This window comes from Actinosynnema sp. NPDC091369 (assembly GCF_044757065.1).
In the GTDB taxonomy this organism is placed as follows: domain Bacteria; phylum Actinomycetota; class Actinomycetes; order Mycobacteriales; family Pseudonocardiaceae; genus Actinosynnema.
In genome coordinates, this window is sequence record NZ_JBIVUG010000022.1 from 1 (window position 1) to 56,057 (window position 56,057).

A 56,057-nucleotide genomic window follows, 5' to 3' on the forward strand; every position below is an offset into this window, starting at 1 on the left:
ACCACCCCGACGGCACCACCACCAAAGCCGGCAACGACGGCTTCGCCCCCGGCACCCACGACACCGACAAAACCGACCTCGACCCCACCGACGCCCAGGACCGGGGTGTGCGGAACAACTCGATCACCGACCCGCCGGAGGGCCGCGACCCCACGCCGCAGCGGAGCGTCGAGTGGGACCCGCCCCAGGACCTGCCGCGCGTGGACCTCGACGTGGACCCGAACCAGCGCGTCCTCGACTTCAACGGCGGGCCGCCGCTGGAGCCGAACTCGCGCATCGTCGTGCACAACCCGGACGGCTCGGTGCGCGGCACCTACTACACCGACGCCAACCGCAACGTCACGCACGTCGACACCAGCGTGCCGAACACCCGCAACAGCTCGGGCGTGCCGGTCAACCCCGACACCGCCCGGCCCGAGCCCGGCGTGGTGTACCAGGTGGACACCGGCGTCAGCACGCACACGTTCCGCGGCCAGGAGATCCCGAACGCGAACGCGCCGCGGACCGACACCGGCACGAGCACCGACGCGCACACCGGCACGGACGCGAACACCGGCAGCGACACCGCCACTGCCACTGCCACTGCCACTGCCGACACCACCACCCCCGACACGGACGCGCCGGGCACAACGCCGGAGAACCGTCCCGCCGACCGCTTCGACGACTTCGACCGGACCGCGACGCCACCCGCCGTCGAGTGGGACCCGCCCGGCGACCCGGACGGCACCTACCGGACGATGCCGCCGCACGAGAACTACAACCCGGCTCCCCCGCCCGACGGCGACGGCCCGTTCTCCCTGCGCGGCAACGACCCGGACAACCCGCTGGAGAGCAACGCCCGCTACGACGTCTACAACGAGAACGGCGACTGGCACGGCACCTTCTACACCGACGCCGACGGTCGGGTCTCGCACGTGCACACCTGGTCGGGCAACAGCCGGCACGGCTTCAACCCCGAGCTCGGCACCCAGCAGACGTGGGACGCGGGCCTGCCGGTCCCCGCGCCGAACACGACGTTCGCGGTGGGCCCGCGGCACATGGAAGGCATGGACCCGACCGTGCCGCAGCAGATGTACCGGACCGACGTGCACGGCGACACGGTCGCCGCGAGCGGTCGCCCGGTCTTCCCGCCGAGCGGCACCACGGCCGAGGAGTTCTGGGGCCCGCGGCGCGGTGTCACGCCGGGGTCGCCCGGCGAGGGCGTCCAGCCCGACACCGGCCGGATCGCCAGCGGCGGCCCGGAGGGCTTCAAGAGCCCGACCGCGGGCGAGTACGCGCCGTACAACTACTACGGGAACCGGCACGAGCTGTTCAAGTTCGACGGCGGCCACATCGTGCCGTTCGAGGGCGGCGGACCGGGCGAGCGGATCAACCACGTCCCGCAGTGGGCCTACGAGAACCGCCCGATGAAGATCGACGACGGGCCGACGGACAACACGTGGCGGCGGATGGAGGAGGACATCGCGCGCCGCTCGGCGGTCGACGGCACGACGGTGGACCGGGTGGACTTCTTCGCCGAACGCACCACGCCGGACGTGCACACGCCGGACAAGCTGCACGTGCGGTACCACTTCACGGTGTCCGACCCGCCGCCGCCCCGCACCGTGCAGGAGATCAGGAGCTTCCACAATGTCCCCGAACCCGCCAGGAACAACCGTGTCGTCCTCCCGCCGCCAACCCCGTGACCTGCTCCAGGAAGTGGGGCGCGACCTGATCGAGGCGTGCCCGGAGGGCTGGTTCCGGATCGACCTGCGCGCGTCGGTGGCCGTCACCACGGACTGGCTGGCGCTGACCGTGCTGATGCCCGACCACTCCAGCCCGCCGGTCGACCCGCCGCTGTCGGTCGGCCGGACGCTGCGGGAGCTGCGCGAGCTGATGTACGTGGAGGGGCGGGGCACGTGGTTCTCGCTGCGGTACACGGTGGACCCGCCCGCCGAGTTCCACGTGGTCTACAACCACGACTTCGACCCGAAGTGGTCACCGGACCTGAGCCCGCGCGAGTGGGCGCTGGACCTGGAGCACTTCCCGCGCGACCCGGAGCACGTGCCGGGTTGGCTGCGGGACAAGCTGCCGACCGACGACCAAACCGGTGCGGGATACTGACGCCATGACGCAACCACTCAACCCGGTCCAGCAGGACGAGCTGTTGCAGCTCATCACCGAGCGCCTGGTGCTCGAGCTGCCGGCGGGGTGGAGCCACCTGCAGGTCGACCACAAGTCCGTCGGCGACCACGTCGAGGCGGGCGGCCTGCTGCGCATGGCGAACGGCGGCATGTTCGGCTGGGACCTGCCCGAGGAGGTCCTCGACCTGTTCGCGCGGTTGCGCGCCGGGATGGCCCGCCCGGAGCGCGGCACGTGGTTGCACGCCACCTACTGGCTCGACTACCCCGACAAGTACTCGATCGAGTACAACCGCCAGGACGAGCCCCGGTTCCGCACCCCGCCGCCGCCGCAAGCCTACGGCCGGGAGCTGGAGATCTTCCCCCGCGCCGACGAGCACGTCCCCGACTGGCTCCGCGCGGCCGCCCGCGGCTGAGCCCGTCCCGGGCCGACCGGGCAGCGACCTTGCCCCGGCGGTGCCCTCCGAGCCCTGCACCGCCGCCGTCACGGCAGGCAGGGTTGGCCCGGACGGGCTGGACGGAGGGACGATGCGGGCACGCAGCCGGGACGCGAGGCGGGGCGGACGACGGGCGGAGGACCCCGCCCCGGACGTCGAGGTGGCCCCGGCGGCGGCCACGCCGGTGCTGTGGTTGCAGCGGACCGCGCGTGACGCGGCCGGCGGGCATGCGGGCGATGGGGTACTCGGGCGGCGGGCACTCGGCGCAGGACGACCTGGCCGTGTACGCCGAACGCTGGCGTGAGGCGTCCGCGCTGCCCTGGTGGCAACCGCGCTCCACCCTGCTCCGGGAAGTCGACCGCGCGTTGCGGGCGTGGGCGCACGGCTACCGCTCGGCACCCGACGCGGCGGCGAACCGCGTCCGCCTGGGCCAGGTCCTCGCCGCGATCGGCCGGTGGCAGCAGAGCAAGATGGGACGCGTCTCGGCGCGGAGCACCTTCGTGCAGCGGTTGACCGAGTTGGTCCAGGACGCCCTCCGGGGGCCGACACCGCCCGACGAAGCCGAATCGGCGAGGAAGGGCAAGGCCCGGCAGACCGAGGACGACGCCTCGTCCGACCACCGGCACCCGCCGGTCGACGCCGTCGACGACGACGCCCAGTTCGCCCGCATCCTCGACGAGCTCCGGTCCATCGCGCAGACCGGGCACCTCCAGGGCTCCGACCAGGAAGGCGCTGCGGGCCCGTCACGCCGGCCGGACCCGGGCACGACGCACCTCGGCGAGGACAGCCAAGAGCCCCAAGCGGTCGGGGAGACCGAGGCCGAGGTCGGCGAGGTGCGCGAGTGGCCCGGCACGTGGACGCGGGAGATCCGTGAGCTCGACCAGGGCAACAACCTGCTGGGTCCGAACAACAAGCTCCTGCGCCGGCTGCGGGCCGACGACCCGACGAAGTACGCCGACCACATCCGCAGGTTCGTCGCCTCGCTCGCCGACCCCGGCGCCCCGGCGGTCGACGCCCGGGACATCCTCTACGAGCTGCGGAACGAGGCCCGCACCCCGGCGCAGGTGAGGGCCGGCGAGAACCGGAACTTCCCGGTGTGGGGAGGTCCCAGCAGCCTGCCCACCGGGCTGCACAACGACCTGCTCGAACTGATCAACGCCAAGCTGCTGTGGCAGTCGGGGGACCGGCGGCTGCACCCGTGGCCGTTCAACGCGGCCGGCAAGAAGCCGGACTACCTGGTCGGCGACGACCCGGCGGAGCCCGAGGAAGGGGTGGGCGCGCAGGAGTTCTACGAGCGGGCGGAGGACATCGGCGACCACGTCCGCGTGGCGACGACCGTGTCCGGCGAAAGCGGGGTCGACCAGGTCGTCAAGAACTTCGGCAAGGAGGTGGGGGCCAAGCTCTCGACCTACCCCGACAAGGACCGGCTGCGGGTGATCGTGGACCTGCACGAGAACATCGCGCTGCACCCGCGCCCCGAGTCGTCCAGCGGGGCTGCCCCGACGCCGGAAGCCCTCCGGCAACGGCTGCTCGAACAGCTCCGGACCCTGCACGCGAACAGGCCCGGGGACACGGCGAGGCTCACGCAGGTGGACGCGATCACGCCGGACGGGGTGCTGACCTTCGTGCCGGGTGACTGGACCGCCGACAACGGGCCGGAGACGTCCTCGTAAGGGCGACGCACGAACGAGTGATTTCGGGTGTGCTGGTCGCCCTCGTGCCGGTGGGATGTCGACCAGCGCGCGGAAGCGTCGCGAAGACGAGGGGGTGCGGTGGACGGTCCGGGGTTGAGGCGACGCACGTTCCTGGCGCCTCCCGGCGCGGGTCTGGCGGGGCTGGGCCTGCCCGGGGTGGCGGCGGGACGCGGTCACCGTGCGACGGTGGCGGTCCTCGGTGGCGGGGTCGCCGGCATGACGGCCGTGCACGGGCTGGCCGAGCGCGAGTTCTCCGTGACGCTGTACTAGCGGCGCGCGCTGGGCGGCAAGTGCCGCAGCATCCCGGTGCCCGGCACGGGCCGCGGCGGTCGGCGCGACCTCCCGGGCGAGCACGGCTTCGAGTGTGGAACGCGCCCCTCCTGGCCGCCGACCCGCAACTGCGCCGCGACGACGTTGGAGACGCAGTGGATGGCCGGTTCCATGCTCTACTTCGACTGGCCCACTCCCCTGGTGCACGGGCACGTCTACTACATCCACGCGCCCTGGTCGTTGAGCTCGATCAGCCAGGCCGCGTTCTGGCCGGACCGCGACTTCCGGGCCGACCACGGAGACGGCCGCGTGGCCGACTGCCTGTCCGCCATCATCTCCGATTGGGACGAGCCCGGCGTGCTGTTCGGCCGGCCCACCAAGGAGCTGACCGAGGAGCAGGTCGTCCGGGAGGTGCCGGCCCAGCTGGAGCAGCACCTCGACGACTCCGGCCGGACCGGGCTGGACGAGTCCTCCCTGATGACCTGGTTCCTGGACCCGGGTCTGAGCGGTGTCGGCGGCCCGAACCCCGTCAACGCCGGCGACTACGTCCGGGCGCCGATCAACCGCGCCGGCATGGAGGCCGCGAACAGCTCGGCGCGCCTCGCGGTCAACGCGTTGCTGGACGCGGCGGGTTCCGGCGCTCCCCGCGCGGTCGTGCACGAGCTGCACCGGGCACCGGAGTTCGAGCTGCTCAAGGCCGAGGACCAGGTGAACCACCGGTTGGGCCTGCCCAACACGTTCGACCTGCTCGACCTGCCGGTGCCCTGACCGCGCGGTGTGGCCGGGTCACGTCCGGCGGACCCGCTTGCGCCGCGCCAGGACCACCGTCGCGACGCCGGCCGCGGTGAGCAGCGCGGCGAGCGCCACCGCGGTGCCCACGTGGTCCACACCCGTGGAAGCGAGGCCGGTCGGCCGCGGCGCGGAGGCCGCCGGTGACGTCGTCGGCGGGACGGTGGCGGTGGTGGCGGGAGTCCTGGACGTGGTGGGCGGTGGTGGTGCGCAGGCTCCGTCGGCGGTCGGGTCGACGGCGCCGACGGCGATGGTGAAGACGTCCCGGTCGCCGACCGTGCGGCCGTCGGTGAGGGTGGCGGTGACCTCGACGGTGATCCGGTAGACGCCCTCCGCCCCGAACGCCCAGTTGGCGTGGGCGTGGGTGCCGAGCGGGACCGTGACGGCGTCGGGCAGCCCGTTGCCGGAGTCGACCAGCACGGTCGGGGTGATGCCGGTGAGGAAGACCGCCACCTCGCCCGGACCGTCCACGGCGGACCAGCTCACCCGGACGTCGCCGCGGACGTCACGCGGGTCGAGGGACTCGGTGTTCCAGCCCGCCCAGACCACCCCGGGGACCTGGGTCTGCGGGATGAGCCACACCGGTGCGCCCGGCGAGCCCAGGAACGCGTAGGCGGGATCGGTGGGCACGGTGTTGCGCGCGGCCGGGACCAGGTGCAGCACCACGTCGGCGGGATCGCGCCACACGGCCTGGTCGGGTCCGGCGGTGCCGTCCTTGACCCGGGTGCCCAGCTTTCCGTCGACGAGGCGTGGGGCGATCAGGTCGACGTGGCCGCTGTCGAGGACCACGCACGAGGTCGGTGGCGCGGTGGTGGTCGTAGTCGGGCCCGCCGTGGTGGTGGTCGTGGTCGTGGTCGTCGTCGTCGTTGTTGTGGTGGTGGTTGTCGTCGTGGTGGTACTGGGCGGTGTACCGGTGCCGGGTTCGACGGTCGCGGGGTCGACCGCGCCCACGGCGATGGCGTAGGTCGTGGTGTCGCGCAACGGCGTCCCGGTGGAACCGGTCGCCTCGACGGTGAACGTGAGCCGGTAGACCCCCTCGGCGGAGAACGTCCAGTTGGCGTGCGCGTGGGTGCCGGTCGCCAGCGGTTGTCGCTGCGGCAGCGGCAGGGACGTGTCGAACACGCGTGGCAGCGGCTCGCCGACCGGGCCGGTCTGGAACACGGTGAGCCTGCCCGGCGCGGGGCTGCCGGGCGCGTCACCGCCGATCGCGTCCAGCGTCCAGCTCACCGAAGCCGGGTCGACCTGGTCGGCGGTCAGGGCCTCGGTGTTCCAGCCGGCCCACACCACGTTCGGGTCCTGGACCTCGGGGATGAGCCACAGGTCGCTGCCCACCGGGCCGAGGAAGGCGTACTCGGGGATGTCGGGGACCTGGATGCGCGACTCCGGCTTGACGTGCGTGACGACCCGTTCCGGGTCCAGCACCGCGGGCGGGGTGGTGTTGCCGTCCTTGTAGCGGATGTCCAGCGCGCCGTCGACCACGACCGGCGCGAGCAGGTCCACGTGCCCCACGTCGACCACGGGCGTGGACCCCTGGGCGAGGGCCGGGGCGAGGGACAACGCGGCGAGGGCGGACACCGCGAGGACGGCGGCCGCGGCTCGTGCGCGGGTCGGGGTGGTCACGGGTTCTCCTTGGCGGGGCGGCGGCGGGCGAGCACGAGGGCTGCGACGCCCGTGACGACCAGGACGAGGGCGAGGCCGGTGGCGGCGGGCACCGAAGCCGGGCCGGTGGACGCCAGGCGGTTCGCCGTGCCGGTCTGCCGCTCGGTGGCGGGCGGTGGTGGGGCTTGGCCGCCGTCGCCGACGACGAAGGTCAGGGTTTCCGCGTCGGTCAGCGCGGCGCCGTTCGCACCGGTCGCCGTGACGGTGAACGCCAGCCGGTAGCGGCCGGGTTCGGCGAACGCCCAGTTGGCGTGGGCGTGCGTGCCGAGCGCGACGGGCAGCGCGTCCGGCAGGCCGTCGGCGCTGTTGAAGACGACCTCCGGCGCACCGAACGACCCGGTGGTGAACAGGCCGAACGCGCCCGGACCGTCGACCGCCGTCAGCGTCCAGGTGACCGGGCCGGACACCTCGGCCGGGCGCAGCTCCTCGGTGTTCCAGCCCGTCCACAGCAGGTCGGCGTTCTGCGTCTGCGGCAGCAGGAACACCTGGTCGCCCGCACCGCCCAGGAAGGACAGCGCCGGTTGCGCCGGGAGCGCGGTGCGCGCGGCGGCGGTGACGCGGAACTCGACGTCGGCCGGTTCGCGCCAGGTCGTGACGCCGGTGACCGTGCCGTCCTTCACCTGCACGCGCAGGCCGTCCGGCAGCAGGCGGACCGCGACGGCGTCGACGTGGCCGCGGTCCAGGGTGACCCGGCCGGTGGCCGTGGCCGGCTGCTGCGCGGCGGCCTCGACCCGGGGCGCGGGGGCTTCGGCGCGCGGTTGCGGCGCGACGGCGGCCGGGGTGACGGCCGGCTCCTGCGGCAGCGCCCTCGGTTCGTCGGCGGTCGCGGGCCGGGCGGCGACGGACACCGGGTAGTCGCGGGTGGCGGTCAACGGGCTGCCGTCGAGCGTGTGGGCCGTGGCCTCGACGCGCAGCACGTGGTCACCGGGCGGCGGCGCGTCCACCTCGACGGTCCCGCCGGCGTCGACGGGCACGACCACCGGCTCCCGCTCCGGCGCGGCGGACGCCACCACCGAGACCCGCAGCCGCACGGCGTCGCCGAACACGGTGCCGGGTTCGATGGCGGTGGTGTCCCAGCGCAACCGCACCCGTTCGGCCTCGGCCGGCACCACGAGCGGGTCCGGTGGCGCGTCCAGCGCCAACGCGCCGTTCTCCACGTCCAGCACCGCGTCCGGCACGGGTTCGGCCGCGGGTTCGGCCGCGGTGGCGGGCGCGGTCATCAGCAGCGCGGCGGCCACGCCGACCAGCGCGCCGGTCCGGTGCGCGGTCACGACTTCTCCTCGACGAGAACGGGGGCGGCGGCCCGGCGGGGTCGGGTGAGCAGGCCGTGGCGCGGGGCGAAGAACCAGCACAGCAGGAACACCGCGGTCAGGGTCAGCACGATGAGACCGCCGGCCGCCAGGTCGAACGCGTAGGACAGGTAGAGGCCCAGCACGCTGCCGCCCGCGCCGATCAGCGGCGCCAGCAGCATCATCACGCCGAGCCGGTCGGTGAGCAGGCGGGCCGCCGCCGCCGGTGTGACCAGCAGGGCGAGCACCAGGACGTTGCCCACCGCCTGCAACGAGATCACGATGGCCAGGGTCACCATCACGTGCAGCACCACGTCCAGCCAGAACACCGGCAACCCCACCGCGCGGGCCTGCTCGCGGTCCAGGGTCGCGGCCACGAACCGGCCGTTGAACAGCGCCGTGCACAGCAGCACCGCCGCGCCGATCACCGCGACCGACACCACGTCGGAATCGCTGATACCCAGGATCGAGCCGAACAGGAACGACTCCAGCGAGCCGCCGTAGCCGGGCGCGGTGCTGAGGATGACGATGCCCAGCCCGAACGACGCGGCGAAGAAGATCCCGATGACCGAGTCCTCCTTCAGCCTGCGGTTCTGCGTGAACACCGCGATCAGCAACGCGGTGACCACGCCCGCGACCGCGCCGCCGAGCACCAGGTCCAGCCCCAGCACGAAGGCGACGGCGATGCCCGGGAACACCGAGTGCGCGACCGCGTCGCCGATGAACGCCATGCCGCGCAGCACCACGTGGCTGCCGATCACGCCGCACACCACGCCCGACATCAACGCCACCAGCAGCGCGCGCCGCCAGAAGTCGTACTCCCACGGCGCGGCCAGCGCTTCGAGGAACGCGGTCACCCGGTCACCCCCCACGCCTTGAGCAGCTGCCCGGCCCGGTCCAGGCCGAACGTGCGCAGCCAGATGTCGGTGTCGGCCAGCGCGGCCGGCTCGTCGTCGGCCACGACCACGCGGTTGAGCAGGCACAGCCGGGTGCACAGCGCGGTCGCGGCGGCCAGGTCGTGCGTGGTCATCAGCACCGCCACGCCCTCGTCGCGCAGTTCGGCCAGCAACGTGCTCAGCAACTCCTGCGTGGGCGCGTCGATGCCGGTGAACGGCTCGTCCAGCAGCAGCACCCGAGGCCGCAGCGCCAACGCGCGGGCGACCAGGACGCGCTGCCGCTGACCGCCCGACAGCTCGCCGACCGGCCGGGTCCTCAGCTCCGCCAGGCCGACGCGGTCCACCGCACCGGCCACCGCCTCGCGGTCGCGGGCCGTGCGGCGGCGCAGCAGGCCGGCGAGGTGGGTGCGGCCGGTGGCCACAGCGCCTTCGACGGTGATCGGGAAGTCCCAGGCGAACTCGTGGCGCTGCGGCACGTATCCCAGCGAGCCCTGCGCTTGGCGCGGCGCGCGACCGCCGACCACCACCGTGCCCCGGTGGACCGGGACGAGGCCGAGCGCGGTGCGCAGGAGGGTGGTCTTGCCCGCGCCGTTGGGGCCGATCAGGCCGACCAGCTCACCGTGCCGCAGTCGGAAGTCCACGTCGGACAGCACCTCCCGGCCGCCCAGGTGCACGGTCGCGCCGGTGATGTCCAGCACCGGGTCAGTCATCGGTCCTCCTGGCGGCACGGCGGGAACGGGCGACGAGTGCGGCGACCGCGCCGGCCACCACCACGCCGCCCAGCGCGATCCACACCCACGGCGTGCCTTCGGCGGGCGGTGCGGGAGTGGCGTCGGACGGCGGGGCGCTGGACCCGGTGGTGGGGAACGCCGCCGCCGGGTCACCCGGTCCGACGTGGACCTTGAGCGTGGCGCGGTCCGAGCGGCCGTCGGCGGTGGCCATCTCCACGTCCAGCGAGTACGCGCCGGGCGCGGTGAACACCCAGTTGCCGTGCACGTGGGTGCCCGCCTCGACCCCGGTCTCCTGCGGGTAGGGACGTCCGCTGCTGAAGATCACCTCCGGCGTGCCGAAGTTGCCGGTCAGGAACAGCTCGAAGCGGCCGGGCCCGTCGACGCCGTGCAGCCGCCAGTCCACCTCGCGGCCGACGACCTCGGCGATGCCGGGGTCCTGCGTGTTCCACCCCGGCCACACCAGTCGCTGGTCCTGCACCTGCGGCAGCACCCAGACCTCGCCGCCGGGCGTGCCGAGGAACGCGTACGCCGGATCGTCGGGAACGGTGACCTTGGCCGCGTCCGCCACCTGGAGCACCACGTCGGCGGGCTCGCGCCACACCGGGCCGTCCCCGGTGTCGTCGCGGAGTTGAAGGGTCCACTCGCCGTCCACCAGGCGCGGGCCGAGGTCGACGTGGCCGTCGGCGATGACGACGGGCGTCTCGGCGTGCGCGACGGGAGGGGCGAGCACGAGGGCGGTGGTGGCGAGCAGGGCCGCGATCAGGCGAGGCACCGGGCGATCTCCTCCGCGTTGTGGCGCATCATGGCCGCGTAGTCGCGGGTGCGGTCGTCGAAGGAGTCCCCGTACAGCAGGCACACCCGGACGCCCTGGTCGCGGGCGACCTGGGTGAGCACCGAGCCGCGCTGGGCGAGGTTGGGTTCCATGAACACGGCGGGCACTTCCAGGTTGCGGATGGTCTCGGTCAGCTTGCGGACGTCCTCGACGCTGGGTTCCTGCGCGGGATTGGGCACCACGAACCCGGCCACGGTCATCTCGTAGGCCGCGGCGAAGTAGCCGAAGCCGTCGTGCGTGGTGACCAGGTGGCGGCGGTGCCGCGGCACGGCCGCGACGGTGTCGCGGACCCGCGCGTCGAGCTCGTCGAGCCGGGCGAGGTAGTCGCGGGCGTTGCGGTCGTAGTCCGCCGCGCCGCCGGGGTCCGCGGTGCGCAGGGTGTCGCGGATCAGCTCGGCGTAGGCGCGCCCGTTGCGCACGTCCTGCCACAGGTGCGGGTCGATCTCGCCGTGCACGTGCTTGCCCAGCACCGCCTGCGGCAGCTGGTGCACCGACGCGCCGCCGCTGCCCAGGAACGCGAACCGGGCGTCGTCGGGCACGGTCGTGATCGCCTTGTTCGGCACCTCGATGACGGCCTGGGAGGCGGGCACGACCTCCTGGGTGGTGCCGCCGGCGCGGTCGTTGAACGTGTAGAGCTCGCCGGTGTCCAGGTCCACGGTCAGGTCCGTGTGCCCCTCGTTCAGCACGGTGCCCGCGATGCCGGTCGGGTCGACGCCCACCGCGAAGGTGAACGTGCCCTCCCCCAGCGGGGTCTCGTCCCCGCCGTTGAGCAGCGAGGCGCGCAGCGTCAACCGGTAGGTCCCCGGTGCGGTGAACGCCCAGTTGAGGTGCGTGTGCGCGGCGGGCGGCAAAGTGGTCGAGTCCACGTCGGACAGTCCGTCGCCGGAGTCGAAGTACACCACCGGCTTGCCCAGGGACTCGGTCAGGTAGGTCACGAGCTTGCCCGGACCCTCCACCGCGGTCGCGGTCAACCGCACCTCGGACGTCCGCGTGGCGCCGCGCTCCTCGCCGTCGCCGCGCACGCGCAGCCCGAGCCACAGCACGTCGAGCCCGACGTTCTCCACCAGCGGGATCACGTGCGCGCCGTAGGTCTCCGACGCCTCGGCCAGCGAGACGTTCGGCGTGCCCTCGCGCGCGTTGGCGTCGATGGCCTTGATCAGCCGCTGTTCCTCCAGCAGCAGGTGGTTGGTGAACGTCACGTCCGCCGCGGCGGCCTTCTTCGCGTCCGCCGGCGTGGGCTCGTAGGAGTGCGGGTCGCCGCCGGGCGGGACCAGCGAGTCCACCCGGACGCGCTCCCCGCCGACGTTGCGCACCAGGTCGGCGAGGATCTCGGTGGTGGTGACCACGGACAGGCCGTCGCCGTCGCGCCGGTCCTCCGCCGACGTGCACGCGGTCACGGTGAGCAGGACCGCGCACCAGGACGCGGCAGCCCGTGAGGGCGCACGCACTCGCATGTGTTCTCGAACCTCCAGACGCCCGGCACCCGACCGGTGGGGCACCGCGAACCTAATCCGAACGACAATCGTTTTCAATACGCCATCCGGCCCCATCGACAACGGTTGTCGTTCGCAGACTGGGCCGTTCAGTCGTGTTGAGAACGATAATCATGTGCAAAGCTCGTCCCGCGGTCCCCCTCCGGACCGCACCACCCGCACGATTGGAGTGCACCGACCTTGCGCACGACCGCACGCATCGCCTTGCTCCTGACGGCGGTGACCGGCCTGTCCGGCCTCGTCGCCACCACCGCCAACGCCGCACCCGTCGTCACGATCGACACCGGCCACGTCGACGTGTTCGGCGTCGCCTTCGAGGACGGCGAGTTCCACCTGCACGTCCACGACGAGGCCGCCGAGGCCGAGTACGAACCGGGCGAGGTCCTGCTCGTCGCCAAGTCCGCGGCGAAGACCACCGTGCCCGCCGACCCCGCCTACTCCTTCCTCGGCGCACCCGGCGCGCCGGTCTGGGTGCTGCCCGAGGTCGAGGACCCGAACCTGCTGTGGCCCGGCATCGCCGCGGAGGAGGTCGAGCCCGGCGTCTTCGTCGACGGCTCGCTGCGCCTGCGCGTCGTGACCGTGTGCGGCCCCGACGACTTCAGCATCTTCACCACCGACGCCGTCGGCGCGCCGACCGTGCTGGTCGACAGCAGCAACGGCCTGCCCGACCGCATCGACCTGACCCCCGGTGGCCACCAGCACGCCAACTGGGCGTTCGAGGCGGCCGGCACCTACAGCGTCACCGTCCGCGCGGTCGGCACCCTGGCCGCGACCGGCGAGCGCGTCGTGTCCGCGCCCGCCACCTACTCCTTCAAGGTGAACCGATGATCGCCCGCCTCGCCGCCGCCGCGCTCGCCGCGGGACTCGCCCTGGTCACCACGGGCACCGCACACGCGACCACCCTCTCCTCCGGCCACGTCGACGTCATCGACGTCGACTGGACCGGCAGCGCCCTCACGCTCGACCTGCGTGACGGCACCACGTCCCCCGCGGTCGACCGCGACCCGTCGACCGTGACGCTCAACGCCGTCCCGGCGAGCAGGTCCACCGTCCCCTCCGGCAGCGCGTACTCGTTCCTCGGCGCGCCGGGGTCGACGTTCTGGGTGCTGCCGCAGAACTCGGTCAGCGGAGTGCTGTGGCCGGGCTTCGACACCTCGGGTGTCCCGTCCGGCGCGCTGCTGAACAACTCGGTGAGCGTGAAGCTCGTGTCGGTCACCGGCCCCGCCGACTTCAGCGTCTACACCACCGGCTTCGGCGGGTCGGTGAGCGTGTGGTTCGACAGCGGCAACGGCCTGCCCGACAGCCGCACCCTGGCGATCAACAACCACGCGCACGCCAACTGGGCGTTCGAGGCGGCGGGCACCTACACCGCCGTCTTCGAGGTCACCGCCACCACGGCGGCCGGCGGTGCGGTCACCACCGGCCAGAAGAGCTACACCTTCACCGTGCAGCCCTGATCCACTCCCGAGGTCGCGGTGCCGCTCGGCGAGCGGCACCGCGACTTCGTCGTGCACCACCGGCGGCGGACCTCCGATGGATCACGGCGTGGTTCTGGTAGCGCTCCCAGAGGTCGAGCCTGCTTGCGCCGGCTCGACCTCGGCACAGCCGAAACTTTTTCGACCCAGCGGTTGACAGCACAAGAGCGACGTTCGTACCGTCTACCCACCACCAGGATAGCGCTTTCCCAGGCCATCCGAGGCAAAGTTGAATCGTTTCATAATCGACGGAGACGTCGTCCCCGGTGCTCGTGGTCACGGGGGACACATCAAGGCATTTCTGGGAGCGTTCCCAGAAATGACGGAGCGAATGGAGCAACGGTGCTCATCAACTCGCGAGTGCGGGTGATCGCCGCCGCCACGGCGATCAGCGCGCTGACCGGCGGCCTCGTGGTCGCGGGGGTGGCCTCGGCCGCCCCCGGCTGCAAGGTCGACTACACGGTGCAGAACAAGTGGCAGGGCGGGTTCACCGCCACCGTGACCATCACCAACCTGGGCGACCCCGTGGACGGGTGGCGGCTGGCCTGGGCGTTCCCCGGCTCCGAGCGGTACAGCCAGGGCTGGAACGCGGTGTTCACCGCCTCGGGTGCGAGCGTGACCGCGTCCAACGTGGACTACAACCGGCAGATCGCCACCGGCGGCACGGCGTCGTTCGGGTTCAACGGCACGATGACCGGCGACGTGGTCGGCACGCCGTCGTCGTTCACCCTCAACGGCACGACCTGCACGGGCAACGTCGACCCGACCAGCACGACGACCACCACCAGCACGACCACCAGCACCACCACGACCACGACCACGGACCCCAATCCCGGGACCGGTGATCCGACGGGCCGCAAGCAGGTGGAGCGCCTGGACCGGGGCCTGATCAGCGTCCGATCGGGCACGGGCAACCTGGTGAGCTGGCGGCTGGTGGCGGGTGACTCCCCGTCGACGGGCTTCAACGTCTACCGGGGCACCACCAAGCTGAACTCCTCCCCCATCACCGCGTCCACCAACTACCTGGACGGCGGCGCGGCGGCGGACGCCTCCTACACCGTGCGCGCCGTGGTGAACGGCGTCGAGCAGCCCGCCTCCCCGGCGTCGCTGGGGTTCGGCTCCGGGTACCGGGACGTGCCGATCTCCCCGCCCAGCGGCGACCACAGCGCGAACGACGCGAGCGTGGGCGACCTGGACGGTGACGGCGATTACGAGTTCGTGCTCAAGTGGGATCCCAGCAACGCCAAGGACAACAGCCAGGCGGGCGTGACCGGGAACGTCTACATCGACGCCTACCGCTTGGACGGGACGCGGTTGTGGCGGATCGATCTGGGTCGCAACATCCGGGCGGGTGCGCACTACACGCAGTTCCAGGTCTACGACTACGACGGTGACGGTCGGGCCGAGGTCGCGATGAAGACCGCGGACGGCACGCGGGACGGTCGGGGCACGGTGATCGGCAACGCCTCCGCCGACTACCGCAACTCCGACGGCTACGTCCTGTCCGGCCCGGAGTTCCTGACGATGTTCAACGGTCAGACCGGGGCGGCGATGTCGACGGTGAACTACGACCCGCCACGCGGCACGGTGTCGTCGTGGGGCGACAGCTACGGCAACCGGGTGGACCGGTTCCTGGCGGGCACCGCCTACCTCGACGGCGCCCGCCCCAGCCTGATCATGGCGCGGGGCTACTACACCCGCGCGGTCATCGCCGCCTGGGACTTCCGCAACGGCACCCTGACCAAGCGCTGGACCTTCGACTCCAACGCGTCCGGTAACGGCACCTACGCGGGCCAGGGCAACCACTCGTTGACCATCGGGGACGTGGACGCCGACGGCCGCGACGAGATCGTCTACGGCGCAGCCGCGATCGACGACAACGGCCGTGGGTTGTGGAACACCCGGTTCGGCCACGGTGACGCGGCCCACCTGGGCGACCTGGACCCGTCCCGGCCGGGCCTGGAGTACTACAAGGTCTCCGAGAACAGCAGCCAGCCCGGCACCTGGTTCGCCGACGCCCGCACCGGCCAGGTGCTGTGGCAGACCGCACCGGCGGGCGACAACGGCCGCGGCGTCTCGGCCGACGTCTACGCCGGCAGCCCCGGTGCGGAGTCGTGGTCCTCCGCCGACAGCCAGATCCGCAACACCCGCGGCACCGGCATCGGCCGCAAGCCGTCGTCGGCGAACTTCCTCATCTGGTGGGACGGCGACCCGACCCGCGAGCTGCTGGACGGGACCAGGGTCGACAAGTACGGCACCGGCGGTGACACGCGCCTGCTCACCGGCTCCGGCGTGCACTCCAACAACGGCACCAAGTCGACCCCGTCGTTGAGCGGCGACATCCTCGGCGACTGGCGCGAGGAGGTCGTCTGGCCCACGACCGACAACCGGGCCCTCCGCATCTACGCCACGCCGAACCAGACCGACCGGCGCATCCCCACGCTGATGCACGACACCCAGTACCGGGTCGCCATCGCGTGGCAGAACACCGCCTACAACCAGCCGCCGCACCCCAGCTTCCCCATCGGCGACGGCATGGCCACCCCGCCGTGGCCGGACGTGCACTACGCCGGCTGACGGCCGACCGGCCGGGTGGGCCCGAACTCCGGGCGCACCCGGCCGGTCTTGGCAGTGCCGGGACCTCTCCGGAACGCTGGAAAGCGCTTTCCACACGCCTTTCCGCCGACGAAGGGAGCACCCCTCGGTGACCTCGTCCGACACTCCGCGAGGGCACCGCGACCCCGGCGAACACGCCCTGCGCGCGCTCGGCCGCCTGTTCCGCCCGCACCGGCGGCACCTGCTCGGCGCGCTGGCCGTCTTCGTCGTCAAGCACAGCCCGGTCTGGCTGCTCCCCCTGGTCACGGCCACCATCGTGGACACCGTGGTGCTGCGCCTGCCGCTGGGCGGGATGTGGGTCGCCACCGGCCTGATCATGTTCATCCTGGTCGTCAACTACCCGCTCCACCTGCTCTACGTCCGCCTGCTGCACGGGAGCGTGCGGCGGGCGGGCACCTCGCTGCGGTCGGCGCTGTGCACGCGGTTGCAGGAGCTGTCCATCGGCTACCACAACCGCACCAGCGCGGGCGTGCTCCAGGCGAAGGTCGTCCGCGACGTCGAGACCGTCGAGCAGATGGTGCAGCAGACGACCGACACCGGTCTGGGCGCGGTCACCGTCCTGATCGGCGGGTTGACCGTCGTGGGGGTGCGCGCGCCGCAGTTCCTGCCGCTGCTGCTGGCGATCGTGCCACTCGCGTCCCTCGTGGTGCTGCGTCTGCGGTCCAGCCTGCGCGACCACAACGAGGTGTTCCGCCAGGACGTCGAGCACCTGGCCGCGCGGGTGAACGAGATGACCCAGCTGATCCCGGTGACCCGCGCCCACGGGCTGGAGGGCCACGCGCTGCGCCGGATGGACGGCACCCTGCGGCGGGTCCTGGACTCGGGGCTGCGCCTGGACCTGCTCAACGGTCGGGTCGCGTCGCTGTCGTGGGTGTTCCTCAACATCCTCGGCGTGGTCTTCCTGACGGCCTCCGCCCTGGTCGCGTACCTGGGCGTCTGGGGCATCACGGCAGGTGACGTGGTCATGCTGAGCGCGTTCCTGACGACGTCGACCACGTCGCTGGCCACGTTGATGAGCCTGGCCCCGGTGATCTCCAAGGGCTTCGAGTCGGTTCGCTCGGCGAGCGAGGTGCTGCGCACGCCCGACCTGGAGGACAACAAGGGCAAGGCCGAGGTCACCGAGGTCCGCGGCGCGGTGGAGTTCCAGGCCGTGGGTCACGCCTACGCCGAGACCGGACGACCGGCCGTGCGGGACTTCACCCTCTCGGTGACGCCCGGTGAGACGATCGCCCTGGTCGGGCCGTCGGGTGCGGGCAAGTCGACGGTGCTGAACCTGCTCATCGGCTTCCTGCGCCCCCGGTCGGGCCGCATCCTGCTCGACGGCGTGGACATGGCGGGGCTCGACCTGCGCACGTACCGGCGGTTCATCTCGGTGGTGCCGCAGGAGCCGATCCTGTTCGACGGCACCGTCCGCGAGAACGTCGCCTTCGGCCTGCCCGACGTCGACGACGCCGCGATCCGGGCGGCGCTGCGCGACGCCAACGCGCTCGACTTCGTCGACGGGCTCCCCGACGGGGTGGAGACCTCGGTGGCCGACCGCGGTGCGCACCTGTCCGGCGGCCAGCGGCAGCGCCTGGTCATCGCCCGCGCGCTGCTGCGGAACCCCCGCGTGCTCATCCTCGACGAGGCCACGTCCGCCCTGGACGTCGAGTCGGAGGCTTTGGTGCAGCAGGCGTTGGCGAGGCTGGTCCGCGGCCGGACCACGTTCGTGGTAGCCCACCGGCTGTCGACCATCCGGGATGCGGACCGGATCGTGGTCATGCAGGACGGCGCGATCCGGGAGATCGGCTCGCACGACGAGCTGCTGCGCGGTGATGGCGCCTACGCCCGGCTGCACGCGGGGTGACCGGCCGATATTCGCTTGACCCCGACGTGGGTTGGCGTTGCACTGCCGCGGGACGTCGCACGGTGTGGCGCCCGCGTCCGGGAAAGGCAGCGATGGAGATCCGTTCCACCACCGACGAGGACCACGGCGTCTTCATCGACACGCTCCACACCGCGTTCGGGCGCTTCCCGCAGACGACGGCCGACGGCCGCGGCACCTGGTGGTCGGCGCTGGAGCCGGACCGCGGGCTGCTCGCGGTGACGGCGGACGGGCGGCCCGTCGGCACCGCCGCCGCGTACTCGTTCGAGCTGACCCTGCCCGGTGCTGTCGTCGTGCCGACCTCCGGGGTGAGCGCCGTCGGCGTGGTGCCCACGCACCGGAGACAGGGCGTGCTCAGCGCGATGATGCGGCACCAGCTGGCCGAGCTGCGGGATCGCGGCGAGTTCCTGTCCGTGCTGCTGGCCTCGGAGGCCACGATCTACGGCCGGTTCGGCTACGGGCCGGCGACCTACACGCGGCGGCTGACGGTGCAGCGGCACCAAGGCGCGCTCGCCGTCCCGAGAGCCGACGGCACGGGCCTGGGTTCGGATTCGGCCGAGGTGGTGCGGCGGGAGGAGTGCGGCGAGCTGCTGGAACAGGTCTACGACCGGTACCGGCGGGCGCAGCCCGGCGCGCTGTCGCGTCCCCACCGCTGGTGGGAGCGGGGCGCGGGGCAGCCGCCGATCTCGCCGGCACCGCGTTACGTCGCCGTGCACCGCGACGCGGACGGCGTGCCGGACGGGTACGCCAGCTACTCGCTGGACGGCGACACCTTGACCGTGGACGAGACGATCGCGACCGACGACGCCGTGTTCACCGCCCTCGCCCGGCTCGTGCTCGGCCACGACCTGGTGGGGAAGGTGGTGCTCAAGCACGTCCCGCCCGACCACCCGCTGCGGTGGCAGTTCGCGGACTTCCGCGCCGCCGAGGTCGGGAACGACACCGACTGGCTGTGGGTGCGGCTGCTGGACGTCCCCGGCGCGCTGACCGCGCGCGGTTGGTCCGCCGACGGCGAGCTGGTGCTGGACGTCGGCGACCCGTTCCTCGGGGAACGAGGCCGCTACCGGCTGACCGTCCGCGACGGCGAGGCCCGGTGCGTGCCGACCGACCGCGAGCCGGACCTGTCGGTCGACGTGCGCGACCTGGGTTCGGTCTACCTCGGCGGCACGGCTCCGAGCGCCCTCGTGCGCGCCGGGCACATCAAGGCCCACCACCCGGCCGCCGCGGCGCTCGCCGACGCCCTGTTCCGCACCGAGCGCGCACCGCACTGCCTGCACTGGTTCTGACGGCACGGTCGCGCCGACCCGCCCACCTCACCCCGCCGCTTCGGCACAACGCCGGGCGAGGTGGGCGAACGCGTCCTTCAGCTCGGCCGGCCCGACCACCTCGATGGCCGCGTCGAACCGGCCCAGGCCCGCGGCCAGGGCGTGCCACGACCACGAGCCCACCGTGAGGCGGCAGCGGTCCGGGCCGAGCTCCTCGACCACGCCGTCCTCGGCGAACGGTGACACGTCGGCGGCCGGCAGGTCGAGGACCACCTCGCCGCGGCACGGCCAGCCGCCCGAGTCGTCGGAGCCGGAGAACCTGCCGGCGACGAACGCCGCCACGTCCCCACCGGGCACCTCGCGCGTCGTGAACCGGGGGCCGGTGGGCGTGCGCGGGGTGATCCGGTCGGCGCGGAACGTGCGCCAGTGGTCGCGGTCGAGGTCCCAGGCGACGAGGTACCAGCGACCGCCCCGGGTGACGAGGTGGTGCGGCTCGGCTCGGCGCGGTGGCGTCGCCGCGGGGTCGCCGGAGCCGTAGTCGAAGCGCAGCACCTCGCGCGCGTGCACTGCGGCGCTGAGCGCCATCAGCACGCCGCTGTCCACCCGCGGCGCGGGCGTCCGCTCCACCGGGGTGACCTGGAACGTGTCGATGCGGTGGCGCAGCCGTGCGGGCATGACCTGCCGGACGGTGTTCAGCGCCCGTGCCGCGGCCTCCGCGATGCCCGCGCCGGACGTGGTGGCGGTGCGGAGCGCCACGGACAGGGCGACGGCCTGCTCGTCGTCGAACAGCAGCGGCGGCAGTTGCGTGCCCGCACCCAGCCGGTAGCCGCCGTCCGGCCCCTTGGTGGTCACGATGGGGTAGCCCAGCTCGCGCAGGCGGTCGACGTCGCGCCGCACCGTGCGCGGGCTGACCTCCAGCCGCTCGGCCAGCAGCGCCCCCGGCCAGTCCCGGCGCGCCTGCAACAGCGACAGCAACGACAGCAGTCGTGCTGAGGTCTTCGGCATGTCGGCCATTGTGCCGGACAGAAGAGGACACATCCTGTCCACTACCGCTGCGAGAGTGGTCCACGTCAGGCACCAAGTCGACAGAGGAGCACTCCTTGTCCGTCACGACCACCACCCACCTGAACTTCCGCGGTGACGCCCGCGCGGCGCTGGAGTTCTACCGATCCGTCTTCGGCGGGGACCTCGCCGTCGTCACCTACGCCGACGCCGGGAACGTCCAGGTCGACTCCGAGGCCGACCGGGTCATGTGGGGCCAGGTGCTCGCCGGGAACGGCTTCCACGTGATGGCCTACGACGTGCCGTCGCGGATGGGTTACGACCCGGGCCAGAACTCGTTCTTCGTGTCCGTGCGCGGCGAGACCGCCGAGGAGGTCACCGGCTACTGGGAGCGGCTCGGCGACGGCGCGACCGTCGTGGTCCCGCTGGGCCCGGCCGGCTGGGCTCCCGCCTACGGCATGCTGCGCGACCGGTTCGGCGTCGTCTGGGTCCTCGACGTCGTCGCCGGGCACACCGCCTGACGCACCCCTCTCTCCGGGGTGGGCGGCACGGGTCGCCCACCCCCACCCTTCGACTCGCGACAGGACACCGCCACCATGAGGATGCGACCGCTCGGCCGCACCGGGATCCACGTCAGCCCCTACTGCCTCGGCACGATGATGTTCGGCCCGGCGGCGAACGCCGACCCCGACGACTGCGTCCGGATCGTCCACCGCGCGCTGGACGCGGGCATCAACTTCATCGACACCGCCGACGTGTACGGGCCGCACGGCGCGTCCGAGGAGATCGTGGGCGCCGCGCTGCGCGGTCGACGGGACGACGTCGTGCTCGCCACCAAGGTCAACGGTCCGATGGGGGACGACGTGAACCGCCGCGGCAGCTCGCGCCGGTGGATCACGACCGCCGTGGAGCACTCGCTGCGGCGCTTGCGGACCGACCACATCGACCTCTACCAGGTCCACCACCCCGACCCGGGCACCGACGTCGAGGAGACGCTGTCCGCGCTGACCGACCTCGTGCGCAGCGGCAAGGTCCGCGCGATCGGGGCGTCCAACGTCCCGGCGTCGGAGATCGTCGAGGCGCAGTGGGTCGCCGAACGGCGCGGGTTGCAGCGCATGCGCACCGAGCAGCCCACCTACTCCGTCCTGAACCGCGGCATCGAGCGCGAGGTCCTGCCCACCTGCCGGCGGCACGGCATGGGCGTGCTGGTGTGGAGCCCGCTGGCGATGGGACTGCTCACCGGCCGCTACCGCAAGGGCGAGCCGGTGGACAACCCGCGGCGGATGCGCTGGGTGCCGAAGCACCTGACCGACGAGCGCAAACTGGACGCCGTGGAGGGGCTGATCCCCGTGGCCGAGTCGGCCGGCCTGTCGTTGACGCACCTGGCGATCGCGTTCGCCATTGCCCACCCCGACGTCACGTCGGCCATCATCGGCCCGCGCACGATCGAGCAGCTGGACGACCTGCTGGCCGGCGCGTCGGTCACCCTGGACGACGAGGTCCTGGACCGGATCGACCGCATCGTGCCGCCGGGCACCGACCTCGGCCCGCTCGACGTGTCCTACGTGCCGCCCGCTGTCGACAACGTGGCGCTGCGCCGTCGTCCGGCCGCGGAGCGGGCGGCGTCATGACGGTGCTCGACTCCCGGTCGCTCAACCGCGCGACGCTCGCCCGGCAGTTCCTGCTCGACCGCGCCGACGTGCCGGTGTCGGACGCGGTGGCGCACCTGTGCGGCTCGCAGGCCCAGGAGCCGCAGGAACCGTTCGTCGGCCTGTGGTCACGGCTGCGCGCGTTCGACCCGACCGAGCTGGACGACCTGCTGACCGGGCGGCGCGTGGTGCGCACCCACCTGATGCGCCGCACGGTCCACCTCGTCACCGCCGACGACGCGCTGGCGTGGCGCGCCCGCCACGAACCCATGCTGCGCCAACGCGTCCTCGGCGTGTACCGCCGCGAGTTCGACGGCGTGGACCTCGACGCGCTGGCGACGGCGGCGCGGGACGTGATGGCCGACGGCGAGCCCCGCACCATGCCCGAGCTCGGCCGGGCGCTCGCTCCGCGGTGGCCGTCGGTCGGACCGCGGGCACTGGGCGAGATGGTGGTCGCCGCCCTCCTGCCGACCGTCCAACTGCCACCACGCGGGTTGTGGCGCCGGAAGGGCGGCGCCCGCACCGCGCTGATGTCCTCGTGGTTGGGCCGGGAGGTCCCTCCCCCGGCTCCTGACGGCTCGGACCCGGTCGGCGAGGCGCTGGTGCTGCGCTACCTGGCCGCGTTCGGCCCGGCCACCACGGCCGACCTGCGCTCCTGGTCCGGCCTCGCCGGCCTGCCCCGCGCCGTGGCCGCCGCCCGTGCGAAGCTGCTCACGTTCCGCGACGACCACGGCCGCGAACTGCTGGACCTGCCGGACGCGCCACGCCCCTCCCCCGACACACCCGCTCCGGTGCGCTTCCTGCCCGCGTTCGACAACGCGATCCTCGGCTACCACGACCGCACCCGGATCATCGACCACGCCCACCGGGGTCTGTCGGTCGCCGGCGCGCGCGTCGTCCTGGTCGACGGCCGGGTCACCGCCACCTGGACCACCGCCGCGGCCGGGGCCGGGGCCGGGGCCGGGGTGACCGTCACCCCGCTGCGCCCCCTCACCCGAACCGAGCACACCGCCGTCGTCGAGGAAGGCCGGGCCCTCGCCGCGTTCCTGACCGACAGCGACCGCGTGGACGTCGCGCGATGAGCTCCCGTGCCCGTTTCGGTCACGGGCGCCGCGGGTCGTGCGCCTCGTCGGGCCGCCGGGGCGGTTTGGTCAGGTACAGCAGGTACGCGGCCAGGGCGACGGGGAACCCCAGTGACAGCCGTTGCCAGACAAGGTCGTCCACGCGGACCACGTGCAGCTCGTGGTAGATCAGGTGCGGCACGCTGAACAGCAGCGAGCCGATCAGGACCGCCCGGACGAACACCGGCTCCGGCCGCCCGACGCAGACCGCGGCGACGGGGGTGAACTGGAGCAGGGCCAGCCCGAAGTCCCGCACGAGGTGTTCGTTGTAGGGCGGCAGCAGGCGCACCCAGGCGTGGGACGGGGTCGGGAAGGTGGAGAAGAACCCGGCCGGTGACACCGCCGCCCACAGCGCGGGTCCGGTCTGCCACAGCACCAGCAGTGCCAGGCCCAGGCGCAGCCGCGTCGTCGTGCTCATCCACCGTCCCCGGGTCGTGGCGGGCCGCGCTTCGCCGGGTTCTCGGCCCGGTCGGGCGACCGTCCGGTACCGACACATGCCCACGGAATGGTGGAGCACGTCGAACGGTCCGGCGAACGCGGCGCGGGCCGATCCACCTCGGCGGTGCCGGTCACGGACCGGAGTGGAGCAGCGCGGTCACGGTCCGTTGTGGACGGATTCGCTCGTTCGTGGAGGCACTGTGGCCGTTCGGTGGAGTGGCGCGGCCGCACGATGGCGGTATGCCCGGAAGCGTTCCGCGGCTCGGGAAAGGGGACGGACCATGATGGACCTCCGACGTGCCGCCTCGGCCGTCGCCGCGTGCCTCGCCGCGCTCGGCACGGTGACGGCGTCGACCGCCACACCCTCGGCCGGGGCGGCGCCGTCCTGCGCGGTGCACGACGGCGTCTACGGCGCCGCGTTCTACGGTGACGAGAACGCCCTGCTCACCGACGAGTCCGGTGCCCCGGGCACGCCGGTCGTGCTCCGGCCGCCGCTCGGCGGGCCCGGCTACCAGGAGTGGGCCGTCGACTCCGGCGGTGCCGGCACGTGCACCATCCGGAACCTGCGCAGCGGCCTCTACCTGGCGCCCGCCGCCGAGGTGAGGCCGCACCAGCTCGTCCTCGTCGACACTCACCCGTTCGAGTGGCAGGTGCGGATCAGCTCGCAGGCTGACCGCGTGGTCATCTCGGCCCCGCTGCCCGACGGCGAGCTGCGACTCGACCAGTCGCCCCTGCTGATCCACCCGCCCTACGTCGACCTCCAGCAACCCAAGCCGTACGGCGCGCAGGAGTGGCAGCTGACCTGGCACGAGTGACGTCCGCCCGCCGTCCCGCCGCTGAACGTCCCGGTCGGTCGGGGACCTTCGCCCGCGTCGCCCGACCACCGCCGGACGCGAAGCTCTGGTCGAAGACGAGACCAGGAGGACAGCGACCATGACAGCGTTCAGCCACCCCGGTGCCGCGGCGAGGCCCACCACCGGTGCCACGACCCGCTCGACCACGACGACGGCGGCCCGTGCCGACGCCGGCGCCATCGCGCTCGCGGTCCTGCGGATCACGACCGGGTTCGTGTTCCTGTGGGCGTTCTTCGACAAGCTCTTCGGGCTCGGGTACGCCACCCGGTCGGCCAACGCGTGGATCAACGGCGGATCGCCCACCAAGGGCTTCCTCGGCCACGTCGCGGTCGGCCCGTTCGAGTCGACCTTCCACGCCTGGGCCGGCGCCTGGTGGGCGGACGGGCTGTTCATGCTCGGCCTGCTCGCCATCGGACTCGCCGTCGTGGCAGGCGTCGGCCTGCGCCTGGCCGCGGTCGCCGGAACCGTCATGATGCTGATGATGTGGGCCGCCGAATGGCCGCCGGCCCAGGTCACCTCGGCCGGCGAGCCCAGCATGTCGACCAACCCGATCGTCGACTACCACGTCGTCTACGCCGTCGCGCTGATCGCCGTCGCCCTCACCGGCGCCACCAAGTGGAGCCTCGGCCGCCGGTGGGCGACCCTGCCGGTCGTCCGCGACCACGCCTGGCTGCGGTGACGCGGACCGGAGCGGGCGGGTCCCGAGGGTCCGCCCGCCCAGCCGGGCCCTCGTCACAACCACCCACCCCGCGACCGGAGGCACCCCATGACCACGACGATGCACGCCGACCCCGTCACCGCGGACGACCTCGCCCACCTGCCCGAGCCGGCGCAGCGCTACCTGCGGTTCGCCCGGGTCCTCGGCCGGCCGGCCGACGTGTCGTTCCACGCCGCCGCGCACGGCTTCTTCCGCCTGCGCCCCGACCGGAGGTGGATCGCCTGCACGACCGAGCAGCGCAACGACGCCACCACCCTGACCCGCGACTTCCGCATGCGGCTCAAGCTCGCCCACCTGGTCCCGGTGCGGGCGGAGGACGTCTACGAGCACGGCCACGGCCGGATGCACGCCACCGCCCTCGGGGTGCTCCCGGTCGCCGACGGACGGGGCCGCGAGTTCGACCTCGGCGAACTCGTCACGTTCCTCGACGACGCGGTCCTGCTCGCACCGTCGATGCTGCTCCGGCTCCCGGTCGAGTGGACCGCCGTCGACGGGCACGCCTTCGACCTCACCCTGACCGACCACGACAACGCGGTCACCGCCCGGGTCACCGTGGACGACCGGGGCGCGCCCCGCGAGTTCACCACCGAGGACCGCTGGGCGGACCTGCCCACCGGCCTGGCCCGGACCCGCTGGTCGACCCCGGTCGACGGCTGGTGCCTGGTCGCGGGCCGCATGCGCCCCCGTCGCGGCACCGCGGTCTGGCACCTGCCCGACGGACCGTTCGCCTACGCCCAGTTCGACTTCACCAACGCCGACATCACCTACCGCACAACGCCTTGACCGCCGCCGGCCAGGAGGTCGTTCGACCCGGCTTCCCCGCCGAGGGCGTCCTGGTGGAGGTTCACACACGTGCGCGAGCCCCGGATCAGGTTGTCGCAGACGGCCTCGACGTCGTCACCGACCAGTTCCAGGACGCCCTTGCCGATGATCCCCAGCACGCGGACTTCCAGCGTGCCTCCCAGTATCTCCGTCAGGTCACGGTGGCGAGCTGCGTCGTCAGCGCGTGGGCAAGGCCGGCGGCTTGGTCGGCGTCGAACCACGCCCGCGGTGTGGCCAGGTGCAGTGCGAGGGTGCGGTCGACGCGGGTGACGAACACGGCCGGGACCGGGCCCGGTGGTGGGGCGTAGCCGAACGCCCCGGTCAGCTCGACGCCCGGTGGCAGCGTCGAGCGGAAGCGGTGGGTGGCCATGTTCGTCAGCATCATGGTGAACGGGATGGGTGTCGGCGCGTGGAGCAGGTAGCGGAGGGCCACGGCCTGCCGTTCGGCGTGGGCGGTCCCGCGGGCCGAGGCGAACCGGCGGTCGATGACGTGGCCGAGCGCGGCCGGGGTGGTGTCGGCGTCGACCCGGGCGGTGACGGGGACGAACGACGTGGCGGTGACGAGCCGGTGCGCGGGGATGGGCGGCGTGGTGCAGGGCCGCAGGCCGATCGTGACGCCGAGGGACACGCCCCGGCGGTTCGGCGGCGTCCGGGTGCGGGCGGCGAGCAGAATGGTCGCGCACAGCAACGCGGTCGACGTTGTCCTGTGCTGCCGGGCCGTGCGGTGGAGCCGGTGCGCTCGGGCTTCGGTCAGTTCGACGGTGTGCAGGTGGGCGCCGGGTTCGGGCGGGGAACCGGGTCGGTGGAGGGGCAGTCGGGCGGCGGGGTGCACGGCCATGCGGAAAGCCTGGCCGGCGAGCCACGCGGCGACCGCGAGCGGCGGGTGGCGGTGGGCCGGCAGGTCGTCGGTGGCGGGGTGCACGGCTCGCTCGGACGGCGGGCTCGGCTCCGGACCCCCGGTGACGAGCGCGGTGTAGGTCTGCCACAGCAGGGACACCAGGGACAGGGCGGACACGCCGTCGCTGATCGCGTGGTGGATCGCCACGACCAGCCGGTGGGCGCCGTCCGGTTGACGCTCGAGGGTGACGCGCAGCAACGGGTCGCCGGCGGCGAAGGGCCCGTCGAGCGGTTCGGGTCCGCGCACGTGCCGCAGCTCGGGCGGTGGCTCGTCGGGGGCGGGTGTCAGCCGATGTCGGCGCCCGTCACGGGTGATGCGGAAGCCGAGCAGGGGGTGGTGGTCGCACAGCCGCTGCACGGCGCGGCTCAGGGCCCGGGTGTCGAGGGGTCCGCGGACGGTGGCGCCGAGGACCACCGGCGTACCGGTGCGCGCCACGAACTCCTCCAGGGCGGACAGGGGGCGGCCGGGTCTCATCGGGGTACCTCCGGGGTGCCGGGTCAGGTGTCCCACCACCAGCGGATGGACGGGATGGGCGGCGGTGAGGTGTCGGTGGGCGGGGTCGTGGTGGTCGCGGCGAGCGTGGTGACGGCCGCGGGGTGGCGGCCGTCGGGGTTGCGGTAGCGGTCGGCGCGCAGGCCCCATTCGAGGTTGCCGGGTAACAGGCAGGTCAGGTGGTCCACGTACGCGCGCAGGGGTGTGCTCGCCCGCCGTAGGACCTGGTCGCGCAATTCCGTGAACCGGAACGTCAGCCGGTCGCACAGCTCGACCGCTCGGCCGAGGGCGTCCTGCCGGCTGAGGTGGTGCTCGCGGCGCAGGATCTCCACCAGGCACAGCCCCGAGGGCGGTGTGCCTTCGGCTCGGGCGATCCAGAGCTCCTTGCCGTAGGAGAACAGGTCGTCGTCGAACGCGGCGGTGGTCAGGGCCAGCTCGGTCAGGGCGCGCACGGCCGGTGCGGACAGCTCCCGCTCGGGGATCTCCTCCCCGTCGATGATCTCGGCCCAGGACAGGGTCGCGGTCCCCGCGGCCGTGTGGTGGCGCAGGTGGGCGTAGTCGTCGAGCGCGGGTGTGCTGTCCGCGGTGCGGTGGGCGATCTCCCAGAGCACGGCCAGGAACCAGGCGCGGTGCGCGTCCGCGCAGCGCCGGACCTGGGTCGGGGTCGCCCATCGCCCGGCCCGCCGCGCGAGGTCGCGCACGGGCGCGAGCAGCGCGTCCCCGGGGCCGTCCGCAACCGTGCCGGGCACCTCGAGCACGCGGGCGATCTTGGTAGCCGGCTCGGTGAACGAACCGAGTGCCCGGCCGGATGTGCCCTCGTCGCAGTAGACGTCGTCGAAGTGGAACATCACCGTGCACCAGTCCACCGCCAGTTGGAGCCGATCGGTGGGCGCGTGCGGCATGATCCGGCCGTAGAAGCCGGGGCAGTCGTTGCCGCGCATGCGGTCCAGCTGCCGCGGCGACAGCGCCAACCCGAAACCGGTGATCCACTCGGCGGTCCGCCGCGCCAGCACGGCCTCCTCCGGGTGCCGCACGGCGGGCAGCGGGCAGAAGCGCGGCGGCAGCTCGACCGTCACCTCCCCCGGCACGGGTTCACCGCCCGCGCACTTCGAGCAGCAGGCGGCGCGGGCGCAGGGCGGTGGACAGCGCCACCGGCCGGACGTCGCTGCCGCGAGCGCCGCGCAACCGCCACCGGCTCACCACCGTGGCCAGCAGCAAGCTGCTCTCGGCCAGCCCGAACGCCTCCCCCGCGCACTTGCGGGCACCACCGCCGAACGTGACGAACGCACCGCGTGGCAGTTCCCGCGCCCGCTCCGGCAGCCACCGGTCCGGGTCGAACGCCCGCGGCCGGTCGTGCACCTCGGCCCGCAGGTGCACCGCGGGCGGGCAGAACGCCACCGTCGTGCCGACGGGCAGCCGGTGCCCGCCCAGCTCGACCGCCTCGGTGGTGATCCGGGTGAACAGCCACCCCGGCGGGTACAGGCGCAACGCCTCGGTGACCACGCGCCCGGTGCACGCCAGGCGCGGCAGGTCGGCGGCGCGGGCCGGTCCGCCGCCCAGCACCTCGTCGACCTCCGCGCGCAGCCGTCGCGCCACCTCCGGGTTCCGGTCGAGCAGGTGCAGCGCCCACGACACCGTCGCGGCCACGCTGTCGGACCCGGCGACCAGCATGGTCAGCACCTGGTCGCCGACCTCCGCGTCGTCCAGCCTGCCGTGCCCGTCCTCGTCGCGGGCGGCCAGCAGCGAGGACAGCAGGTCGCCCCGATCACCGTCACCGCGGCGGTAGTCGGCGACCAGGGCGTCGATGTCACGCCGCAGGTCGGCCAACGCCCGGTCGAACCGGCGGTTGACGGCCACCGGCAGCCGTTGCACCACCCCGGGCACGAACATCCGCGCGGTGACCTGCTGCAGCACCGTCTCCACCGATCGCCGCACCCGGTCCACCGCGCCGTCGTCGGCACGGGTGGTGAACAGGCACCGCAGCACCGTGCGCAACGCCGCGCCGAACAACGCCGGGTAGACGTCGACGACCTGCCCGTCCCGCCACGCCGACGTCAGCGCCGAGGACTCCTCCTCCATGACCTCCCCGTAGCGCTCCAGCCGCGCGCGGTGGAACGCGGGCTGGATCAACCGCCGCTGCCTGCGGTGCTCGGCGTGCGCGCAACTGCCGACGCCGTTGCCGATCGTGGCGCGCACCCGGTCGAAGAACGGGCCGCCCTTGTCGAACACCCGGTCGTCGGTCAGCACCTGCCACACCAGGTCCGGGTGGCACGGCACGTAGGCCCGCACCGGCCCCAACCGCACCTGGACCAGGTCGCCGAGCGCGGACAGCGACCCCATGAACCGCAACGGGTCGCGCATCATCGGCCACGCGTGACCGATAACCGGCAGCGCTCCCGGCGCCACCGCCGCGGTGCGGTTCATCGGACCTCCAGCGATGTGCTCGCGCAAGACCACGATGACGGCCCGCGACCACCCCGGCACTCCGGGACCACGCGTTCGGCCGCCCGGCATCCAGGTCACCGCCCAGCCCTACACGACGGCGTGCCAGTGCTCGGGCACGGGTTCGGGGTGGATCGGCTCGCCGTTGACCCGGTCCCGGTAGAACCACTCCCGGAACTCGCTCGGTTCGACGATGCGGTTCTGGTAGCCGCGGCGGTGGTCGATGTCGTCCTGGGCGGTCTTGTGGGTCGCCCGCGCGCGGTGCCGGCGGTGGCAGGTGTCGTAGTCCATGCGGTGCAGGTGGATCAGGTAGAGGTTCGGGTCGTGGTCGGTGGCGTGGTCGGCGCGCTCGTGGAAGCCGCCGCGCCAGGTCATGGGCACCGTTGCGAGCAGGGGTTTGGAGTACAGGGGATTGGCGAACCAGGTGGAGCGCTGGGCGAGGACGCCGCGCGCGGGGTCCAGCGGCGGTTCGCGGTCGTGCAGGTGCAGGACCTCGTAGCCGGTGCAGTTGACGAAGTCCCGGTCGAACCGGTCGAGGTAGGCGCCCAGGTCGCAGAAGCGCGGGTCGGGGGCCACGATCTCGTCGACGTCCGTGCTGAGCACGACGTCGTACCGGTCGACCAGGTCGTGCTGGTGCCGCTGCACGACGTCGCGGTGCCAGTCGCTGCTGAACTCCTCGTGGTGCACGGGGGTGCGCACGAACCGGTCGTCGGGTTCGAGGTCGGGCGGCGGTTGGTGGTGCAGGACGTGGATGTCTTCCGGGGCGAAGAAGCGGGAGTAGTAGTCCAGCCAGCGGGGGAAGAAGTCCGGTTCGTCGCGGATGAGGGTGAGCACGGCCCTGGTCCCGCGCGGGCGGGCGACCGGTCGCAGCGACCAGCGCTGCTGGGGGCCGTGCCAGAAGTCGTGCTGGGCGAGCCGGGGTTCGTGGCCGGTGTCGGCGTTCCACAGGTCCAGGTACCTGCCGCTGGCGAGGTTGGCCAGGGCGTGCTCGCCGGAGCGCAGCGGCACCAGTCGCCAGTGCTGGTGCCGCTGCCCCGCGCTGGCGTCCTCCAGCACGACCTCGGCGCCGTTGTGACCGGCGGCGCCCGCCACCGACAGCAGCGCGCCGGTGGCGGCGTTGCGCACCACGACGGTGTGCCGCGCGGCGGGCACGGGGGTCAGCCGCCAGTGCTGCGCCGGGTCGTCCGGGTCGGGCCAGCCCTGGCGGACGCGCCGGCCGTCGGCGACGAGCGCCTTGCCGCTGGCGGTGTTGACCACGGTGAGCGGGGCGTCGGGCGGGACGGGCATGTCAGACGCGCTCCAGCCGCCAGTGCTGGTTGTGCCGCTCCTGGTAGGTGGGGTAGTCGCCCCAGTAGAAGTACTGGAACACCGGCGCGTCGCGCTGCGTGCTGCCGCCCTGGATGTCGAGGACCTTGCCGGTGTGCAGGTTCTGGATGCGGAACACCGGGCCGGCCGCGGCGGAGCCCGCGGGGAACAGCAACCACTCCTTGTGCGGACCGCTGGGGTCTTCCCGGGTGAGGATCTCGGCGCCGTCGGCGGAGGACATGCCCACCACCTCCAGGTAGCGGTCGCGGGCCGGGTCGAGGTTCTTGATGCGGTAGCCACCACCCGGCACCGGGATGAGCTCCCAGTGCTGCGCCTGCGAACCGGTGTAGTCGTTCTGGTCGACGTTGCCGCCGTCGCCGGTCCAGTTCGGGTCGTCCAGTTGCAGGTAGAGGTCGCTGAGCGTGCTCTGGATCTTGTACTTCCCCGACAGGTCCGGCACGACGATCTTCACGGTGGTCGAGCCGGTCTTCACGCCGTCCACGATCACGTCGACCTCGCCGTGCGTCGCCATCTCGCGGGTCACCGGTGTGCCGGCGGGCGCCGTGGCGGCGGGAAACTCCAGCTCGAAGTCCAAGGTGGAGGGCGCGGCGCCGGTGAAGGGGCCGAAGCCGCCGGCCGGGTGGACGGTGACGAACGGTTCGAGCGCCCGGTCCGGCACCAGGTTGACGTTGCTCAGGGTGGTGATGCCCGCGGTGCCGAGGTCGATGATCGTCTGGACCACGGCGTCGGCCGCGATGCCGTCCCGGTAGGTGCCGCCGGTCGCGGCGGCGATGCGCGAGCCCTGTCCCGCCGTGCCCGCCAGGACGCCGCACATGCTCTGGTAGACGGTGCCGCCGGAGACGGGCACCGGGTCGGCGTTGAGCCCGGTGTTCCCGCCACCCGAGGCGGTGCTGATGGCCAGCACGAAGATGCCCTGCGCCTGGAGCTTGGCGGTGGCCGAGTGCTCGGTGATGTCGTAGGTCAGGCCCGACACGGCCTGGCAGATCGGCTCGTGGCCGGGCGCGTCACCGACCCAGACGACGATCCGCTTGGCGTCGGCGCGCCAGCCGATCGACCCGCCCGGCGGCTGCGCGAGCTGGTCGAACGCGTAGAACTGGCCCTCGGCGATGGTGCTCCCGCCGCCCGTGGCCGACCACGCGCGGATGCCCGCCGCGGCCGAGGCGGGGGCGGGACCCAGCGGTACCTGGTGCCGGAACCGGTCCGGCTGCGGGTCTTCCATGTCCTTGTAGTTGCCCACTCCGAAGTGGACGTCCGCGCCCACGCCGGCCGCCGCCGTCACCAACCGGTTGAGGATGTCCTCGACGCGGGCGCTGACCGCGCTGATGATCGTGCCCATGCTGCCGGTGCTGTCGACGAGGAAGTACACGTCGATCTTCGGGATCACCCCGCTCCCGGGCAGCCGGACCTCGACCCGCTCCCGGTGGCTGGTGAGCGAGTCCGGGTTCGAGGCCACATCGATGGTCGCCGGGTCGATCTGGGCGGTGCTGGGCATGGTGGAGTCCTCCTGGTGGTGCCGTCGGCCTGGGACGTCGTGCAGCGGTCGGTCAGACGCGCTCCAGGACCCAGTGCTGGTTGTGCTTCTCGCGGTAGGTCGGGTAGTCGCCCCAGTAGCCCTGCTGCGACACCCGCGCGTCGGGGTCGAGGCTCTGGTTGCGCACGTCGAGGACCAGCCCGGAGTGCAGGTTCTGGATGCGGAACACCGGGCTGCCGTCGGCCGCGACGCCCGCCGGGACGAACAGCCACTCCTTGTGCGGGCCGGAGGGGTCGTCCCTGGTCAGCACCTCGGCGCCGTTGTCCGTCGACATGCCCACCACCTCCAGGTACCGGTCGCGGGCCGGGTCGCAGTTCTTCATCCGGTAGCCGCCGCCGTTGACCGGCACCAGCTCCCACTGCTGCGCGTCGAGCCCGGTGTCGTCGTTCTGGTCGACGTTGGCGCCGTCGCCGTTCCAGTTCGGGTCGTCGAGCTGGAGGTAGAGCTCGCTCAGGGTGCAGCGGATCTTGTAGCGGCCGGTCAGGTCCGGCACCGTGACCGCCACCCGGACCGAGCCGGTCGTCACGCCGTCCACGACCACGTCGACCGAGCCCTCGACCACCTGCTGCCGGGTGGTCGTGCTCGCCGGGCCGGGCTTGGCGCTGGGGAACTCCAGGTCGAAGTCCAGGGTGCGGGCCTGCGTGCCGGGGAACGGCCCGTAGCCCGCGGGGTGGACCCGCACGAACGGCGCGATCACCGCGTCCGGCACGAGCGCGACGTTGCCGATCGTGCTGATGCCCGTGGTGCCGAGGTCGATGATGGTCTGGACGATCGTCGCGGGCGTGATGCCGTCGGCGTAGGTTCCGCCGGTCGCGGCGGCGATCCGGCTGCCCTGGCCAGCGGCGCCGCCGATGCCGCAGTTGCCCGTGTAGGGCGTTCCGCTGGACAGCGGCGCCGGGTCGACGTCCAGCCCGGGTCCGGACGCGCCCGACGGGGTGCTGACCACCAGCACCACGATGCCCTCGGCGCACAGCTTGGTGGTCACGGACTGCTCGGTGATGTTGTAGGTCAAGCCGGACACGGCCTGGCAGATGGGGTCGTGGCCGGGCGCGTCGCCGATCCACAGGACGATCCGCTTGGCGTCGGCGCGCCAGCCGATCGACCCGCCCGGCGCCTGGGCGAGGTGGTCCAGGGCGTAGAACTGGCCCTCGGCGGTGGTCGTGCCGCCGGCGACGCCCCAGCTCCGGATGCCGCCCGCGGCGACCGAGGAGTCCGAGGTCAACGAGACCTGGTGCTGGAAGCGCTGCGCGAGGGGGAAGTCGAGGTCCCGGTAGTTCCCGACGCCGAACCGGATGTCGGCGCCGACGCTGCCCGCCTCGGTCACGAGCCGGGCGAGGATGTGCTCGACGCGGGCGCGGACGGCATCGATGATGGCGGTCATGCTGCCCGTGCTGTCGACGAGGAAGTAGACGTCGATCTTCGGGATCGTCCCGCTCGCGGGCAGGTGCACCTGGACCGGTTCCCGGTGGCTCGCGGGCGAGTCGGGATCGGTCGCGACCTCGACGTCGGACGGGGACAGCGGTGTGGTGGTGGGCATGGCGTGATGCCTCCTCATCCCTGGTCTCGGGCCACCCGGCGATTGCGGACCCCGACCGAGGATCACAATTCCCAACCTGGAATGGAATGACCGGACCCGGCGGTCAACCCAAAAGTGTGCAGTCGCGATCCCCGGCGAGGCCGTCGCGGAACACCACTCGTACAGGGAATCGACAACCGCCCGCGCCCACTCGCGAGACGTCCGCCAATACGTTCCTCCTCGACCATGTCGGTGATTCCGGCCCACCGCGTGAGGACGTCGACAACGGAGGACCCCGTCGCCTTCACCGTCAGCTACACCGGCTCCGACCTCTTTCCACACCTGATCGGGGCATGCCGGCACTGCGCGTGGAACGCGCATGGGGTGTAGTGGGACCCGACATGGGGAGGGATATGTCCTTGCTGGCCAGTACCGGCATCGGCGCGGTCGTGCTGACGGTGTCCGCCTTGGTCCGGATCGGATTGGGAGCATCCTCGAATGGGGTCAGGACAAACACGGACGAGGGTCGTCGTGGGCGAACGCGGGGCGACCTGGCGCGACTCCGCGAAAGCGGCGTGGTCACAATTCCCGAGCAGTGTGTCGGTGGTGATTCCGGCGCACAACGAGGAGGCGTCGATCGCGGGCACCATCCGGTCCTGCCGTGCGCAGAGCTATCCGATTGACCAGATCATCGTGGTCGCGGACAACTGCTCCGACCGCACCGCCGACATCGCCCGCGGCATGGGCGTGGTGGTGGTCGAGGGCAAGGGCGGGTCGAAGGCGTCGGCGCAGAACATGGCCCTGGCCGGGATCACCAGCGACGCGGTCGTCGCGCTCGACGCCGACGCCACCCTGTCCACCCGCGCGGTCGAGCAGATGATGGACACCTTGCGCCGCGGCTACGCCGGGACCTGCCCCTCGGCGCTCCCGTGCGACACCTCGACCCCGTACAGCCGGTACCGCACGCTCTACCACGCGATCGCCAACGGCTGGGTCCGCCCGCTCCAGGACGTGTTCGGCCGGCAGTTGGTGCTCAGCGGGATGGCCAACTGCCACCGCACCGACGTGCTGCGCGAGGTGGGCGGCTACCCCGACGACAACATCACCGAGGACTTCAACCTCACGTGGACCCTGCACCGCCTGGGTCACCGGGTCGGGTTCACCCCGGAGGCGTTCGTCTACACCCGGGAACCCACCTCGCTGTAGGAACTGCTGTCCCAGATGCACCGCTGGACCGCGGGGTTCGCGCAGACCATGGTCAAGCACCGGGCACCCGCGATGGACGGCGGCTCGTTCATCGTGGTCGCGTCCCAGGTGATCGACTCGCTGGTGGGCGGGCTGGCCACGTGCAGCCTGGTGCCCTACCTCGCCCGGCACGGCCTGGTGCGCGGGTTGCGCAGCTGGTGGAGCCCGCTGTGGGTGCTCGTCGCGGCCGCGTCGCTCGCCGTGGCGGCCCGGCAACTGGGGTGGCGCACCACGATCAGGTGCCTGCCCAGCTGGTTGGCCCTGCAGTACCTCACCGGGCCGCTGACCGCGTGGTGGTTGTTCCGCGAGTGGGTGCTGGGTCGTCGGCTGACCAGTTGGACCGGCAGGCACGGCCGACGGCCGACGCTGACGCCGATGACCGCGCGCCGCAAGATCACCCTCGCCGCCGGTGCGACGGCGACCGTGCTGTGGGCGGCGCGGCGGCTGCGGGGACGCTCAGCCGATCAGGCGCCGCAGCAACCCCGGTGACGGCGCGGCGGACAGGTCGGCTTCGGGGTGCAGGCGGCGGAACTCGCGCAACTGCCACTCGTAGGCGTCCGCCGCGCGGGTCAGCGCCTTGCCTCGCGCACGGCTGTCCCCGTCGTCGGCGGGGCGCGTCGCTCGGTCGCACCACGTCCTGACCGCCGCCTCGACCAGCATGGCCACCCCGACCGCCGCGTGTCCCGCGCAGCGGCGCGCCGCGCGGCGTTCCGGCACGGTGTCCACCAAACGTTGGAGCACCTGCCGCACCGCGACCGCCGTCACGGCCTGCGACAGCCAGTTCGCCCCCACACCCGCGACCAGCGACCCCTTCTTCCCCGACGGGTGCCCCGGGTGACCGGCGGCCGTCCGCAACACCTGCGGCAGCACCGACAGCAGCGGGACCACCGCCTGCCGCCCGGCGTCGTCGCCGAGCACGCTGACCGGGATCAGCGCGGCCGATCCCGCGCCGTCGGACCGGGTCGACCGCCGCAGGGCCGCGGCGAAGCCCGGGATCGTCGACAACGCCTCGCGCACGCGGGCCGGGGAAGCCCGGCCCCGCACCAGGTCCCACTTGGTCACCACGAACCGGACGGGCTTCCCGCGCGAGGCAGTCAGCTTCCACACCCCGGCCATGTCCCGCTCGAACCCGTCGCGGTCGCCGTCGAGCAGACCCGCGACCCGTCGCCCGTCCACGACCACCAGCACCGCGTCGGCGGCACGGGCCCGGGCGGCCAGCGCTTTCGCGGCCGGGTGCCCCTCCCCCGCGACGGCGTCCCCGTCGTAGTCGACCAACCGCGCGTCGAACAGCGGTTCCCCGGACTCCGCGACCGCTTCGAACCACAGGTCCGTCAGCGCGGGGCGACCCCCGCCCACCGGGGCCTCGACGCCGTCGGCGCGCAGCGACCGCCACGCCTCGGCCAGGGCCAGGGCCGTCACCGGGTCGGGCCGGAGCGCGGGGGCCGGCGCCGGCTCCCACTCGTCCAGGCCGTGCTTCATCGCGGCCAGCAGGCTGCTCTTGCCCGCGCCCGCCGGACCGATCGGGACGATGTCGAGTAGCGGCACGTTCCGCACCGTAACGACCACCCGCCGACCTCGTCGGCCCTCACCGGCGGGGCGCCGCCCCGGTGCCCTCACCCACCGCCACCTCGCACCCACCATTCGGGTCACCGCCGGCTCTGGTGGGAGGAAATCACGTGCCGGGCGCACGACGCGCGTGCTCCCGGCACCACTTCCGTGGACGCGTGATGACACCACCGGGGGAAACTCGCGCCCGACGAACGGTGGGGGCACGGATCGGGTCCGTGCCCCCGCGATGATCACCGGCCGGAGTGCCGCAGCCACGCCGTGAACGGGTCGAGCGCTCCCGCCACCGGAAGCGGCTCGACGGTCCGGCCGCCGAGGTCGAGCCCGCGGTAGGAGGCCCGGTAGTCGAACCCGTACCGCGCCACCTCGTCGGCCCCGACCGCGTAGTAGACGGTGTCGATGCCGTGGTCGAACGCGGCCCGGTAGCACATCCCGCAGGGTTCGCCCGAGGCCAGCAGCACCGACTCGGCCACCAGCTCCGGCCCGGCGGGCCGCACGTCGCGCAGCGCCACGATCTCGGCGTGCGCGGTGGGGTCGCGCTCGACCAGCACGCGGTTCACCCCGGTGCCGAGGACCCCGGCGGTGGGATGGACCACGACCCCGGCGAACGGGATGCCGCCGCGTTCGACCTCGGTCAGCGCGATCCGCACGGCGTCGCGCAGGTGGCCGGTGATCCAGTCGACGTCCAGCGTGGACATCACGCCTGACCCGAGGCGTACTTCGGGCTGGAGGCCAACTTCAGCCACACCACGCCGCCGATGATCACCGCCAGCCAGAGGACGCGCGCCGGGGTGAGGGGCTGGTCGAGCAGGAACGCGCTGACCACGGCCGCGCCGGACGAGCCGATGCCGGTCCAGACGGCGTAGCCGATGCCGACGTCGATGTTCTTCAGCGCCAGGCTGAGCGTGAAGACGGTGAGGAAGAAGAACACGCCCGCGGCGATCGACCAGCTCAGGTCGGTGAAGCCCTTGCTGCCGCCGACGCTGACCGCGTAGCCGATCTCGACGAGGCCGGCGAGCAGCAGGATGAGCCAGGCGCGGCGGTTCGCGGCGACGGTCGTGTCCTCGTGCCGGGTCGTGCCGGGTTGCTGGGTCGAGGTGGTCATCTCGTGTGCATCCTTTGCGATGGTCTACGTGCAGGTCTGAGGGCGTCGGGTCAGACGGCCGCGCCGGAGAGCTCCAGCCCCACCACGCCGACGATGACGACGGCGATGCCGAGGACCTTGCGCCAGTCCAGGCGCTCCTTGAACAGCAGCGTGCCGAGCAGCACGATGCCGACCGAGCCGAGGCCGGTCCAGATCGCGTAGCCCACGCCGACGTCCAGGGTGATGAGCGCCAGGCTCAGGAAGAAGGTCCCCAGCGCGCCGATGACGAGCGTGAGGACGGACGGCCACAGCCGGGTGAAGCCCTTGGCGGCGTTGGCGCACAGCGCGAAGGCGATCTCGAAGACGGTGGCGATCGCCAGGTAGACCCAGTGCATGTCGCTTTCCTTTCCTTGCTAGCTCAGCGCTTTGCGCAATTCGTCCGGGTTCGGCACGCCCTCGATGCGGTGCGAGCCGATGTCGATGGTCGGGACGGCCCGCACGCCCGCCTCGCGGGCTTCGGCCACCGCCGCCCGGTGCCGCTCGGCGTACCGGCGCTCGGCCAGCGCGGCGGCGAACTCCCCGGCGTCCAGGCCCACCCCGGCGGCGATCTCCTGGAGCACGTCGGGCCGGCCGATGTCGCGGTCGTGCTGGAAGAACGCCCGCAGCACCGCCCGGTGGTACTCCCCGGCCAGGCCGTGCTCCTCCGCGAACAGCGCGCCCTCGAACGGCAGGTGCGTGTACGGCTGCGGCGAGACGGTCGGCAGCTTGATCGGCACCCCGAGCCGCTCGGCCATCGGGTAGACCGAGGTGCGCCAGACGCGGGGCAGGTACTCGTCCTCCGGGCGCAGGGTGGGGTTCGGGTGGGGCCGCAGCTCGTAAGGTCGCCACCTGACCGCGGCCCCCGCCTCCGCGGCGGCCGTCTCGATGACGTCCTCCGCGAGCAGGCAGTAGGGGCACACGTAGTCGAAGTAGACGACGACCTCGGGTGGGTTCATGTCTCCTCTCCGATCGACTCGCGGATACCGGCCCAATAGTTGCATGCATGTGCATGCTCTTGTCAAGCCTCATCGCCTGACCCGGTCATGACGGCAAGATGGAGGCCGCTGACCAGCCACTACTCTCATTTCGGGCATCACTGAACCTGGCACACCTCGCCGCACAGGTCCATGCACGAACATGGACATGCGCACGGACGACGCCCCTGGCCCGAATGGCCGAACCACGTGTGACCAGCGTGTTTGACATGCAGGAGTGAGCGAGACCTTCGACCTCCGGCGCGGCAGCCGGTAGAGTCGTTCTCAGCCCGTTGTATGTACCAGCATCCTCGGCCGCAGCCAAGCGGATGCCCGACTAGAATGTTGCTCACGCATGAACTTGGCTGCCCGATCCGAAGCGCAGGTGACGAGATGAGCGCAGCTCCCCGCCAGACCACCGAAGCCACCGCCTCCGACCAGGCGGCCTGGAACAGGGTGCTGACCTTGCACGTCCTCGTCGAACGCCAGCTCGCGCAGGCGATGCAGCGGCGGCACGGCGTCGGGCTGTCGGAGTACCGGGCGCTGGCCGAGCTGTCGAAGTCGGCCGCGGGCGAGTGGCGCATGCAGGAGCTCGCCGACCGGATCGGCCTGGGCCAGAGCTCGGTGACCCGCCTGGTCGCACGCCTGGACGCACTCGGTTTCGCCCGGCGGGACCTCTGCCCCGACGACAAGCGCGGCGTCTACGCGGTCATCACCGACGAGGGCAGGCAGCTGCACGTCGCGGCCACGGCGACCTACGCCGAGGTGCTCAGCTCCGCCTTGAACACCGCCGGCGCCGACCAGGGGCTGGCCCGCCTCGTCCAGGCGATCCGCAGCGCCGGCTGACCCCTTCCCCCTCCGGCAGCAGTGCTGTCGACGGGCGGAGCAACGACGCGATGCGCCACTCGGCGTACCCGGCAGCGGTGGTGTGTGATCCCGTACCGGGTCCGAAGTAGTTGCTTGACCGTGCATCTGAGCGCCGATTAGGTTACGGGGGCGCAGCGACAGGACGGTCGGGACCGCTGAGAGATCAGCCGGGGCGAACCCTTGCCGCTTCAGCGGGCAAGCCGACCTCTCGGCGCCACGCGGCGCCGGTCCCCTCGCTCAGGTAGCCCTACCTTTTCCGCGGCACTGCTTGCTCCGAGGAGGAATCGTGCCTTCGTCGCGTTTGCTCGGTCACCTCGCCGAACACGCGGTGAACCGCTCCCGGTCGGTCGCGCTGATCGGCGCGGACCGGAAGTGGACCTACGGCGAGTTGTCCGGGCTCGCCGAGCGGTACGCGGCCGAACTGACCGCGCTCGGCGTGACCCCCCGACGGCCGGTGTGCGTTCCCGCGCACAAGTCGGCCGAGACCATCGCGTTGTTGATCGCCTGCTTCACGGTGGGCGCGGGCGTCCTCGTGCCGTCGTCCGAACTGGGCCCCGCGGCCCTGCGGACCATCTGCGCACAGGCGCGGTGCTCGCACGTCCTCACCGCGGGCCCCGGCGGAAGCCTGGTGTCCACAGTGGTCGACGCCGGCGAGCCCGAGGGTTTCGACCCCGTCGACCCGAGCGTTGCCAAGATCATGTTCACCACGTCCGGCTCGACCGGCACGCCGAAGATCGTGCCCGTGCCCGAGTCCGGTTTCGACGAGTTCGCGCAGTGGGCGGCCAAGCAGTTCGAGCTGACCGCCGACGACGTCTCGCTCAGCTACGCCCCGTTCAACTTCGACCTGTCGCTGTTGGACGTGTGGGTCTTCCTGCGCCTGGGCGCGCAGGTCGTCCTGGTCGACCCGGCGGCGGGCGCCGACGGCAAGCGGCTGCGCCTGCTGGTCGACGACCACGGCGTCACGTTCGTCCAGGGCGTGCCGCTGCTGCACCAGCTCCTCACCGAGGACGAGGACATGACGTTCCCGACCAGGACCGTCGTGTTCACCGGTGAAGCGCTCCCCCGCCGACTCCTGCCCCGCGTCGCCCGCGCGTTCCCGCGCGCCCGGCTGTTCAACGTCTTCGGGTGCACCGAGACCAACGACAGCTTCGTCCACGAGGTCGACCCGGCAGCCGAGGGACCGCGGATCCCGATCGGACGGCCGATCGACGGTGTGGACGCCGTGCTCGTCGACGACGACGGTGCCGTGGTCGACGGGCCGGGGACCGGCGAGCTGCTGGTCCGGACACCGTTCCAGACCACCGGGTACCTGGAGACCTCGCTCAACGCCAAGGCGTTCCGCCCGGCCCCGAACGGCGTCGGCGGACCGTTCTACCGGACCGGCGACATGGCCACCCGGGACGCCGACGGCTCGTTCGTCCTGGAAGGACGGCGCGACTTCCAGGTGAAGGTGCGCGGCATCCGCACGAACGTGCTGGAGGTCGAGGCCGTGCTGGCCGCGCACCCGCAGGTCGAGGCGGCCGCGGTCGTCGCCGTGCCCGACGAGGCGGCCGGGCACCGCCTGCACGCCGAGGTCGAGCGCAAGCCCGGCTCCGGCCTGACCTCGCTCGGGCTGCGCAGCCACAGCGCGAAAACCCTGCCGCGCCACGCCATCCCGTCCACGATCCGGGTCGGTGACGCACCGCTGCCCCGCACCTCCACCGGCAAGCCGGATCGCACCCTGATCAAGCACAACGTCATGGAGGGCGTTGACTGATGGACCTGGAGACCCGGATCCGCGACTACATCGTCGCCGAGTTCCTGTCCGGTGAGGACGTCGCCGACCTGACCGACGACTTCGACCTCGTCGAGAACGGCGTCGTCGACAGCCTGGGCCTGGTCCGGCTGATCTCGCACATCAGCAGGACCTACGCCATCCCGGTCGACGACATCCCGCTCGACCCGGCGAGCTTCCGCGACATCGAGCACATCTGCTCGTTCATCCGGCAGTCGACCACCGCCGCGTCGGCCTGACCGGCCACTCCTTCCCCGAAACCCATTCAACTAGGAGAGACCACGTGATCGTCCGCAGCTACGACGAGATCGCCCCGGTCGAGTGGGGCAACGGCACGAGCCACCGCCTGCTCACCGAGTCCGACGGCATGGGCTTCACCGTCTGCGAGACGCTGGTGCGACAGGGCACGACGAGCGCCCTGCAGTACCGCCGTCACCTGGAGGCGTGCTACTGCATCGGCGGTTCCGGCGAGGTCGTCACCGCCGACGGGGAACGCCACAAGATCGTCGAGGGCACCCTGTACGCCCTGGACAAGCACGACGCGCACTACCTCGTCGCCTCCGACGACGAGGACCTGCGGCTCATCTCGGTCTTCAACCCCCCGCTGCGGGGCGACGAGAAGCACGCGTTATCCGACGACGGGTTCTCCCAGTACTGATCCGGTCACGGTGGGGGTCGCCCGCCGGCCGGGTGGCCCCCGCCCACGGCACAGCGAGGGCACGAATCACCATGACTGCGACCACCGACACCTTCACCACCGTCGCCGACTGGGCCGAGGACCTCAACCGCGACACCGCGGCGTGGGACGCCCGGGGCGAGTTCCCGCGGGAGAAGTGGAAGGCGATCCAGCGCAGCGGCATCCTGGCCGTCCCGTTCGACCGGCGGTACGGCGGCCGGGGCCACTCCCTCACCGAGACCATGCGGGCGCTGGAAGGGCTCGGCCACACCTGCCGGGACGCGGGCCTGAGCTTCTCCACGTCGACGCAGATCGTCAGCGTGGGACTGGTCCTCCAGGCGTTCGGCGACGAGGAGCTGAAGTCGGCGTTCCTGCCGGGGATCATCTCCGGTGAGCTGATCACCGCGCACGCGATCACCGAGCCGGGCAACGGCTCCGACGCCACCGGCATCACCACGACCGCCCGCCGCGACGGCGACGACTACGTCCTCGACGGCGAGAAGATGTTCATCACCAACGCTCCCGTCGCGGACCTGATCCTGCTCTACGTCCGCACCGGCGCGCCGGGTCCGCTCGGGTTGAGCTGCTTCCTGGTCGAGCGCGGCACACCGGGCCTGCGCATCGGCGAACCGCTCGACAAGATGGGGCTGCGCACCTCGCCGCTCGGCGCGGTCACCCTGGACGGCGTGCGGGTGCCCGCGTCACGGCGGGTCGGCCGGGAGGGGGCGGGCTTCCTCATCCTCGACCACATCATGAAGCGGGAGATCCTGCTGTCGTTCTCGATCACGCTCGGCGAGATGGCGCACCGCCTGGACCGGTGCGTGCGGCAGGCGAAGACGCGCACGCAGTTCGGTCAACCGATCGGCGCGTTCCAGGCCGTCAGCCACAAGGTCGCCGACATGAAGATCGCGGTGGAGACGGCCCGCAAGTGGCTGTACGACACCGGGGCGAAGGTCGAGGCGGGCGAGGACGCCGCGATCGACGTCGCCGCCACCAAGACGGTGGTGAGCGAGGCGAACCTGCGCACCGCGCTGGACGCCGTCCAGATCTTCGGCGGCGCCGGGTACCTCACCGGCACCGGCGTCGAGGCGGACGTGCGCAACGCGGTCGGCGGGACGATCTACTCCGGGACGAACGAGGTGCAGCGCAACCGGATCGCGTCGTTGCTCGGCCTGCGTCCCACGACTGCCCAGGGGGTGCGACGTGACTGACGACCTGGCGCGGCTCACCGCGCCGACCGAGTTCCTCGACCACGAGTCCCGGCCCGTCCAGGAGTTCGTCGACGCCGCGGTCGCGGATCGCGGTGCCGACAAGCGGGAACTGGCGATCGCGCTGTACTACGCGGTGCGGGACGACGTGTTCTACGAGGTCTACGGCGCGGACCTGTCCCGCGACGGGTTCAAGGCCAGCCACGTCGCGACCCGCAAGCAGGGCTTCTGCCTGCACAAGTCGGTGCTCTACGCGGCGTGCTGCCGCGCGGTGGGCATCCCGGCGCGGTTGCACTACGGGAAGGTCCGCAACCACCTCGCGTCCGACCGGCTGCGCGAGCACATCGGTGGCGACGTGTTCTTCCACGGCCTGACCGCCGTGCACCTCGACGGCAGGTGGATCAAGGCGACACCGGTGTTCAACGGGTTGCTGTGCAAGCTGTACGGGCTCAAGCCGCTGGAGTTCGACGGCGTCCACGACAGCCTTCACCACCCGTTCGACGAGGACGGGCGCAAGAGCATGGAGTTCCTGGTCGACCACGGCGGCTTCGACGACCTGCCGTACGAGTTCGTGATGGACCAGATGCGGACCAACCACCCCGACTTCCTCGACGCCGAGGGCACGGGGACCGTTCGCGGCGGCTCCCTGGCCGCCGAGGCGACCAGGTGACCGCCCGGAAGGAGGACGCACGATGACCGAACCGACCGCCGTCCCGGACGACGGTTGGCGCGCCCGCGCCCGGATCGGCGTGGTCGTGCCGCACGCCGACGTCGGCCCCGAGTCCGAGATGCAGGCCCTCGCACCGCACGACGTCCTGATCCACGGCTCCCGCGTCCACTTCGGCGCGATGCGGGCGGGCGGCGAGATGGACCCGAAGATCCCGCACGCGCCGGTCCGGGCGTTCGTCGAACCACCGCACGTCGACACCGCCGTCGAACTGCTCGCCGCCGCGCCGCTCGACGTGATCGCGCTCGGGTTCACCAGCTCGGCCTACGTCCTGGGCGCGGCCGGCGAGAAGGACCTGTTCGACCGGCTGGCCAACCACACCCGCGGCCTGCCGATCACCGGCACCACCAGGGCGGCGGTGGCGGGTTTCGCCGCTCTCGGCGCCCGCCGCGTCGCCATCGTCAACCCGCCGTGGTTCGACGACGAGCTGTCCGGCCTCGGCGCCGACTACTTCACCGAGCACGGCCTGGAGGTCGTCCACCACGGCCCGTGCGGGCTGCCGAGCAACCAGAAGCTGATCACACCGGAAGCCCTGTCCGACTGGATCCGCACCGCGGTTGCCCTCGCCGAGCCGGACGCCGTCCTCGTCGCGGGCAACGGCATCCGCGCGGTGGGCGTGATCGAGGCGTTGGAACGCGACTGCGACTTCGCCGTCCTGACCGCCAACCAGGTCCTCTTCTGGCACTCCCTCCACCTCGCGGGCGCGTCCCACCTGCTCCCCGAGATCACCGACTACGGCCGCTTGTTCACCGTGACCCCACCCTGAGCCGTCGAGGCCGGACGCCCTGCGCCTCGTGGCGCAGGGCGTCCGGCTCCCAGGCGGGTGGTCGCAGGATCACCCCGCTGCCGCGATCGGCACCCAGCATCCGTTGTCCATCTCCGGAGGCGATGTCCGGAACGGCAACGTGGGTGTCGTGGAACCGTTGCCGGCAGTGGGTGACGACTGCGACCTGCCCGCCACCGCCGGCTGCCGGCCGCCGACGAACCGCGACCGGCCGGCGTCCCCGTTGGCCGTGCTCGAACGGGTCCCGTGGACCGTCACGCCGGTTCGACGGGCAGCCACAGCTCGCAGGTCGCGCTGGTGAAGTCGGCCGAGCGGTCGAGGGTGGTGACGATGGAGGGGCCCGGGCGCAGGCGCCAGGGGTTGGAGGGGAACCACTCGGTCGCCGTGGCGGCCCAGGCGGTTTGCAGGGCTTGCGGGTACGCGCCGGTGGTGCGGAAGACCGCCCACCTGCCCGGCGGCACCTCGATGCCGTCCAGGTCGTCCGGGACCGGCGTGGCCGCCGACACGGCGACCCCGTGCAGGTAGGTCAGTTCGCTGCCCTCGGTGGCGTCGGGGTCGAGGTCGTCGCAGACCTGCAACAGGCCCGACGGATCGGTGTCGCCGAGAGCTTTGAGCCGGGCGTGCTCGTCCTGCGGCAGCGCGGTGATGTGCTGCTGAATGTGCGGGTTGACGCCGTGGTGGATGAGCGGGACGCGGGTGGCGTGCCCGACCAGCCGGAACGCGGGGCGGTCGATGATGCGGGTGTCCATGGGGGTCGTCCCTTCGACGGTCAGGCGGAACCTGAGCTGCGGTTGTGCGCGAAGAGGACCTCCGTCACGGCGGACGTCGCCGGGGTTGGCGCCGTGGACCGCGCGGAACGCGCGGCCGAACGCCTCGGTCGAGCCGTAGCCGTGCCGGACCGCGATGCTCAGCAGGTCGTCCTCGCCGCGGACGACGTCGCCCGCGGCGACGGTCATGCGGCGACGGCGCACGTACTCCGACAGCGGCATGCCCGCCAACGACGAGAACATCCGCCGCAGGTGGTAGCCGGTCGTGCCGAGCTCCCTGGCCAACCCGTCGACGTCGTGCTCCTCGCCCAAGCGCGCCTCCACGAGGCCGACGAGCCGGTTCAGTGCCGAGATCACGAGGTCCTCCCTTCACCGACCACCCTGACCGAACGCACCCCGCCCCCGCCCGATCGCGGCGAACCGGTCCGATCATGTCCCGGACGCCCGCTCACCGCGCGGCGGTGGGCACCCGTGCGCGGCCCGGTGTCCACCAGGTGCGGTCGCCGAGCAGGGCCATCGTGGCCGGGACGAGCAGGCAGCGGACGACGGTCGCGTCCACGGCGATGGCGACGGCCATCCCGACGCCGAACATCTTGATCGTCGGGTCGTCGTTGGGCACGAACGCGAGGAAGACGCCGACCATGATGGCCGCCGCCGCGGTGATCACGCCACCGGTGCCCAGCAGGCCCTCGCGGACCGAGCGCAGGTTGTCCCCGGTCAGGTTCCGGCGCCGCTGGACGTCGCTGAGCAGGAACACCTCGTAGTCCATCGACAGGCCGAACAGCAGGGCGAACAGCACGAGCGGCACGAAGCTCGGGATCGGCACCGGGCCGGACAGCCCGATCCACGTCACACCCCACCCCCACGTGAACACGGCCGTCAGCACGCCGTAGGCGGCCCCGATGGAGATCAGGTCCATCACGGCCGCCTTCAGCGCGAGCAGCGGCGCGCGGAAGGCCACCAGCAGCACGACGACCGACAGGAGCAGGACCACGCCGATGACGAGCGGCAGCTTGTCGGCGACCCGGTCGGCCAGGTCCACCCGGGCGGCGACGCCGCCGCCGACGTGCACGGTCACGTCCGGCACGGACTGGCCGCGCAGGCGGTGGACGAGGTCCGCCGTCGCCGGGTCGCCGCCCGAGGTCGAGGGGATCACCGGGACCGTGACGACCCGGCCGTCCGCGGACGGCGTCGGCGTCCCGACGGCGGCCACCCCCGGCTGGGCCCGCACCGCCGCCACGAGCTGCGCCACGCGCGGGTCGCGGGCGTCGGCGACCGGCGTCGACAGCCGGCCGAGGACGGTGAGCGGGGTGCCCGCGCCCAAGCCGAAGGCCGCCGACACGGCGTCGTCGGCCTGGCGGACCGCGGTCGACTCCGGTGACGACCCGGCGTCGAGCTGCCCGAGGCGCAGGTCGATCGCCGGTGCGGCGAGCAGGACCAGCAGCGCGAGTGCGAGCCCGCCGGCCGGCCACGGTCGGCGCGTCACCCGGTCGGCCTGGCGCGCCCAGTACCCGCCGGAGCCGCCGCGGCGGGCGGACCGGCGGTGCAGCGCCCCGCCGCGGGCCAGCCGGTGCCCGGCGAACGAGGTCAGCGCGGGGAGCAGGGTGAGCGCGGCGAGCACGGCGAGCAGGACCGCGACCCCGCACGTCCAGGCGAGCGTCTGGAGCAGCGGCACCTCGGTCAGGCCCAGCCCGGCGAGCGCGACCGCGACCGTGACCCCGGCGAAGGCCACCGCGGTGCCGGAGTCGGCGAGCGCCCGTTCGACGGCCTCCGGCACCGCGACGCCCGAGCGGGTGAGCGTGCGGAACCGGCTGAGCAGGAACAGCGAGTAGTCGATGCCGACGCCGAGGCCGACCATGAGGGCCAGGGTGGACGCCTGGGCCGGCATCGCGGTCAGGTTCCCGGCGAGCCCCACGACCTCCAGCGTCGCGACCACGGCGAGGGCCGACGTCGACAGGGTCAGCACGGCGCCCACCACGCCACCGAGCGCGAGGAAAAGCACGAGAGCGGCGAGGACCAGGCCGAAGTACTCGTTGCCGGTGGTGCCGGAGCCGTCGACGACCTGGGCGAACGCCCCGCCGGGCAGGACCCGCAGTCCCGCGTCGGAGGCCGGCCGGGCGGCATCGGTGACGGCCCGCGCGATGTCCTTCGTGAGTTCCGCCCGCCGGACGTCCAGGCCGACGGTGAACCAACCGGTGGTCCCGTCAGCGGACAGCGTCCCGTCCTTCGTGGAGGGAGGTTTCACCGTCGTCACGTGCTCGACGCCGCGCAGGGAGGCCATCGTCGCGGCGAGCACGTCGGCGCGGGTCGCGTCGTCCAGCCGCCCGTCCGGCGCCACCAGGATCACGGTCCCCGAGGTGCGCGGAGCCTCCGGTGACGCGGTCAGGTCGCGCACGAGCTGGGCGTCCGTGCCGGGCAGGCTCACGTCGTTGTCCGTCGGCGTGCCGAACACCCTCGCCGCCGTCACGAGCGCCAGCACCAGCAGCACCCAGGCGGTGATCACGACGACCCGACGTCGGACGCACGCCCGGCCGATCGCCGCGACGACCCGGGCGGCCCGGCCGTCCTGTACCGCTGCACCCATCGGCCCCCCAGCCCTCACCGCGGGCGGCGGTCGGCGGACACCCCGCCCCCGTGCACGACCCGGCGCGACAGCTTAGCCAGGCCGGTGCCCGACCAGGCGGCGGTTCGGGCGACTTCACGGGTCGGGCGCGCGGCGAAAACCGGAGCGTGCGGTGGGGTCCGAACTGGGAGGACAGCCTGGGTGGCGCGCCCGAGCACGCCACCGCGGACCCGGTGCACGACCTGGAGGGCATCGCGACCGCGTGCAGCCTGGACACCGACGGCGGTCCCGGCATGGGCGGCGCGGTGGGAGGTGGCACGACGGGGACCGGCAACACGGGAGGTGGCACCGACCTGTTCGTGTGGCGGGACGAGGAGCGCCTGGACGGGATGTTTCCCCACCCTGCGGCGGAAGGGAAGGCGCGGTGATGAACTCGCGCGAGACCAGGGTGCTGCTCCAGGCGGCGTCCCACTGCCTGCCTGCACTACCCCGACGACGTGCGCGACCGGCCGCCGGTGCCTGGACGAGGTGCCCGCCGCCGGTGTCAGCGCGCTGCTCGACCACCTGGAGGCCGCGTCACCGGTCGAGGCCCCCGCCACTACGTCGAGGTGTTCGAGTCCCCTACCCGCTCTGGCGGCCCGACGGGAGCGGTTCACCCGGCCGCCGCAGGGCCGGGTGACACGAACGGCGCTCACCATTCCCGATTTCGGCGGCTCCGCCATCCTGCCCCGAATGGATTTTCACCCCTCCAGACGATTACCGAGCGGTACCGCGCATTCGGGTGGCTCATATTGCCCCGATATGCCCGGATTCACCGCCGCCCGGACTCGCGGTGAACTCGTCGCCGGACGTGAGCAAATCTTTCTTTTGGAGTTTCTGCGGATACAGCCGTAAGGAAGGCGTAAAGGCCACCGATGGCCCCTGGACAGGAATCGGGAATGGGTCGACGATTCGGGCACGAGTTCGGCACCGGCGCCAATCTCGGCGCACTCGCCCTGGTCAGCGGGGGCCGAGCCGTCGCGGAACCGCTCCGGAGTTGTCGCACGCAGGGAGGCACGTGGTGCAGGCCAACCAGATCGTAGTCGGTATGGACATCTCACCGGCGAGTGCCGCGGCCCTCAAGTGGGCCGTGCGCCACACCCGGGACGGAGGAACCGTAATAGCGGTGTCCGTGTGCGGTATGCGGACTTCCCAGGGCGCTGCGGATCTTTTTCACAGCAGCCGTTTACGCCTGGTGCGCGACGTGCTCACGCGGGTCGGTCCGCACGACGGCGTGCACGTCGAGCCGACCGTACTCGACGGCGACCCCGGACCGGCTCTGGTCAAGCTGGCCGAGCACGCCGACAGCCTGGTCCTCGGCCGGCACGGGTACAGCCGCGGCGGCATCACGGTCGTCGGCTCCGTGATCATGCACTGCCTGAAGAACGCGGCCTGCCCGGTCGTGGTGGTGCCGAGCGACGGCGTGCCGGCCGTCTGACCGGGCCCGGCCGCCGTTCCCGGCGAGGCGTCACGGCGTGACGCCTCGCCGGCCCTGGTCGACGGCTCGGCGCTCGACCGCCCGGTCGGCGGCCGAGGTGCGGTGCGGCGGGGAGCCTCGGTCCTCACCGACGCCCGGTCCGCCGTTACCCGCGGACCCGGGCGTCGGCGGCGGGCTGCGCGTCATCGCGGTCGACGCCCAGTCCGGCGAGCAGGCGCAGCCCGTCCTCGGCGGGACTGCCCGCGGGCGCGGACAGGACCAGCAGTTCCATCCCCGGGTCGTCCGGCAGGGCGAAGTTCTCCTGGTGCAGTTCCAGCAGGCCGACCAGCGGGTGCCGGTACGCCTTGCGGCCGTGGGTGCGGGCGCGCACGTCGGCGCGGGCCCAGAGGCGGCGGAAGCGCTCGCTGCCCATCGCCAGCTCGCCGATGAGCGAGGCCAGGCGCGGGTCGTCGGGGTACTTGCCGGCGGCCAGGCGCAGGTGCCCGACCACGTCGCGGCTGCACCCCTCCCAGTCCGCGTAGAGACCGGACTCGGCCTCCTCGAGGAAGAGGTGCCGCGCGGTGTTCAGGCCCGGCATCGGGCGGCCGAACAGCAGGCCCGCGAGGCGGTTCCCGGCGAGCACGTCCATGCGGTGGTCCATGATCAACGCGGGGGCGTCCACGACCAGGCCGAGGACGCGCAGCAACTCCGGCCGCACCCGCCCGCTCGGCACGGTCGCGCGGCGGCGGCGCTGCCGGGCGAGCCGCCCGAGGTGCCCGCGTTCGGTGTCGTCGAGGCCGAGGATGCGGGCGAGCGCGTCGAGGACCTGCTCGGACGGCTGGGTGGCGCGGCCCTGCTCCAGGCGCACGTAGTAGTCGACGCTGACGCCGGACAGGTGCGCGACCTCCTCGCGGCGCAGCCCCGCGACCCGGCGACGGCTGTCCGCGGGGATGCCGACGGCCGCCGGGTCGACCCGGGCGCGCCGGGTGCGCAGGAAGCTCGCGAGGTCGTCCATGGCACCCAGTATGGCGTCGGCGAAGCCGGTGAAGGTGGTCCTGCCGGTACCAGGAAGGCCGGTCCGACGGACGAGGCGCCCCTGAACGCCGGCCGCCGCGGCGCACAGGATCGGTGGCACCCGATCCGAAGGAGTTCCCGTGAAGACGCTGATCGTGCACGCCCACCCGGAGCCGCAGTCGCTCACCAGCTCGCTGAAGGACCTCGCGGTGTCCACGTTGGAGGAAGCCGGGCACGAAGTGCGGGTGAGCGACCTGTACGCGATGAACTGGAAGGCGGTCGTGGACGCCGAGGACTACGGCCCGCACGCGTCGAGCCCGTTGCGGGTCGCCCAGGACTCGGGCCGGGCCTTCGAAGCCGGGGCGCTCACCCCGGACGTCCGCACCGAGCAGGACAAGCTGCTCTGGGCCGACACGATCATCTTCCAGTTCCCGCTGTGGTGGTACGGCATGCCCGCGATCCTCAAGGGCTGGGTGGACCGGGTGTTCACCTACCGCTTCGCGTACGGCGTCGGCGAGCACAGCGACACGAAGTACGGCGAGCGCTTCGGCGAAGGCACCCTCGCGGGCCGCAAGGCGCTGCTGTCGGTGACCGCCGGCGGCCTGGAGTCGCACTACGCCGCGCGCGGGATCAACGGCCCCATCGACGACCTGCTGTTCCCGATCCAGCACGGCATCCTCTACTACCCGGGCATCGAGGTGCTGCCGCCGTTCGTGCTGTACGGCACCGACCGGATGACCACCGAGGACTACCCGGACGTCGCCAAGGCGTGGCGGGAGCGCCTGCTCACCCTGGAGTCGACCGAACCGATCCCGTTCCGGCGGCAGAACTTCGGCGACTACGAGATCCCCTCGCTGCACCTGAAGGAAGGGCTGGAGCCCGCGGGCCGCTCGGGCTTCGGGCTCCACGTGCGCGGCTGACGCGGGGGGTGATCCGGCCCACATCGTGTCAGACGCGGAGGAGGAGCGGTGTCTTGTGCTCGACCTTCGAGGATGGGAGACACCGTGGGCGAGAAGATCGACGTGGTCGTGGTCGGCGGAGGGTACGCCGGGGTGATGGCGGCCAACCGCCTGGGGAAGCGCGACGACGTGGCGGTGACCGTCGTCAACCCGCGCCCCGTCTTCGTCCCCCGGTTGCGCCTGCACCAGCTGGTGGGCGGGACGCACGACGCGGTCGTGGACTACCGGGACGTCCTGGCCGACGGCGTCCGGCTGGTGGTCGACAGCGTGACGCGGATCGACGCCGCCGGGCGCGCCGCGGTCCTCGCGGAGGGCGGCACCGTCGGCTACGACTACCTGATCTACGCGGTGGGCAGCGAGCCCGCGCGGCCGACCGTCCCCGGAGCGGCCGAGCACGCCTACCCGGTCGCCGCGCTGGAAGCGGCGCTGCGGCTGCGGTCGGTCCTCGCGGACACGCCGGCGGAGGCCCCGGTGACCGTGGTCGGGGGCGGGCCGACCGGCATCGAGACCGCCGCCGAGCTGGCCGAGCGGGGGCGCGCCGTCACGTTGGTCTGCGGCGGCGACCTCGGCCCCTACCTGCACCCCCGTGCCCGCCGCACCGCCCGCAAGTACCTGACCAGGCTGGGTGTCGAGGTCGTGGAGGGCACGGCGGTCACCTCGGTGACGCCGGACGCGGTGGAGCTCGGCGACGGGCGGGCGTTGTCGAGCCGGGTCACCGTCTGGACCGCGGGCTTCGGGGTGCCCGACCTGGCCGCCCGCAGCGGGTTGCACACCGACGCCGCTGGTCGGCTGCTCACCGACGAGACCCTGACCAGCGTCGACGACGACCGCATCGTGGCGGCCGGTGACTCGTCGGCGCCGTCCGGCGTGCCGTTCCGGATGAGCGCCTACGGCGCGGGTTGCCTCGGCGCGCACGCCGCCGACACCGTGCTGAACCGGATCGCCGGCGACCGGGCCGCCCCGGTCGACATGGCGTTCCCGGCCATGTGCCTCAGCTTCGGCCGGCGCACCGGGATCTTCCAGCTCGCCAGGAAGGACGACGTCGCGATCCCGCTCCACTTCACCGGCGCCGCGGGCCGGAAGCTCAAGGAGCTGGCGTGCGAGTCCAGCGTCAAGCACCTGGTGGCGGAGAAGGACAAGCCCGGCGCCCACCACTGGTTCAGGGACGGCAAGCACCGACCGCGACTGCTGGCGTCCCTCGACCGCACGGCCCAGGGCGTGCTCGCGGACGGCAACCGGGACGAAGTTGCTCCGAGCGGGTGAACGGGAGCAGGTGCGCGGTGGTCGGCTGAACCGGTGCGGTGCGGCCGGGAACTTTCCCGGGGTCGCTTCCGACTGAATCAAGCAAGGAAGGCGCACCGGCGCGTCCTCCTCGGTCGTGGAGGTGGTGGCGGGATGGTCTCCGCGGAGGTGGCGGTCGAGGGGGCTCGGCGTGGGGTGGGGCTGCGCGCGGACCTGAGGACGGCGGTGGTCGACGCGGCGGCCGCGCTGGTGATCACGGTGGCGGTCTTCGCGTGGTTGTACGCGCGGGTGCGGAACGGGACGTCGGCGACGGTCGCGGTGATGCCGTTCCTCGCCGACGCGAACAGCTACCTGATGTACTGGTTGTGCCAGGCGTTCGGCTGGACGGCGCTGCTGTGGGCGTGGTTGACCACGGTGCTCGGGCTCGTCCGCTCGGCCGCGCGACCCGGCTGGTCGCGCGTCTCCCCCGTGGCGGTCGAGCGGTGGCACCGGGCCACCAGCCTCACCACGATCGGGCTGATGTTCGCGCACGCGTTCTGGTTCTTCGCCGAACTGGTGCGGGTCAACGAGCACGGGCTGGGGTGGGCGGGCCGGCTCGGCAGCGCGTTCGTGGAGGTCTTCGTGCCCGGCGGGTACCCCTCCGGCACGGGCCGGGTCGCGGTGCTGCTCGGGTTGCTGGCGTTCTACCTGGCCATCCCGCTGGGGCTGGCCTACTACCTGCGCGCCCGCACCGGTGCACGCGTGTGGCGGGCCCTGCACCGGTTCGTGATCGCCGTGTACGTCCTCAGCGTCTGGCACACCCTGCTGTACGGCACGAACGTGTGGTTCGACGGTTGGCCCCGCACCGCGTTGTGGCTGTTGCAGCTGCCGGTCGCCGTGCTGCTGCTGGCGCGGTTGCTCGCGCCCGGTCGTCCCAGCGAACGGCTCGGCCGGGCCCGCGGCCACCTGGTGGTGGGTCGGCGGGTCGCGGCGATCGTCGTGGTGCTCGCCACCGTCGTCGTCCTGGTGGCGGTGGTGGTCAGCGGTCGTGACGGCGGCCGGACGCCCGGCGCCCACCACAGCGCCGGGCTGTCGGTGCAGCCCTGGATGGTGTGGACCGGGACGGCGGTCTTCGCGCTGGCCGCGGTGCTGGCGATCGGCCTGGCACGTCGGGCGGAGCGCGCCGATCGGTCCTCCTGACGCGATGGGAACGGATGAGCGGAGTGCCGTGCACTGGTACGAGGACGACGGGTTGTGGGTCGGCTTCGCGGACGTGATGTTCCCGTCCCGCCGGAGCGACGAGGCCGCCGAGCTGGTGGCGACGTCCCCGTTGCTGAGGGTGTCCCGGGGCACGCGCGTGCTGGATCTGGCGTGCGGCCCGGCGGTGCACGTCGTTCCCCTGGCGCGGCACGGGGCCGAGGTGACAGGCGTCGACCTGAGCGACGCCATGCTGGCCCGCGCGCGTGAAGCGTGCGACCGGGCGGGCGTGGGGGCGCGGTTGGTGCACGCCGACATGCGCGAGCACGTCGAGCCGGACGCCTACGACCTGATCATCAACATGTACACCTCGTTCGGGTACTTCACCGACCCCGAGGACAACCTGACGGTGCTGCGCAACGCGTTCACCAGCCTCAAGCCCGGCGGCCGGCTGCTGGTCGACCTGCTGGGCAAGGAGGTGCTGGCGAGCTGGGTCGGCCGGCCGCAGGCCGTCGACGTCGAGGGCGGCACCGTGTTCATGCGCGACACGATCCTGGACGACTGGACCAAGCTGCGCACCGACTGGACGTTGGTGCGTGACGGCGTTGCCCACCACGCCTCGATCGTGTCGTTCCTCTACAGCGCGGCCGAGCTGCGCGCGCTGTTCGAGACCGCGGGCTTCACCCACGTCGAGTGCTACGGCGACTTCGACGCCTCCCCGTACGACAACCGGGCACGCCGCCTGATCGTGCGCGGCACCCGGGCCGGCTGACGCGGTTCGCGCTCCTGGCTCAGGGGCGCGGGCGATGTAGGCGTCCTCGGAGAACGTGGTCGGGATGACCACCGCGGTCCCAGGGGCGAGCGCGCGGATCTCGGCCGCCGCCAGGCCGTCCAGGACCGGCATGCGGATGTCGAGGACCGCCACGTCCGGTCGGTGGGCGCGGGGCAGGGTTCGCCTGAGCCGATCATCCACTTCGGACGGTGACCGGGCTCGCGGTGCGACGGGCTTCGTGCCGGTCGGTGAGGGCCCACGTGGCGAGGGCGCAGAGCGCGAGCGCCGCGCCGAGGGTGGTGGAGGCCGTCCAGCCGGCGAGATCGGACAGGGCGGTGGTGGCGGCGGCGCCGAACGCCGAGCCGAGGGAGTAGAAGACCATGTAGCCGCCGATCACGCTGCTGGTGCGGTCCGGGTAGGTGGTGGTGAGGACGTGCTGGTTGCCGACGTGGACGGCTTGCACGGCGAAGTCGAGCACGACCACCCCCACCGCGAGCAGGAGCAGCGACCAGCCGAGCTGCCCGATCGCGAGCCAGGAGCCGAGCAGGAGGACGAGTGCGGCGCCGGTGACCCGGCCGCCGTGCCCGCGGTCGCCCCAGCGGCCGGATCGGGCGGCGCCCAGGGCGCCGGCCAGCCCGGCGATGCCGAACAGGCCGATCTGCGCTTCGCCCAGGTGCCACGGTTCGCCGGCCAACGGCAGCGCCATGCCGCTCCACAGCGTGCCGAAGGACGCGAAGAGGAAGAAGGCGATCAGGCCGCGACCCAGGAAGGCGGGCTGGGTGAACAGCCCGCCCAGTGACCGGACGACCTGCCCGTACCGCCGGTGTCCGGCGCGGACGTCCGCCGGGAGCGCGACGAGGGCGAGCACGCCGAGGACGGCGGCGAGCACCGCCAGGACGAGGTAGCCGCTGCGCCAGCCCCACAG

56 protein-coding genes (1 of these 56 running past the window's edge) are annotated in these 56,057 nt (G+C 72.7%); 32 read left to right on the forward strand and 24 right to left on the reverse strand.

Going from position 1 to position 56,057, the window contains the following annotated elements; translation table 11 throughout:
- The 6 genes from ACIQMJ_RS39145 to ACIQMJ_RS39170 form a co-directional block, all read left to right on the forward strand.
- The coding region (locus ACIQMJ_RS39145; RefSeq protein WP_499766077.1) for a DNA/RNA non-specific endonuclease at positions 1–1,685 on the forward strand (1,685 nt) is incomplete at its 5' end.
- Positions 1,657–2,103, forward strand: coding sequence for a hypothetical protein (locus tag ACIQMJ_RS39150; protein ID WP_499766078.1), 447 nt, complete (start codon positions 1,657–1,659; stop codon positions 2,101–2,103). The genes ACIQMJ_RS39145 and ACIQMJ_RS39150, both read left to right, overlap by 29 nt.
- A 4-nt stretch (positions 2,104–2,107) precedes the next feature.
- Positions 2,108–2,536, forward strand: a complete 429-nt coding sequence (locus ACIQMJ_RS39155; RefSeq protein ID WP_499766079.1) for a hypothetical protein — start codon at positions 2,108–2,110, stop codon at positions 2,534–2,536.
- A gap of 230 nt (positions 2,537–2,766) precedes the next feature.
- Positions 2,767–4,230, forward strand: coding sequence for a hypothetical protein (locus tag ACIQMJ_RS39160; protein ID WP_499766080.1), 1,464 nt, complete (start codon positions 2,767–2,769; stop codon positions 4,228–4,230).
- Positions 4,231–4,344: 114 nt separating this feature from the next.
- Positions 4,345–4,521 (forward strand): hypothetical protein, encoded by a 177-nt coding sequence (locus ACIQMJ_RS39165; protein WP_499766081.1) that lies wholly within the window; start codon positions 4,345–4,347, stop codon positions 4,519–4,521.
- A 159-nt stretch (positions 4,522–4,680) separates the two neighbouring features.
- A complete protein-coding gene (locus ACIQMJ_RS39170; RefSeq protein WP_499766082.1) occupies positions 4,681–5,289 on the forward strand; it encodes a hypothetical protein in 609 nt (202 codons plus the stop codon).
- Between the two features lie 18 nt (positions 5,290–5,307).
- Here the strand turns inward: ACIQMJ_RS39170 and ACIQMJ_RS39175 are convergent, their stop codons facing one another.
- The 6 genes from ACIQMJ_RS39175 to ACIQMJ_RS39200 are packed head-to-tail and all read right to left on the reverse strand — an operon-like array spanning position 5,308 to position 12,171.
- Complete coding sequence (locus ACIQMJ_RS39175) at positions 5,308–6,930, reverse strand: choice-of-anchor M domain-containing protein (RefSeq protein WP_499766083.1); 1,623 nt, start codon at positions 6,928–6,930, stop codon at positions 5,308–5,310.
- Positions 6,927–8,240, reverse strand: coding sequence for a choice-of-anchor M domain-containing protein (locus ACIQMJ_RS39180; RefSeq protein ID WP_499766084.1), 1,314 nt, complete (start codon positions 8,238–8,240; stop codon positions 6,927–6,929). The genes ACIQMJ_RS39175 and ACIQMJ_RS39180 overlap by 4 nt, the downstream gene beginning before the upstream one ends.
- Positions 8,237–9,115: an anchored repeat-type ABC transporter permease subunit gene (locus tag ACIQMJ_RS39185; RefSeq protein ID WP_499766085.1), complete on the reverse strand. Its 879-nt coding sequence runs from the start codon at positions 9,113–9,115 to the stop codon at positions 8,237–8,239. Before ACIQMJ_RS39185 ends, ACIQMJ_RS39180 begins: the two co-directional genes overlap by 4 nt.
- Entirely contained in the window at positions 9,112–9,864 is a 753-nt protein-coding gene (locus ACIQMJ_RS39190) for an anchored repeat-type ABC transporter ATP-binding subunit (RefSeq protein WP_499766086.1), read from the reverse strand. Before ACIQMJ_RS39190 ends, ACIQMJ_RS39185 begins: the two co-directional genes overlap by 4 nt.
- On the reverse strand, positions 9,857–10,657 hold the full coding sequence (locus ACIQMJ_RS39195; RefSeq protein ID WP_499766087.1) for a choice-of-anchor M domain-containing protein: 801 nt from the start codon (positions 10,655–10,657) through the stop codon (positions 9,857–9,859). Before ACIQMJ_RS39195 ends, ACIQMJ_RS39190 begins: the two co-directional genes overlap by 8 nt.
- Positions 10,645–12,171: an anchored repeat ABC transporter, substrate-binding protein gene (locus tag ACIQMJ_RS39200; RefSeq protein WP_499766088.1), complete on the reverse strand. Its 1,527-nt coding sequence runs from the start codon at positions 12,169–12,171 to the stop codon at positions 10,645–10,647. Before ACIQMJ_RS39200 ends, ACIQMJ_RS39195 begins: the two co-directional genes overlap by 13 nt.
- A gap of 219 nt (positions 12,172–12,390) precedes the next feature.
- Here ACIQMJ_RS39200 and ACIQMJ_RS39205 point away from each other — a divergent pair, with 219 nt between their 5' ends.
- From ACIQMJ_RS39205 to ACIQMJ_RS39225, 5 genes are all read left to right on the forward strand, one after another.
- Positions 12,391–13,038, forward strand: coding sequence for a choice-of-anchor M domain-containing protein (locus ACIQMJ_RS39205; RefSeq protein WP_499766089.1), 648 nt, complete (start codon positions 12,391–12,393; stop codon positions 13,036–13,038).
- Positions 13,035–13,667, forward strand: a complete 633-nt coding sequence (locus ACIQMJ_RS39210) for a choice-of-anchor M domain-containing protein (protein ID WP_499766090.1) — start codon at positions 13,035–13,037, stop codon at positions 13,665–13,667. Before ACIQMJ_RS39205 ends, ACIQMJ_RS39210 begins: the two co-directional genes overlap by 4 nt.
- 360 nt (positions 13,668–14,027) lie before the next feature.
- A complete protein-coding gene (locus tag ACIQMJ_RS39215) occupies positions 14,028–16,262 on the forward strand; it encodes a rhamnogalacturonan lyase family protein (RefSeq protein ID WP_499766091.1) in 2,235 nt (744 codons plus the stop codon).
- Between the two features lie 127 nt (positions 16,263–16,389).
- Positions 16,390–18,147: an ABC transporter ATP-binding protein gene (locus ACIQMJ_RS39220; protein ID WP_499766092.1), complete on the forward strand. Its 1,758-nt coding sequence runs from the start codon at positions 16,390–16,392 to the stop codon at positions 18,145–18,147.
- A 92-nt stretch (positions 18,148–18,239) separates the two neighbouring features.
- Complete coding sequence (locus ACIQMJ_RS39225) at positions 18,240–19,451, forward strand: GNAT family N-acetyltransferase (RefSeq protein ID WP_499766093.1); 1,212 nt, start codon at positions 18,240–18,242, stop codon at positions 19,449–19,451.
- 27 nt (positions 19,452–19,478) lie between these two features.
- On the opposite strand, the gene ACIQMJ_RS39230 is transcribed toward ACIQMJ_RS39225, so the two are convergent.
- Positions 19,479–20,435, reverse strand: coding sequence for a helix-turn-helix transcriptional regulator (locus ACIQMJ_RS39230; protein WP_499766094.1), 957 nt, complete (start codon positions 20,433–20,435; stop codon positions 19,479–19,481).
- A gap of 95 nt (positions 20,436–20,530) precedes the next feature.
- Here ACIQMJ_RS39230 and ACIQMJ_RS39235 point away from each other — a divergent pair, with 95 nt between their 5' ends.
- The 3 genes from ACIQMJ_RS39235 to ACIQMJ_RS39245 all read left to right on the forward strand — a co-directional run bounded on the left by ACIQMJ_RS39235 (position 20,531) and on the right by ACIQMJ_RS39245 (position 23,163).
- Positions 20,531–20,953 carry a VOC family protein gene (locus ACIQMJ_RS39235; protein WP_499766095.1) on the forward strand — a complete coding sequence of 141 codons (423 nt, stop codon included), beginning with the start codon at positions 20,531–20,533 and terminating at the stop codon, positions 20,951–20,953.
- A 75-nt stretch (positions 20,954–21,028) separates the two neighbouring features.
- On the forward strand, positions 21,029–22,063 hold the full coding sequence (locus ACIQMJ_RS39240; RefSeq protein WP_499766096.1) for an aldo/keto reductase: 1,035 nt from the start codon (positions 21,029–21,031) through the stop codon (positions 22,061–22,063).
- Entirely contained in the window at positions 22,060–23,163 is a 1,104-nt protein-coding gene (locus ACIQMJ_RS39245) for a winged helix DNA-binding domain-containing protein (RefSeq protein WP_499766097.1), read from the forward strand. The genes ACIQMJ_RS39240 and ACIQMJ_RS39245 overlap by 4 nt, the downstream gene beginning before the upstream one ends.
- A gap of 19 nt (positions 23,164–23,182) precedes the next feature.
- Here ACIQMJ_RS39245 and ACIQMJ_RS39250 read toward each other — a convergent pair whose 3' ends face one another.
- The gene (locus ACIQMJ_RS39250) at positions 23,183–23,620 is read right to left on the reverse strand and encodes a hypothetical protein (RefSeq protein WP_499766098.1); all 438 of its coding nucleotides are present in this window, start codon (positions 23,618–23,620) and stop codon (positions 23,183–23,185) included.
- Between the two features lie 304 nt (positions 23,621–23,924).
- On the opposite strand from ACIQMJ_RS39250, the gene ACIQMJ_RS39255 reads away from it, so the two are divergent.
- The 3 genes from ACIQMJ_RS39255 (at position 23,925) to ACIQMJ_RS39265 (ending at position 25,995) form a co-directional block, all read left to right on the forward strand.
- The gene (locus ACIQMJ_RS39255; RefSeq protein WP_499766099.1) at positions 23,925–24,455 is read left to right on the forward strand and encodes a ricin-type beta-trefoil lectin domain protein; all 531 of its coding nucleotides are present in this window, start codon (positions 23,925–23,927) and stop codon (positions 24,453–24,455) included.
- 118 nt (positions 24,456–24,573) lie between these two features.
- The gene (locus tag ACIQMJ_RS39260; RefSeq protein ID WP_499766100.1) at positions 24,574–25,173 is read left to right on the forward strand and encodes a DoxX family protein; all 600 of its coding nucleotides are present in this window, start codon (positions 24,574–24,576) and stop codon (positions 25,171–25,173) included.
- Between the two features lie 87 nt (positions 25,174–25,260).
- Entirely contained in the window at positions 25,261–25,995 is a 735-nt protein-coding gene (locus tag ACIQMJ_RS39265) for a DUF6544 family protein (protein ID WP_499766101.1), read from the forward strand.
- Here the strand turns inward: ACIQMJ_RS39265 and ACIQMJ_RS39270 are convergent.
- The 7 genes from ACIQMJ_RS39270 to ACIQMJ_RS39300 form a co-directional block, all read right to left on the reverse strand.
- Entirely contained in the window at positions 25,977–26,153 is a 177-nt protein-coding gene (locus ACIQMJ_RS39270; RefSeq protein WP_499766102.1) for a hypothetical protein, read from the reverse strand. The two genes, ACIQMJ_RS39265 and ACIQMJ_RS39270, sit on opposite strands and share 19 nt — an antisense overlap.
- Positions 26,154–26,185: 32 nt before the next feature.
- Positions 26,186–27,406, reverse strand: a complete 1,221-nt coding sequence (locus ACIQMJ_RS39275) for a phthiocerol/phthiodiolone dimycocerosyl transferase family protein (RefSeq protein WP_499766103.1) — start codon at positions 27,404–27,406, stop codon at positions 26,186–26,188.
- Positions 27,407–27,429: 23 nt separating this feature from the next.
- Entirely contained in the window at positions 27,430–28,512 is a 1,083-nt protein-coding gene (locus ACIQMJ_RS39280) for a cattleyene synthase (protein ID WP_499766104.1), read from the reverse strand.
- Between the two features lie 4 nt (positions 28,513–28,516).
- A complete protein-coding gene (locus ACIQMJ_RS39285) occupies positions 28,517–29,848 on the reverse strand; it encodes a cytochrome P450 (protein WP_499766105.1) in 1,332 nt (443 codons plus the stop codon).
- 108 nt (positions 29,849–29,956) lie between these two features.
- A complete protein-coding gene (locus tag ACIQMJ_RS39290; RefSeq protein ID WP_499766106.1) occupies positions 29,957–31,153 on the reverse strand; it encodes an RICIN domain-containing protein in 1,197 nt (398 codons plus the stop codon).
- 1 nt (position 31,154) lies between these two features.
- Positions 31,155–32,684 (reverse strand): RICIN domain-containing protein, encoded by a 1,530-nt coding sequence (locus ACIQMJ_RS39295; protein WP_499766107.1) that lies wholly within the window; start codon positions 32,682–32,684, stop codon positions 31,155–31,157.
- Positions 32,685–32,736: 52 nt separating this feature from the next.
- The gene (locus ACIQMJ_RS39300) at positions 32,737–34,260 is read right to left on the reverse strand and encodes an RICIN domain-containing protein (RefSeq protein ID WP_499766108.1); all 1,524 of its coding nucleotides are present in this window, start codon (positions 34,258–34,260) and stop codon (positions 32,737–32,739) included.
- A 477-nt stretch (positions 34,261–34,737) separates the two neighbouring features.
- Here ACIQMJ_RS39300 and ACIQMJ_RS39305 point away from each other — a divergent pair, with 477 nt between their 5' ends.
- Positions 34,738–35,445: a glycosyltransferase family 2 protein gene (locus tag ACIQMJ_RS39305; RefSeq protein ID WP_499766109.1), complete on the forward strand. Its 708-nt coding sequence runs from the start codon at positions 34,738–34,740 to the stop codon at positions 35,443–35,445.
- Between the two features lie 15 nt (positions 35,446–35,460).
- Entirely contained in the window at positions 35,461–35,973 is a 513-nt protein-coding gene (locus tag ACIQMJ_RS39310; RefSeq protein WP_499766110.1) for a hypothetical protein, read from the forward strand.
- Here ACIQMJ_RS39310 and ACIQMJ_RS39315 read toward each other — a convergent pair.
- The 5 genes from ACIQMJ_RS39315 to ACIQMJ_RS39335 all read right to left on the reverse strand — a co-directional run bounded on the left by ACIQMJ_RS39315 (position 35,941) and on the right by ACIQMJ_RS39335 (position 39,129).
- Positions 35,941–37,029, reverse strand: coding sequence for a hypothetical protein (locus ACIQMJ_RS39315; RefSeq protein WP_499766111.1), 1,089 nt, complete (start codon positions 37,027–37,029; stop codon positions 35,941–35,943). The genes ACIQMJ_RS39310 and ACIQMJ_RS39315 overlap by 33 nt on opposite strands.
- A 254-nt stretch (positions 37,030–37,283) precedes the next feature.
- Positions 37,284–37,748 carry a deaminase gene (locus tag ACIQMJ_RS39320; protein WP_499766112.1) on the reverse strand — a complete coding sequence of 155 codons (465 nt, stop codon included), beginning with the start codon at positions 37,746–37,748 and terminating at the stop codon, positions 37,284–37,286.
- Entirely contained in the window at positions 37,748–38,155 is a 408-nt protein-coding gene (locus ACIQMJ_RS39325; RefSeq protein ID WP_499766113.1) for a DMT family transporter, read from the reverse strand. Before ACIQMJ_RS39325 ends, ACIQMJ_RS39320 begins: the two co-directional genes overlap by 1 nt.
- A 50-nt stretch (positions 38,156–38,205) precedes the next feature.
- Positions 38,206–38,529: a DMT family transporter gene (locus tag ACIQMJ_RS39330; RefSeq protein ID WP_141975237.1), complete on the reverse strand. Its 324-nt coding sequence runs from the start codon at positions 38,527–38,529 to the stop codon at positions 38,206–38,208.
- Between the two features lie 18 nt (positions 38,530–38,547).
- Positions 38,548–39,129, reverse strand: a complete 582-nt coding sequence (locus tag ACIQMJ_RS39335) for a DsbA family oxidoreductase (protein WP_499766114.1) — start codon at positions 39,127–39,129, stop codon at positions 38,548–38,550.
- Positions 39,130–39,540: 411 nt separating this feature from the next.
- Here ACIQMJ_RS39335 and ACIQMJ_RS39340 point away from each other — a divergent pair, with 411 nt between their 5' ends.
- The 7 genes from ACIQMJ_RS39340 (at position 39,541) to ACIQMJ_RS39370 (ending at position 45,165) form a co-directional block, all read left to right on the forward strand.
- Complete coding sequence (locus ACIQMJ_RS39340) at positions 39,541–39,993, forward strand: MarR family winged helix-turn-helix transcriptional regulator (RefSeq protein WP_499766115.1); 453 nt, start codon at positions 39,541–39,543, stop codon at positions 39,991–39,993.
- A 307-nt stretch (positions 39,994–40,300) separates the two neighbouring features.
- Positions 40,301–41,770 (forward strand): AMP-binding protein, encoded by a 1,470-nt coding sequence (locus ACIQMJ_RS39345; protein WP_499766116.1) that lies wholly within the window; start codon positions 40,301–40,303, stop codon positions 41,768–41,770.
- A complete protein-coding gene (locus ACIQMJ_RS39350; RefSeq protein WP_499766117.1) occupies positions 41,770–42,027 on the forward strand; it encodes an acyl carrier protein in 258 nt (85 codons plus the stop codon). The genes ACIQMJ_RS39345 and ACIQMJ_RS39350 overlap by 1 nt, the downstream gene beginning before the upstream one ends.
- Before the next feature lie 44 nt (positions 42,028–42,071).
- Entirely contained in the window at positions 42,072–42,446 is a 375-nt protein-coding gene (locus ACIQMJ_RS39355; protein ID WP_378090318.1) for an ectoine synthase, read from the forward strand.
- A 71-nt stretch (positions 42,447–42,517) separates the two neighbouring features.
- A complete protein-coding gene (locus ACIQMJ_RS39360; protein ID WP_499766118.1) occupies positions 42,518–43,675 on the forward strand; it encodes an acyl-CoA dehydrogenase family protein in 1,158 nt (385 codons plus the stop codon).
- Positions 43,668–44,342, forward strand: coding sequence for a transglutaminase-like domain-containing protein (locus ACIQMJ_RS39365; RefSeq protein ID WP_499766119.1), 675 nt, complete (start codon positions 43,668–43,670; stop codon positions 44,340–44,342). The genes ACIQMJ_RS39360 and ACIQMJ_RS39365 overlap by 8 nt, the downstream gene beginning before the upstream one ends.
- 22 nt (positions 44,343–44,364) lie before the next feature.
- On the forward strand, positions 44,365–45,165 hold the full coding sequence (locus ACIQMJ_RS39370) for a maleate cis-trans isomerase family protein (protein ID WP_499766120.1): 801 nt from the start codon (positions 44,365–44,367) through the stop codon (positions 45,163–45,165).
- Positions 45,166–45,437: 272 nt separating this feature from the next.
- Here ACIQMJ_RS39370 and ACIQMJ_RS39375 read toward each other — a convergent pair whose 3' ends face one another.
- On the reverse strand, positions 45,438–46,307 hold the full coding sequence (locus ACIQMJ_RS39375; protein WP_499766121.1) for an AraC family transcriptional regulator: 870 nt from the start codon (positions 46,305–46,307) through the stop codon (positions 45,438–45,440).
- Positions 46,308–46,398: 91 nt separating this feature from the next.
- On the reverse strand, positions 46,399–48,534 hold the full coding sequence (locus tag ACIQMJ_RS39380; protein WP_499766122.1) for an MMPL family transporter: 2,136 nt from the start codon (positions 48,532–48,534) through the stop codon (positions 46,399–46,401).
- A gap of 146 nt (positions 48,535–48,680) precedes the next feature.
- Between ACIQMJ_RS39380 and ACIQMJ_RS39385 the strand changes: the two genes are divergently transcribed.
- Entirely contained in the window at positions 48,681–48,941 is a 261-nt protein-coding gene (locus ACIQMJ_RS39385; protein ID WP_499766123.1) for a hypothetical protein, read from the forward strand.
- Positions 48,942–49,573: 632 nt separating this feature from the next.
- A complete protein-coding gene (locus tag ACIQMJ_RS39390) occupies positions 49,574–49,990 on the forward strand; it encodes a universal stress protein (protein ID WP_499766124.1) in 417 nt (138 codons plus the stop codon).
- A 145-nt stretch (positions 49,991–50,135) separates the two neighbouring features.
- On the opposite strand, the gene ACIQMJ_RS39395 is transcribed toward ACIQMJ_RS39390, so the two are convergent.
- Positions 50,136–50,984: a helix-turn-helix transcriptional regulator gene (locus ACIQMJ_RS39395; RefSeq protein ID WP_499766125.1), complete on the reverse strand. Its 849-nt coding sequence runs from the start codon at positions 50,982–50,984 to the stop codon at positions 50,136–50,138.
- Between the two features lie 139 nt (positions 50,985–51,123).
- Between ACIQMJ_RS39395 and ACIQMJ_RS39400 the strand changes: the two genes are divergently transcribed.
- The 4 genes from ACIQMJ_RS39400 (at position 51,124) to ACIQMJ_RS39415 (ending at position 55,132) form a co-directional block, all read left to right on the forward strand.
- Positions 51,124–51,903 (forward strand): NAD(P)H-dependent oxidoreductase, encoded by a 780-nt coding sequence (locus ACIQMJ_RS39400; RefSeq protein WP_499766126.1) that lies wholly within the window; start codon positions 51,124–51,126, stop codon positions 51,901–51,903.
- A gap of 84 nt (positions 51,904–51,987) precedes the next feature.
- The gene (locus ACIQMJ_RS39405) at positions 51,988–53,205 is read left to right on the forward strand and encodes an NAD(P)/FAD-dependent oxidoreductase (protein ID WP_499766136.1); all 1,218 of its coding nucleotides are present in this window, start codon (positions 51,988–51,990) and stop codon (positions 53,203–53,205) included.
- 132 nt (positions 53,206–53,337) lie between these two features.
- Complete coding sequence (locus tag ACIQMJ_RS39410; RefSeq protein ID WP_499766127.1) at positions 53,338–54,363, forward strand: ferric reductase-like transmembrane domain-containing protein; 1,026 nt, start codon at positions 53,338–53,340, stop codon at positions 54,361–54,363.
- A 28-nt stretch (positions 54,364–54,391) separates the two neighbouring features.
- Positions 54,392–55,132: a class I SAM-dependent methyltransferase gene (locus ACIQMJ_RS39415; RefSeq protein ID WP_499766128.1), complete on the forward strand. Its 741-nt coding sequence runs from the start codon at positions 54,392–54,394 to the stop codon at positions 55,130–55,132.
- A gap of 193 nt (positions 55,133–55,325) precedes the next feature.
- Here ACIQMJ_RS39415 and ACIQMJ_RS39420 read toward each other — a convergent pair whose 3' ends face one another.
- Positions 55,326–56,057, reverse strand: partial view of an MFS transporter gene (locus ACIQMJ_RS39420; protein ID WP_499766129.1) — the 3' portion only. Its footprint extends 456 nt past the window's final position; only the last 732 of its 1,188 coding nucleotides appear in the window; the start codon falls outside the window, past its right edge — the gene reads right to left on this strand; it ends in the stop codon at positions 55,326–55,328.

Bases quoted from the DNA above. Each gene is read 5' to 3' on its own strand.
- ACIQMJ_RS39295 (WP_499766107.1), bottom strand. From the start codon at position 32,684: ATGCCCAGCACCGCCCAGATCGACCCGGCGACCATCGATGTGGCCTCG.
- ACIQMJ_RS39340 (WP_499766115.1), top strand. From the start codon at position 39,541: ATGAGCGCAGCTCCCCGCCAGACCACCGAAGCCACCGCCTCCGACCAG.
- ACIQMJ_RS39410 (WP_499766127.1), top strand. From the start codon at position 53,338: ATGGTCTCCGCGGAGGTGGCGGTCGAGGGGGCTCGGCGTGGGGTGGGG.
- ACIQMJ_RS39250 (WP_499766098.1), bottom strand. From the start codon at position 23,620: ATGAGCACGACGACGCGGCTGCGCCTGGGCCTGGCACTGCTGGTGCTG.
- ACIQMJ_RS39305 (WP_499766109.1), top strand. From the start codon at position 34,738: ATGGGGTCAGGACAAACACGGACGAGGGTCGTCGTGGGCGAACGCGGG.
- ACIQMJ_RS39190 (WP_499766086.1), bottom strand. From the start codon at position 9,864: ATGACTGACCCGGTGCTGGACATCACCGGCGCGACCGTGCACCTGGGC.
- ACIQMJ_RS39245 (WP_499766097.1), top strand. From the start codon at position 22,060: ATGACGGTGCTCGACTCCCGGTCGCTCAACCGCGCGACGCTCGCCCGG.
- ACIQMJ_RS39170 (WP_499766082.1), top strand. From the start codon at position 4,681: ATGGCCGGTTCCATGCTCTACTTCGACTGGCCCACTCCCCTGGTGCAC.
- ACIQMJ_RS39210 (WP_499766090.1), top strand. From the start codon at position 13,035: ATGATCGCCCGCCTCGCCGCCGCCGCGCTCGCCGCGGGACTCGCCCTG.
- ACIQMJ_RS39370 (WP_499766120.1), top strand. From the start codon at position 44,365: ATGACCGAACCGACCGCCGTCCCGGACGACGGTTGGCGCGCCCGCGCC.
- ACIQMJ_RS39310 (WP_499766110.1), top strand. From the start codon at position 35,461: ATGCACCGCTGGACCGCGGGGTTCGCGCAGACCATGGTCAAGCACCGG.
- ACIQMJ_RS39225 (WP_499766093.1), top strand. From the start codon at position 18,240: ATGGAGATCCGTTCCACCACCGACGAGGACCACGGCGTCTTCATCGAC.
- ACIQMJ_RS39300 (WP_499766108.1), bottom strand. From the start codon at position 34,260: ATGCCCACCACCACACCGCTGTCCCCGTCCGACGTCGAGGTCGCGACC.
- ACIQMJ_RS39360 (WP_499766118.1), top strand. From the start codon at position 42,518: ATGACTGCGACCACCGACACCTTCACCACCGTCGCCGACTGGGCCGAG.
- ACIQMJ_RS39325 (WP_499766113.1), bottom strand. From the start codon at position 38,155: ATGACCACCTCGACCCAGCAACCCGGCACGACCCGGCACGAGGACACG.
- ACIQMJ_RS39395 (WP_499766125.1), bottom strand. From the start codon at position 50,984: ATGGACGACCTCGCGAGCTTCCTGCGCACCCGGCGCGCCCGGGTCGAC.
- ACIQMJ_RS39335 (WP_499766114.1), bottom strand. From the start codon at position 39,129: ATGAACCCACCCGAGGTCGTCGTCTACTTCGACTACGTGTGCCCCTAC.
- ACIQMJ_RS39320 (WP_499766112.1), bottom strand. From the start codon at position 37,748: ATGTCCACGCTGGACGTCGACTGGATCACCGGCCACCTGCGCGACGCC.
- ACIQMJ_RS39330 (WP_141975237.1), bottom strand. From the start codon at position 38,529: ATGCACTGGGTCTACCTGGCGATCGCCACCGTCTTCGAGATCGCCTTC.
- ACIQMJ_RS39380 (WP_499766122.1), bottom strand. From the start codon at position 48,534: ATGGGTGCAGCGGTACAGGACGGCCGGGCCGCCCGGGTCGTCGCGGCG.
- ACIQMJ_RS39240 (WP_499766096.1), top strand. From the start codon at position 21,029: ATGAGGATGCGACCGCTCGGCCGCACCGGGATCCACGTCAGCCCCTAC.
- ACIQMJ_RS39260 (WP_499766100.1), top strand. From the start codon at position 24,574: ATGACAGCGTTCAGCCACCCCGGTGCCGCGGCGAGGCCCACCACCGGT.
- ACIQMJ_RS39155 (WP_499766079.1), top strand. From the start codon at position 2,108: ATGACGCAACCACTCAACCCGGTCCAGCAGGACGAGCTGTTGCAGCTC.
- ACIQMJ_RS39255 (WP_499766099.1), top strand. From the start codon at position 23,925: ATGGACCTCCGACGTGCCGCCTCGGCCGTCGCCGCGTGCCTCGCCGCG.
- ACIQMJ_RS39290 (WP_499766106.1), bottom strand. From the start codon at position 31,153: ATGCCCGTCCCGCCCGACGCCCCGCTCACCGTGGTCAACACCGCCAGC.
- ACIQMJ_RS39230 (WP_499766094.1), bottom strand. From the start codon at position 20,435: ATGCCGAAGACCTCAGCACGACTGCTGTCGTTGCTGTCGCTGTTGCAG.
- ACIQMJ_RS39200 (WP_499766088.1), bottom strand. From the start codon at position 12,171: ATGCGAGTGCGTGCGCCCTCACGGGCTGCCGCGTCCTGGTGCGCGGTC.
- ACIQMJ_RS39275 (WP_499766103.1), bottom strand. From the start codon at position 27,406: ATGAGACCCGGCCGCCCCCTGTCCGCCCTGGAGGAGTTCGTGGCGCGC.
- ACIQMJ_RS39285 (WP_499766105.1), bottom strand. From the start codon at position 29,848: ATGAACCGCACCGCGGCGGTGGCGCCGGGAGCGCTGCCGGTTATCGGT.
- ACIQMJ_RS39265 (WP_499766101.1), top strand. From the start codon at position 25,261: ATGACCACGACGATGCACGCCGACCCCGTCACCGCGGACGACCTCGCC.
- ACIQMJ_RS39350 (WP_499766117.1), top strand. From the start codon at position 41,770: ATGGACCTGGAGACCCGGATCCGCGACTACATCGTCGCCGAGTTCCTG.